Raw genomic sequence first — 53,520 nt, forward strand, 5'->3', positions numbered from 1 at the left:
CGTGAGGCGGACCTGGGTGTGGCGTCGGGCAACGGCAAGGGGCAGATCTTCGTGAAGGGCGAGGTCATCAAGACCGTGCCGGAGTCGAAGATCGTGGAGACCCTGATCGAGGAGGCCATGAAGCTCGCCGAGCAGATGGAGGCCGAGGGAGTGGCCTCCGGCGAACCGGAGATCTCGGTCGCGGGCTGAGATCGCCGGAGACCACGGTCGCGGACCGGGCCCCGCTCGCCGCGGCCCGGGCCCCACGCTCCCGCTCCACGGACGCGCTCCTCACTCGCGCTGGTTCAGATCGCCCGGGGGCTCGTGCTCGTCGAGATCGCCAGGGGACTCCTGCTCGTTGAGATCCCCCGGGAACTGCCCCCGGACACCGCGGGTCGGATCCTGCACCGGAGCGTCCTCCTGGACCGAACCGGGAGCGGACCGGTCCGGGGCGGCCGGACTGTACGGCGACTGCGGAGGCGGCGGCGGACTCTGGTCGCCGGGCGCGCCCGCACCCGCCGGCGGCAGCCTCAGCGCGAGCAGCGCGACGTCGTCGCCGCTGGGCGCGATCCGTTCCAGCAGCGCGTCGCAGAACTCGTCCACCGTCTGCCCGGACATCCGCCGGGCCAGCACGGAGGCGTGGTGGCGGAGCTTGGCCAGCCCCAGGTCGATCGGCCGGCCCCGGCTCTCCACCAGCCCGTCGGTGTACAGCAGCAGCGTCGACTCCGGCGGAAGGTCCTCGTAGGCGTCGGGCCAGCTCAGCCCCAGGTGCAGGGTCGCGCTCATGCCGATCAGCGGGCCGTGCCCCCCGGTCAGGAACCGGGTGTCGCCCTCCCGGGTCACCAGAAGCGGCGGCGGGTGCCCGGCATTGACCCAGTTGACCCGCCACGGCCCGCCCTCGGGCCCCTCGATGCGGGCGAAGACGAGGGTGGCCATCGGGGCGTCACTGGTGTTCGTCACCGCCTCGTCCAGCCGGCACATGATCAGGCTGGGCGGATGCTGCTGGTCCCATGCCAGGGCGCGCAGCATGTTGCGGACCTCCGCCATGTGCGCGGCGGCCTGCAGATCGTGGCCGACCACGTCCCCGATCACCAGGGCCATCACACCGTCGGCGAGCAGGAACGCGTCGTACCAGTCACCACCGATCTCCATGGCGCTCTGCGCGGGCAGATAGCGGGCGGCCATCCGCAGGTGGTCCACCTGCGGGAGCGGGGCGAGCAACTGGCGCTGCATCGTCACCGAGACGTTGCGCTGCTCCTGGTAGAGCCGGGCGTTGTCCAGCACCAGCGCGAGGCGCCGGCCGATGTCGGCGAGCAGCCGCGTCTCGGCGTCGGTCGGCGCGGGGGAGTCCCCGGCGCGGCCCAGGGTCAGCATCCCGTACTGGTTGCGGCGGGCGGTCAGCGGCACCACCACCGCCGAGTGGGCGCCGAGCCGCTCGAACAGCTTCCCGTGGGTCACGGCCAGCGGCGCGTCCGGCTCCCGCAGCTCCTCGGCGGTCAGCAGCACCGGCTCGTCGGCGCTCATGACCCGCGCCACCGCAGAGCGGGCCGCGGTGGGCAGCGGCGGCAGCGGCCCCTGCAGCCGCCTCGCCCGGCGCGGATGCGCGGGACAGCGCACGGCGATCCGTTCCAGCGCCCCGGTGTGCTCCGAGTACAGGGCCACCGAGGCCCAGTCGCCCATCTCCGGGACCAGCAGCCGCAGCAGCCTGCGCATCCTGCCGTGGGAGTCCAGGGCGGACATCAGCACCGAGGAGACGTCCGCCAGCAGGTTCAGCCGGGCGGTCAGCGCCTCCAGGGCGGCGGCGTGCGCGGCCATCCGCTCCTCGGCCGCGCGGTGCAGGCTGAAGTCGCTGAAGACCACCACCAGCCCCGCCACCCGTCCCGCCAGCCGCAGGGGCGTGGTCGACCAGATGATCGGCACGATCGTGCCGTCGGCGCGCAGGAAGTACTCCTCGCTGCCCTCCACGGCGGACCGGCTGCCGCGCAGCGGGGCCCGCATGGCGCACTGCTGGCGCGGCATCGGGGAGCCGTCGAGGCGGCGGTGCAGCAGGTCGTGCGCGTCCCGGCCGAGCATCTGGGCCGGCTGTCGGCCCAGGAGCCGCTGGGCCCACGGATTGACGTAGGTGATCCGTCCCTCGGTGTCCAGGGTGAAGACACCGGTGCCCAGGTCGCGCAGGACCCGCAGCGGGAAATCGGGGTCCAGCGCCGTGCCCGCCCCGTTCATGGCCGGCCCCCCTCCCCGTCCCGGGCGGTCCTCCGGCGTGATGCCACCGCGATCACCGCTCTCCCGAAGCCGTCCGACTAGTGACTCAATGTCCATTCTTACCGTTTTGCGGGAACCCATCGCTCTTCGGGCGGAGTGTGTTGCCGCCCGTCCGCGCCGGCCGCCCGGGCATCACCGCCGGGGGGCGGCGCGGCCAGGATTCGGCGGGTACAGTGCGGAGATCAGCCAAACCCCCAGCGTGAGGCCCCGTACGTGTTGACCCAGACCACCTCACGGGTGCTCGAACCGAGCGACCTGGACGCCGCGCTCGCCGTCCTCGACCGCGAGCCGGTCGTGAACGCCTTCGTGACGTCCCGCGTGCAGGTCGCCGGACTCGACCCGTGGCGGCTCGGCGGCGAGATGTGGGGCTGGTACGAGGACGGCGCGCTGACCTCCCTGTGCTACGCGGGCGCCAACCTCGTCCCCATATGCGCCACACAGCGAGCCGTACGGGCCTTCGCCGACCGTGCCCGCCGAGCCGGCCGCCGCTGCTCCTCCATCGTCGGCCCCACCGGACCCACCACCCAGCTGTGGCGGCTGCTCGAACCCAGCTGGGGCCCGGCCCGCGAGGTCCGCGCCCACCAGCCGCTCATGGTCACCGACCGCATGCCCGCCGACATCGCCCCCGACCCGTACGTCCGCCGCGTCCGCAAGGACGAGATGGAGACGATCGTGCCGGCGTGCGTGGCGATGTTCACCGAGGAGGTCGGCGTCTCCCCGCTCGCCGGCGACGGCGGCCTGCTCTACCAGGCCAGGGTCGCCGAACTCGTCGGCGCCGGCCGCTCCTTCGCCCGCCTCGACGAGCACGGCAAGGTGATGTTCAAGGCCGAGATCGGCGCGGCGACCGACCGGGTCTGCCAGATCCAGGGCGTCTGGGTCGCCCCCGAGTACCGGGGTCGGGGCCTCGCCGCCCCCGGCATGGCGGCGGTCCTGCGGTACGCGCTGGCCGACGTGGCTCCGGTGGTGAGCCTGTACGTCAACGACTTCAACACCGCGGCCCGGCGGACCTACCGCAGGGTGGGCTTCCGCGAGACCGGCGCCTTCACGAGCGTGCTGTTCTAGGCCTGCCGTACGTCCGTCCCCGCCGTACGTCCGTTCCCGCCGTACGTCCGTTCCCGCCGTACGTCCGTTCCCGACGCACATCCGCTCTTCGCCTACGTCCCTGCCGGACGTCCGTTCCCCGCCGCACGTCCGTTCCCTGTCGTACGCCCGGACCGTGCCGGACCGGAGCCCGCGACGGACGCCGGCCGGGGCGGCTCGCCGGGCCCGATCCGGACGGGAGCCCCGAACCCGTCCCGTCACGCCGCCCTTGGCCGGGGGAGCGCCGGGTAGTCTCCCCGGCATGGCCCACATTCCCGGTGACGGCTCCGGCCGGCCCGACGCGATCGCGGACGACATCGTGATCGGCCCCCTCGACCTGCCGGCCCACGTCGACGAGGCGCTCGCCGTGCAGGCCGTCGCCTTCGGGCTCGGCGCCGAGGAGGTCGCCGTACGCCGCCAGATCGTGCTACGGCACATGACCAGCCCGGGCGCCCGCGCGCTGGGCGCCACCACCGCCGACGGACGGCTCGCCGGATTCGTCTACGGCATGCCCAACGACCGCGCCCACTGGTGGTCCACGGTCGTCGAGCCGTACCTGCGCGCCCGGGGTCACGAGGACTGGCTCGACGGCTCCTTCGTCATCACCGAACTGCACGTCCATCCCGACCACCAGAACCGCGGCATCGGCCGCGCCCTGATCACCACGATCACCGACGGAGCCGCCGAGACCCGCTCGATCCTCTCCGCGATCGACACCGACAGCCCGGCCCGCGGCCTCTACCGCTCCCTGGGATACACGGACCTCGCCCGGCAGGTCGTCTTCCCCAGCGCCCCCAAGCCGTACGCCGTGATGGGGGCCCCGCTGCCGCTGCGCCGCGGTTAACCGATTTCCACCGGCCCGCCCCGCCCGGCTAACCTCCTAGCCATCACCGTTACCCGGCAGGAGTACGAGAACCATGGCGAACGCACCGGTCCAGCGCATGTCCCAGTTGATGGCGAAGACGCTGCGCGACGACCCGGCCGACGCCGAGGTCCTCAGCCACAAGCTGCTGGTCCGCGCCGGTTACGTCCGCCGCACCGCCGCGGGCATCTGGAGCTGGCTGCCGCTGGGCAAGAAGGTCCTCGCGAACGTCGAGCGGATCGTGCGCGAGGAGATGGACGCCATCGGCGCCCAGGAGGTGCTGCTGCCCGCCCTGCTGCCGAGGGAGCCGTACGAGGCCACCGGCCGCTGGAACGAGTACGGCGGCGAGCTGTTCCGCCTCCAGGACCGCAAGGGCAACGACTACCTGCTGGGCCCCACCCACGAGGAGATCTTCACCCTGCTCGTGAAGGACCAGGCGTCCTCCTACAAGGACCTGCCGGTCATCCTCTACCAGATCCAGAGCAAGTACCGCGACGAGGCCCGCCCGCGCGCGGGGATCCTGCGCGGTCGCGAGTTCCTGATGAAGGACTCCTACTCCTTCGACACCGCCGACGAGGGCCTCTCCGAGTCCTACGCCCTGCACCGCCAGGCCTACCAGCGCATCTTCGAGCGCCTCGGCCTGGACTACCGCATCTGCGCGGCCACCGCCGGCGCGATGGGCGGCTCCAGGTCCGAGGAGTTCCTCGCCCCTGCCGAGGCCGGCGAGGACACCTTCGCCGACTGCCCCAACTGCGACTTCGCCGCCAACACCGAGGCGATCACCTACGAGCTCAAGCCCGTGGACGGCTCCGGCGTGCCGGCGCTGGAGGAGATCCCCACCCCGGACACCCCCACCATCGAGACCCTGGCCGCCTCCCTCGGCGTCCCGGCCTCCGCCACGCTGAAGAACCTGCTGGTCAAGGTCGACGGCGAGATCGTCGCCGTGGGCGTGCCCGGCGACCGCGAGGTGGACATGGACAAGGTCGAGGCGCACTTCGCCCCGGCCGCCGTCGAGCTGGTCACCGCCGAGGACTTCACCGGCCGCCCCGACCTGGTGCGCGGCTACGTCGGCCCGCAGGGCCTGGGGGAGAAGGTCAAGTACATCGCCGACCCGCGGATCGCCCCCGGCACCGCCTGGATCACCGGCGCGAACAAGGAGCACACGCACGCGAAGAACGTGGTCGCCGGCCGCGACTTCGAGGTCGACGAGTACGTCGACGCCGTGGTCGTGCAGGAGGGCGACCCCTGCCCGAAGTGCGGCACCGGCCTCAAGCTGGACCGCGCCATCGAGATCGGCCACATCTTCCAGCTCGGCCGCAAGTACACCGACGCCCTCAAGCTCGACGTGCTCGGCCAGAACGGCAAGCCGGTCCGCGTCACCATGGGCTCCTACGGCATCGGCGTCTCCCGCGCGGTGGCGGCCCTCGCCGAGCAGCACGCCGACGAGCACGGCCTGGTCTGGCCCGCCGAGGTCGCCCCGGCCGACGTGCACGTGGTCGCCGCGGGCAAGGCCCTGCAGACCGAACTGGCCCTCGACGTGTCGCAGAAGCTGGCCGCGGCCGGCGTGCGCGTCCTCGTCGACGACCGCGCCGGGGTCTCCCCGGGCGTGAAGTTCACCGACGCGGAGCTCATCGGCGTACCGCGGATCCTGGTCGCCGGACGCCGCGCGGCCGAGGGCGTCGTCGAGCTCAAGAACCGCCGCACCGGCGAGCGCGAGGAAGTCACCGTCGAGGAAGCCCTCGCCCGCCTGACCGCGTAAGCGTTCCCGGGACCCGCCCGACGGCCCCACCGCCCCGTCCTCCGGACGAGGGGGTGGGGCCGCTCCCGTCGGGCCGCTCCCGCTCGTCGGAGGGCGCGGCGGCCGCCGTCCGGCGAACCCGACGGGCGCCAGCCGTCCCGGCGGGCGGCGGCGGTGCGGCTACGGCCGGCCGGGCAGTGGCGACGCGGCCGTCAGCGGGCGGGATCGCTGGGGGGGGGCGGAGGCGTCGGCGGTGGGCCGACTGCGGTGGGGCCGTCCCCACCTGGTGAGGCGCGTACCGCGCCGGCGGGCGGGCCGGAGCGCCTGCCGGACCGGGATTCCCACCGAGCCGGAGGCGCCTGCCAGGCCGGAGCGCCTGCTCAGTCGTAGCTTCCTGGGCTGTGAGGCCGGCGCGCTTGCCGGGTCCCGGCCACCGGTGTGCATCGCGTGCCCGCCGCGGGCCGCGCGCCGGGCCAGGGGCCCCGGCGCGCCTCACGGGCCGTGGACGCGCGTGGCGTGCTGCCGCCCACCGCCGCCGTCTGCCGCCCCGGCGTCAGAGCCAGGCGGCGAATTCCAGGAGGAGTTCCGCGTCCTTGGGGCGGCCCACGCGGCGGGCTCGTACGCCGGACTCCACCGCGCGGAACAGCGTCCAGCCGCGCAGCCGTTCGCGGTCCACCTCCAAGGACTCCGCCAGCCGCTTGATCCGCCGCCGGGTGATGGCCGGCCCGGACGGCGAGGCGATCAGGTCCTCCACCCGGTCGCGGACCAGCCGCGCCAGATCGAACGCGCTCTCGCCGACCACCGGATCGGGCCCCACCGCCAGCCACGGCACGCGGTCGCCCGCGAGCACCTTGCTCTGCCGGAAGGTGCCGTGCAGCAGCAGCCCCTCGGGCGGCGCGGCCAGCAGCTCCTCCCGGGCCGCGAGCGCCGCCGCGACCAGCTCCTCGGCCTCCGGCGGCGTACCCGCCCGCATCGCCTCGGCCTGCCTGCCGGTCCGTTCGGCGACCGTCTCGAAGAGCCGCCCGGCGTCGTCGGGGGGCGTCACCCACAGCCGCCGCAGCGTGTCCGCCGCCTCCAGCAGGGCCCGCGCCTCGGGCAGCGACCGCACCGACACGTCCGGATGCAGCCGCTCCAGCACCAGCACGCCCTCGTCCGCCGAGCCGCCGTCCAGGAGCCGTACGGCGCCCCGTCCGCCCCAGTGCGCGAGCGCTGCCAGCTCGCCGGCCGGCCGGGCGCGCGGCGGCGCGAGCTTGAGCACGGCCGGCGTGCCGTCCGCCGTCCGCACCAGCACCACCAGGCTGCTGCGCCCGCCGGGCACCTGCACCCGCTCGACCGTCAACTCGCGCTCGGCGACGGCCCGCCGGGCCAGCCCGGGCAGCCGCTCCAGCCAGTCGTCGCCCTCGGGCGCCGTCTCGCCGAGCGCCCGCACCAGCCGCTTCGGGGGTTCGAAAGCCATGCGCGAGTCGTTCCTTCCTGGACGCGCCGAGACGCGTTCCCCGTCGGTCGTTGCGCCGGTGGCGCCCGTCGCGTCCCGCCGCGCACCGGGTCCGGCCCCGCGCGCGGCCCCGGGCCCGTCCGCGCTACGGCGTCGGCGCCGTCGCCGAGCCCGTGCCGTCGCCGGCCCGTTCGGCGAGACCAGGGAAGGCTACGCTCCCCCCGCGCCAGCGCACCGCCCGGACCGCGGCCTCGCGCAGCGCCCCGGCGGCGTCCCGCCGCCGCTCGCCCGAAGTCGCCCGCACCAGGTCGGAGTAGACCCCGGCCACCCGGTCCTCCAGCACGGCCGCGAACCGCACCGCGGCGGCCGAGTCGGGCACCGCGAACGGCAGGGCGTAGGCCGCCGCCGCGGCCGCCGGCCGGCCGCCCAGGTCCCGCACCCGGCGCACGAGCGCGTCCCGCCGGGCCCGGTGGGCGTCGTACGCCGTGCGGGCCTCCGCACGCCGCTCGCGGACGATCCGCCCGCCCACCACGCCGTAGCCGTACACGGCCGCGTGCTCCGCGGCGAGCGCCGCCTGCACGGCCGTCAGCTCCCGCGCGTCCGTGGTCCCGCTCACTTCTCACCCTCCGTCAGCAGATAGGCGTGCGCCGCCCCGGCCGCCGCGACCGAGGCCAGCAGCCGCGCCAGCTCGCCGGGCACCCCGGTCAGCGCCGCCGTCCGCCGGTCGGCGAGCGAGCGCTCGGCGGCGGCGAGCCCGGCGAGGGCGTCCGCCGGCTTGCCGGGCACGGCAGGCGACGCGGCGGCCGAGGGCCCGCCGGACGTCCCGCCGGATCCCTGGGTCGCCGCCGTCGGCCCGGCCCCGGCGGTCCCGGTGGCCCCCGCGGTCCCGGCCGTGGCCGTGGGCCCGGCGGGCGCCGCCGGGGAGCCCGTGGCCGCCGCGGAGGGCGTGAGCGCCCCGGAAGCCGTCGCCGAAGGGGACGCGGGCGTCCCGCCGCCGAACGCGGCCGCGTGCCGCGCGACTTCCGCGCGCAGCGGCCCCAGCCGCCGCGCCAGCGCCGGATGCGCGGCGAGCACGGCGTCGTAGCGCCGTACCAGCTCCTCGCTGTCCTGGGCCGCGCGCGTCCGCACCCGCTCGGCGGGCGACGGGCCGCCGCTCGTGGCGCCGCCCGGGTCGTCGGATCCGGCGGAGCAGCCCGCGAGCAGGGCGGCCCCGGCCGCCGAGGCGAGCAGGCTCCTTCGGCGCGGACCCGGAGGCAGGGTGCGCGGGGATGGCGGCAACGGCACGGAAGACGTCCTCGGGTGCGTGCGAACGGGAACGGGGGCGGCCGGGCCCTGTCGGCCCAGCCCGTGATCACCGTACCCGCGCGCCCGGCGCACGCGACTCAGCGGCACCACCCCAGGCCAGGTGGACGGCAACACCCCTTGGAACCGGATACCCTTTGACCGGACACGCGACCATCCCACAACAGCACACGCGGCCGAGGAGTCACCCGGATGAGCACCACCCAGAGCGAGAGGCTGCGAGAGCTGCTGGAACCGCTCGTCGCCTCCCAGGGGCTGGACCTCGAAGAGATCGCCGTGGACTCGGTCGGCCGCAAGCGGGTGCTGCGCGTGGTGGTCGACTCCGACACCGGGGCCGACCTCGACCAGATCGCCGATGTGAGCCGCGCGCTCTCGGCGAAGCTCGACGAGTCGGACGCGATGGGCGAGGCCGAGTACACCCTCGAGGTCGGCACCCCCGGCGCCGAGCGCCTTCTCACCGAACACCGGCACTACGTGCGCGCCACCGGACGGCTGGCGAGGTTCCAGCTGGCCGAGGGCGGCGAACTGGTGGCCAGGATCCTCCAGGTCGACGACGAGGGACTCGACCTCGAGGTGCCCGGAGTGAAGGGCCGCAAGGCCACGACCCGCAGAGTCGCCTTCCCGGACGTCGTCCGGGCGCGCGTGCAGGTCGAGTTCAACCGCAAGGACGACAAGGACATGAAGAAAGAGGAGGAGGCGTAGCCATGGACATCGACATGAGTGCCCTGCGGGGCTTGGTGCGGGAGAAGGAGATCTCCTTCGACCTGCTGGTCGAGGCGATCGAGTCGGCCCTCCTCATCGCCTACCACCGCACCGAGGGAAGCCGCCGCCACGCGCGCGTGGAGCTCAACCGGGAGACCGGGCATGTGACCGTGTGGGCGAAGGAGGACCCGGAGGACCTCGAGGAGGGCCAGGTGCCCCGCGAGTTCGACGACACCCCGTCCGGCTTCGGCCGTATCGCCGCCACCACCGCCAAGCAGGTCATCCTGCAGCGGCTGCGCGACGCCGAGGACGACGCGACGCTCGGCGAGTACGCCGGCCGCGAGGGCGACATCGTCACCGGTGTGGTGCAGCAGGGCCGCGACCCGAAGAACGTGCTCGTGGACATCGGCAAGCTGGAGGCCATCCTGCCGGTGCAGGAGCAGGTCCCGGGCGAGACGTACCCGCACGGCATGCGGCTGCGGTCGTACGTCGTCCGGGTGGCCAAGGGCGTGCGCGGTCCGTCCGTCACCCTTTCGCGCACCCACCCGAACCTCGTGAAGAAGCTCTTCGCGCTGGAGGTCCCGGAGATCGCCGACGGTTCCGTCGAGATCGCCGCGATCGCCCGTGAGGCCGGCCACCGCACCAAGATCGCCGTACGGTCCACCCGTTCGGGCCTGAACGCCAAGGGCGCCTGCATCGGCCCCATGGGCGGCCGGGTGCGCAACGTCATGGGCGAGCTGAACGGCGAGAAGATCGACATCGTCGACTGGTCCGACGACCCGGCGGAGATGGTGGCGAACGCCCTGTCCCCGGCCCGCGTCCACAAGGTGGAGGTCGTCGACCTCGCGGCCCGCTCCGCCCGCGTCACCGTGCCGGACTACCAGCTGTCGCTGGCCATCGGCAAGGAGGGCCAGAACGCCCGGCTCGCGGCCCGGCTCACCGGGTGGCGCATCGACATCCGCCCGGACACCGAGCAGGCCGGGGAATAGATCCTGGCCTCGGGGCGCTCAGATCACGACAGGTTTGGGCGCGGCAAGTGTTCGAATCCTGCCCCAAAGGGGTGAGGTGCGTTCGGGGAGGTAGACTTAGCGGTGTCTGGCCGGACACGGGCCCGAGTGTGCCCTGAGCGCACCTGTGTGGGGTGCCGGGAACGAGCGGCCAAGACGGATCTGCTGCGGATCGTGGCGGTCGAGGACGAGTGCGTCCCCGATCCTCGCGGTACGCTGCCCGGCCGGGGTGCGTACATACACCCCGCCCTGGTCTGTCTCGACCAGGCGGTGCGCCGCCGGGCGTTCACGCGGGCGCTGCGCGCCCCGGGAGCGCTCGACACAAAGGCGTTGCGCCATCACGTCGAGCGGACGACAGTTGCCGAGCAGGCAACACGGTAGGAAGACGTGTCGTGCGGAAAACCCCGCGCGGCCTGGTACCTCGCGAGTCGAAAGCAGGTCGAGATTGCGATGAGCACTCGATGAGTACGCGATGAGTACGCCCATGAACTAGCGACGGTCCGGCCGCAACCCGGACCTCAAAGGAGCGAAGTGGCTAAGGTCCGGGTATACGAACTCGCCAAGGAGTTCGGTGTGGAGAGCAAGGTCGTCATGGCCAAGCTCCAGGAACTCGGTGAATTCGTCCGATCGGCATCCTCGACGATCGAGGCGCCGGTAGTACGCAAGTTGACAGACGCCTTCCAGCAGGGCAACGGCGGCGGCCGGTCCGCCAAGCCGGGCGCCCCGAAGAAGGCCGCCCCCAGGCCCGCCGCGCCCTCCCCGGCGCAGGCGGCCCGTCCGGCTGCTCCCAAGCCGCCGGCCGCCCCCAAGCCCGCCGCGGCCCAGCCGCCGGCGGCTCCCTCGGCCCCCGCGCCGGCCGCTCCCGGCCCGCGTCCGGTGCCGGGTCCCAAGCCCGCCCCGCGTCCGGCCCCGGCCGCGCCCGCCACGCCGGAGTTCACCGCTCCGCCGTCGGCTCCGGCGCCGTCCCCGGCCGCCGCGCAGGGTCCGCGCCCCGGCGGCGCCCGTCCCGGTGCTCCCAAGCCCGGCGGCGGCCGTCCCGGCGGCGGTCAGGGCCAGGCCCGTCCGGGCCAGGGCGCCCCGCGCCCCGGTGGCCAGGCGCCCCGTCCGGGCGGTCGTCCGGCCGGTCCGCGTCCGGGCAACAACCCCTTCACCTCCGGTGGCTCCACCGGCATGGCGCGCCCGCAGGCGCCCCGTCCGCAGGGCCAGCGTCCCGGCGGCCCGGGTGCTCCCGGCGCCGGTCCCCGTCCGCAGGCTCCCGGCGGCCAGGGCGGCGGTCCGCGTCCGCAGGCCGGACCGGGCGGTCCCCGCCCGACTCCGGGCTCGATGCCCCGTCCGCAGGCGGGTCCGGGCGGTCCGCGTCCCGGCGGCCCGCGTCCGAACCCCGGCATGATGCCGCAGCGTCCCGCTGCCGGCCCGCGTCCCGGCGGTGGCCCCGGCGGCCGCGGTCCGGGCGGTGCCGGTCGTCCCGGCGGTGCCGGTCGTCCGGGCGGCGGCGGCTTCGCCGGTCGTCCCGGTGGCGGCGGCGGTCGTCCCGGTGGCGGCGGCGGCTTCGCCGGTCGTCCCGGTGGCGGCGGTCCCGGCGGTGGCTTCGGCGGCGGCGGTGGCCGTCCCGGCTTCGGCGGTCGTCCCGGCGGCCCCGGTGGCCGTGGTGGCACGCAGGGCGCCTTCGGCCGTCCCGGTGGTCCCGCGCGTCGCGGCCGCAAGTCGAAGCGGCAGCGCCGTCAGGAGTACGAGGCCATGCAGGCCCCGAGCGTCGGCGGCGTGATGCTGCCGCGCGGCAACGGCGAGACGATCCGTCTCTCCCGCGGCGCGTCGCTCACCGACTTCGCGGAGAAGATCAACGCGAACCCGGCCTCCCTCGTCGCGGTCATGATGAACCTCGGCGAGATGGTCACGGCCACGCAGTCGGTCTCCGACGAGACGCTCCAGCTCCTCGCCGGCGAGATGAACTACACGGTTCAGATCGTCAGCCCGGAGGAGGAGGACCGCGAGCTGCTCGAGTCCTTCGACCTGGAGTTCGGCGAGGACGAGGGCGGCGAGGAGGACCTCGTGGTCCGCCCGCCGGTCGTCACCGTCATGGGTCACGTCGACCACGGCAAGACCCGCCTGCTCGACGCCATCCGCAAGACCAACGTCATCGCGGGCGAGGCCGGCGGCATCACCCAGCACATCGGTGCCTACCAGGTCACGACCGAGGTCAACGACGAGGACCGTCGGATCACCTTCATCGACACCCCGGGTCACGAGGCGTTCACCGCCATGCGTGCCCGTGGTGCGAAGTCGACCGACATCGCGATCCTGGTCGTCGCGGCCAACGACGGCGTCATGCCGCAGACGGTCGAGGCGCTGAACCACGCCAAGGCGGCCGACGTGCCGATCGTGGTCGCGGTCAACAAGATCGACGTCGAGGGCGCGGACCCGACCAAGGTGCGCGGTCAGCTGACCGAGTACGGCCTGGTGGCCGAGGAGTACGGCGGCGACACCATGTTCGTCGACATCTCCGCCAAGCAGGGTCTGCACATCGACTCGCTGCTGGAGGCCGTGATCCTCACGGCCGACGCCTCGCTCGACCTGCGGGCCAACCCGAACCAGGACGCGCAGGGCATCTCGATCGAGTCCCGTCTCGACCGCGGCCGCGGTGCCGTGGCGACGGTCCTCGTCCAGCGCGGCACGCTGCGGGTCGGCGACACGATGGTCGTGGGCGACGCCTACGGTCGTGTGCGCGCCATGCTCGACGACAACGGCAACAACGTCGCCGAGGCCGGCCCCTCGACGCCGGTCCAGGTCCTCGGCCTGACCAACGTCCCGGGCGCGGGCGACAACTTCATCGTGGTCGAGGAGGACCGTACGGCCCGCCAGATCGCGGAGAAGCGCGCCGCCCGCGAGCGCAACGCCGCGTTCGCCAAGCGCACGCGCCGCGTGTCGCTGGAGGACCTGGACAAGGTGCTGAAGGCCGGCGAGGTCCAGCAGCTGAACCTGATCATCAAGGGCGACGCGTCCGGATCGGTCGAGGCGCTGGAATCCTCCCTGCTCCAGCTGGACGTCGGCGAAGAGGTCGACATCCGCGTCCTGCACCGCGGCGTCGGTGCGGTCACGGAGTCCGACATCGACCTGGCGATGGGCTCCGACGCCATCGTGATCGGCTTCAACGTGCGCGCGGCCGGCCGTGCGCAGCAGATGGCCGAGCGCGAGGGTGTGGACGTCCGGTACTACTCGGTCATCTACCAGGCGATCGAGGAGATCGAGGCGGCCCTCAAGGGCATGCTCAAGCCGGAGTACGAAGAGGTCGAGCTCGGCACGGCGGAGATCCGCGAGGTCTTCCGCTCGTCCAAGCTGGGCAACATCGCGGGTGTTCTCATCCGCTCCGGCGAGGTCAAGCGCAACACCAAGGCGCGCCTCCTGCGCGATGGCAAGGTCATCGCGGAGAACCTCAACATCGAGGGTCTGCGTCGCTTCAAGGACGACGTCACCGAGATCCGCGAAGGCTTCGAGGGCGGTATCAACCTCGGAAACTTCAACGACATCAAGATCGACGACGTCATCGCGACGTACGAGATGCGCGAGAAGCCGCGGGTGTGACACCCCACGGCACCTCGGCACCGGCCGGCGGGACCTGGTTCCCGCCGGCCGGTGCGGCCGTGTGAGGGGGTGCGCTCCGAAGGGACACGCACACCCCACCCGAACGGGCGGGACCAGGCCCGCGCCGGCCCTCAGGGGCCGGTGGGGGCCATGGGGCCCGTCCCGGGCGGTGCCTCCGCTTCGCCGGGTCCGGTGGAGCGGGGTGCGGGGCGCGGTCCCCGCCGGGCCCGGGGCGGGAACCCGTTCCCGAGCCGGACCGGTGGGCGGGCGAAGGAGCGGTCGCGCCGAGCCCCCGGCCGGGAAACCCCGTCGAGCCTCCGGCGGGATCGCGGTACCGTTCTTGATGTCCCTGCCCGCACCGAGGGCAGGACCATCGACCCCGCACCGGCGGGCAACCCGGCACACACATGTATGTGGGGACTCTGTCCTTCGACCTGCTCCTCGGCGACGTCCACTCGCTGAAGGAGAAGCGCTCCGTCGTCCGCCCGATCGTCGCCGAGCTCCAGCGCAAGTACGCGGTGAGCGTGGCCGAGGTGGACCACATGAACCTCCACCGGCGGGCCGTCATCGGCCTCGCCGCGGTCTCCGGCGACGCGACGCACCTGACCGACGTGCTGGACCGGTGCGAACGGCTCGTCGCCGGCCGCCCCGAGGTGGAACTGCTGTCCGTCCGACGGCGCTTCCACGGCGAGGACGACTACTAGGCCCCGGCGGAGCGCGTCAGCGCACCGCACACACGACAGAACGCAGAAGAAGAAAGAACGGGAGACGGACCAGTGGCCGACAACGCGCGGGCGAAAAGGCTGGCGGACCTCATCCGAGAGGTGGTGGCCCAGAAGCTGCAGCGCGGGATCAAGGACCCGCGGCTCGGCTCGCACGTCACCATCACGGACACCCGGGTCACGGGTGACCTGCGGGAGGCGACCGTCTTCTACACGGTCTACGGCGACGAGGAGGAGCGCCAGGCGGCGGCAGCGGGCCTGGAGAGCGCCAAGGGCATCCTGCGCTCCGAGGTCGGCCGCGCGGCCGGCGTGAAGTTCACCCCCACCCTCACCTTCGTCGCGGACGCCCTTCCGGACACGGCCCGTTCCATCGAGGACCTCCTCGACAAGGCGCGCCAGTCCGACGCCAAGGTGCGCGAGGCGTCCGCGGGCGCCGCGTACGCCGGCGGGGCGGACCCGTACCGGAAGCCCGGTGCGGAAGACGGGGCCGACGAGACGGACGACACCACCGAATGACCAGCAAGCCCACCCCGCCCGACGGCCTCGTCATCGTCGACAAGCCGTCGGGCTTCACTTCGCACGACGTCGTGGCCAAGATGCGCGGGATCGCCAAGACCCGCCGCGTCGGCCACGCCGGCACCCTCGACCCCATGGCGACGGGCGTCCTCGTCCTCGGTGTGGAGCGGGCCACCAAGCTCCTCGGCCACCTGGCGCTGACCGAGAAGGAGTACGTCGGCACCGTCCGGCTCGGGCAGAACACCCTGACCGACGACGCCGAGGGGGAGATCACCTCCTCCACCGACGCCTCCAAGGTCACCCGGGAGGCCGTCGACACCGCCATCGCCAAGCTGACCGGCGACATCATGCAGGTGCCGTCCAAGGTCAGCGCCATCAAGATCAACGGCGTGCGCTCCTACAAGCGCGCCCGCGAGGGCGAGGAGTTCGAGATCCCGGCCCGCCCGGTGACGGTCTCCTCCTTCCGGGTGTACGACATCCGGGACGCCGTCGCCGAGGACGGCACCCCCGTGCTCGACCTCGTCGTCTCGGTGGTGTGCTCCTCCGGCACCTACATCCGCGCGCTCGCCCGTGACCTCGGCGCCGACCTCGGCGTCGGCGGCCACCTCACCGCGCTGCGCCGCACCCGCGTGGGGCCGTACAAGCTGGACGCCGCGAAGACGCTGGAGCAGCTCCAGCAGGAGCTGACCGTCATGCCGGTCGCCGAGGCCGCCTCGGCCGCCTTCCCCCGCTGGGACGTCGACAGCCGCCGCGCCCGGCTGCTCACCAACGGCGTACGGCTGGAGATGCCCGACGAGTACGCGGGCGGCGGCCCCGTCGCCGTCTTCGCCCCCGAGGGCCGCCTCCTCGCGCTCGTCGAGGAGCAGCGGGGCAAGGCCAAGAGCCTGGCCGTCTTCGGCTGACGAGCGAGGGCCCGCCGGAGAGCGGAGCCGACACACCGGGCCCGGGGCGGACGCGCGAGGACGCGCGTCCGCCCCGGGCCCGTCCCGTCCGTCGCGGGCCCCGTTCCGCGCCCGCCCCGGCTCCGTACCGCGTCGTCCGTCGCGCGCCCGAGCCGTCCGGCACGTCCGGGCAGGCGTGTCCGTCCGTGGAGCGGCGGCCGCGGTCCGTTCCGACGGCCGCCGCTCCACGGTCCCCCCTCGGTTCCCCCACCCCTAGGGTGCGTCCGGCTGCGCCCCGCTATTCACCCGACCGTGCAGGCGCTCGGAGTGAACGGAGGGAGTGCGAGGGGGCGCGTTCGACGTGCGATCTTCCCCGTTGATCATTCCGTGCCTACCGTCGGATCCAGGGCACAGTGCACGGCGCGACGGTGGGAGGTTCGACCATGGCGGCACACGACCCGCGGACCACGGCCGTCACCCCCGGCCGGGCCGGCGGCGACGGCGGGGGAGGGGAACCGCCCGCGCCGGGCTCCCCGGCGGGCACCGGCGCGCTGGTCGCGGCGGCGGCCCGCGGCGACGCGGAGGCGGCGCCCCGGCAGCAGACCGCCGCCGAGGCCCTGGACCGCGCCCTGGACGGCTCGCTGGTGTGCATCCGCGACCTCGCCGGACGGCCCCGCGGCACCGGCTTCGCGGCCGACCACCACGGCACGGTGCTCACCAGCCACGAGGCCGTCGACGGCCTCGCCCGCCTCGTGCTGCACGCCCCGGGCGCCGGCGGCCGGTCCTGCGTGGTGACCGCCGACGCGGTGACCCCGCTGCCCGGTTGGGACCTCGCCCTCGTACGGACCGAGGGCCTCGGCGTGCAGCCGCTTCCCGTCACGACGCGGGAGGCCGTCGGGACGGGCGCCTACGTGCGGATCGCGGCCGGCGGCTGGCGTGAGGCCCGGGTGCTCGGGCCGGCCTCCGTGACGTACACCGCCACGGAAGGCCGCCATCTCCTGGACGGCGCGCTGGAGCTGGCGATCGGCACGGCCGGCCGGGACGCGCTGCGGCGGGGCGGGGGGACGGCCGGGGGGCCGGTCCTGGACGCGGCGACCGGCACCGTGGTCGCCGTCCTCGGCACGGCGCTGCGGTCCGGCGACCGCGACGCCCGGTTCGCCGTGCCCCTGCGCGCACCGTCACCCGGTCCCGCCCGGGCGGGGGGAGCCGTCGTGCCCGAGGGCCCGCTCGCCGACCTCCTCGCCCGCAACGCGGCCACGGTCCCCGCCTACGGCCCCGACCTCAACCTCGCGGGAGTCCTGGAGCTCACGGCCACCTCCGTCGCCCAGGACGGCCCGCGAGGAGCACTCCCGCACCAGGCGTCCGCCGCGTTCCCGGCCTCCGACGCGCTCGCCGGGCCGTACTCGGTCCCGGCGAGCCGATCCGCTCCCGCGGCCGTCTCGGCGGGTGACCCCGGCGACCGGACGGGCCCCGCGGGACTCGCCCTTCCCCGCCCGCGGACCGCTCCGGACCGCGCGGCGACCGAGGAACCGCCGACCCCGGGCGCGCGGGCCGCGCGGGACCTCGCCCCGCGCACGGACCCCCGGTCCGCCGGCGCCGTCGGGGAACCCGGGGCCGACACCGTCACGGGTTCCGGCCTCGGCGGACCGGCCGTCCCGGCGACCGGCACGCCGTGGCCGTACGGCATCGCCGCCCGTCCGGACCCGGGCGCCTCGGCCGCCTACGTCTTCCGCCGCACCGTCCGCTCCACGGTCCGTGTCGAACGTCCCTCGGTCGCCCTCGAGTTGGACGCCTTCGTCGGCGGACGGGCCGATGTGCTCGGTCTCGTCGGGGCGCCCGGCAGCGGCCGTACGACCGAGCTCGCGGCGCTGGTCGGCCGACGCGCCCGGGGTGACGCCGCCGCGCCCACGCTGTGGCTGCGCGGCGCCGACCTCGACGGCGCGGACACGTGTGTGGCGGACGCCGCGTGCCGTGCGCTGGACCGGGCGGCCCGCATCGTCGCGGCCGCCCGCGCACCCTTCCCCACCGAGCTCACCGACCTCACCCCGGAGCGCGTCGCACGTCTGGCCCACGCCCACGGCCGTCCGCTGCTGCTCCTCCTCGACGGACCCGAGGAGATGCCCTCCGCCCTCGCCCAGCGGCTCGCCGAGTGGACGGACGGGACGGCGCGGTGGCTGCGCAGGACGGGCGCCCGCCTGGTGGTGGCCTGCCGGGAGGAGTACTGGGAGAGCGCGGGCACCCGGTTCCCTCCCGATCTGCTGCACACCCCGGCATCAGCGCCGGCCCAGGCGTCCGCACCGGACGGGCCCCAGGCCACGCCGGGCACATCGGCCCCGCGCGACACGACAGCCACAGCAGACCGAGGAGCTGCAGCGGTCGCATCCGACACTTCGGTCGCACAAGCCGTTCCAGCCACCGCCGCCGCACGGGACATGCCGGCCACCACAGCCACATCGACCACCCAGGGCACGGGACACACCGGAGCCGCAAAAGACGCTCACCGCCCGACCCACCGCCCCGACGCCACCGCCGGGAGCGGTGGACCGGGCCCGGAGCTGCCCCCGTGTCTGCGCCTGGGCGACCTGACGCCGGACGAGGCCCGTGAGGCCCGCGTCCGCTACGGCATCCCGGACGGCGCCCTGGTGGAGGCCGACGCCGGCCACCCCCTCACCCTCCGGCTCCTCGCCGAGGTGCGCGCGGCCGTCCCCCACCTCCCCGGTCACCCCTCGCTCGACCGCTCCGACGTCCTCGCGGCCCATCTCGACCTGATGTGCCTGCGCATCGCCGTCCGCCTCGCCGCGCAGAACGACCTGCGCGGCACGGCCGTACGCCGGCTGGCCGCGCGGGTCGCCGGGCAGGTCCACGAGGCCGCCCGCCGCAGTCTCGGCTCCGGGCGGGGCGAGCTGGACCGCGCGACGTTCGAGACGGTGTTCCCGTGGGGGCCCGCCCCCGTCCGGCTCGGCGGCGGCGCCGGCTGGGCGTCCGCCGTCCTCGCCGAGGGCCTCCTCGTCCCGGCCGGCGACGGCTACCGGTTCGCCCACGAGGAGCTCGCCGACTGGATCCAGGGCGCCCACCTCGACCTGGACGAGGCCCTGCGCGTCCTGGTCCACCGGCGGCACATCCCGGGCGAGACGCGCCCCCTGCCGCCCGTCCCGCACCACCGCATCGGCCCCGTCGTCCAGGCGCTGCTCCTCCTGGCCCGCCGGCACGGCACGCGCCGGCTCGCCGTCCGGCTGGAGGAGCTGGTGTGCGCGCTGGACACCGACCCGAGCGCCTGGTGGCCGTCCCGGCTGCTCGCCGGCGTACTGCTGCGGGTGCCCGACGCCAGGCCGTACGCCGGTGTGCTGCGGCAGCTCGCCGAGCGGATCGTGGCCTGGCAGCAGTGCGACCTGCCCGTGCCGGACGGCTTCGGCCCCGGCTTCTGGACCGCGCTGCGCCTGCCGCCCGCCGAACGCTGCGATCTGCTGCGCCGCCTCCTCCTGGCCGACTCCGCCCCGCAGGCCGCCACCCCACCGCACGGGTCCGACGGAGCCGACACCGCCCACGGTGCGCCGCCCGCGCACCGCGCCGCCCGTCCGCCCCGCTTCCTCGACGCCGCCGCACGGCTCCTCGCCGCCGACCCGGCAGCCGTGCAGCCGCACCTGACCCGCTGGTTCGACGACGAGCGGCCGCTGCCCGCCGCCCCGGACGCCACCGTGGCCACGGCCGCCCAGGCGCTGCTGCACACCCACCGGCACCGGGCCCCGGACGACCTCACCGAGACACTCGTCGGCTGTCCCCACGAGCGGGCCGGCGAACTGCTCGTGGCGCTCGCCGAGGAGGAGCCGGCCATCCTGTGCCGGGCCGTCGGCCGATGGGCGCGCGACGAGCGCCCCGACCGCCGCGCCGCCGCGGTGACCCACGGCCTGCGCACCGCCCCCCACGTCCGCACCGACAGCGACCGGGAACTGCTGCGCGACGCCGCCCTGACCCTGCTCGCCCGGCCCGCCGACGCCGCCCTGCACGGCGGCGCGCTCGCCCTCCTCGTGGCGGACCCGCACACCCGCGCCCGCCATCTGCCGCAGGCGCTGCGGCACTTCGCCTCGGGCGACCCGAACCTGCCGCCGACCGCGCCGGCCCCCGCCCTGGCCACCCATCCCGAGGCGGTCCTCGCCGCGCTCGGCGAGCGGCTCGGGCGCGGGCCCGGCGCCGCCACCGGCGAGGCGCTGCGAGCCCTGGCCGACGCGGCCCCGCCCCCGCTCGTCCCGCGCCTGGCGGCCGTCCTGCGCGACGCGGTGGCGCGGCGGCCCGACACGGCGGGACAGGTGGCGGCGTACGTCGACCGGCGCCTGCGAGGCGGCCCGGCGGTGCGGTCGACGCTGTTCCCACTGGTCACCGGCCTTCTGGAGGGCGGCTCGACACGACTGAGGGCCGCGCTGGGCGGTGTGCTCGCCACTCCCGGGACCCCGGCCTGCCACGCGCCGCGCCGGGAACTGCTCGGCGCCCTGCTGGCCCGGGAGAGCGACCCGGCCGTCCTGGACGCGGTCCTGCACGCCGCCGCCCGCGGCGCGGAGGAGGACCTCGGCGATCTGGTCCTGCGCATCGGCATGCTGCTCGTGCGCACCCCGGAGGGCGCGGCCCTCTTCGACCGCGGCCTGGTGGAGCTCGGCCGGCGGGTCCCCGGCTTCGCCGCCCGCGTGGCCGGCTGGCTGACCGACGCCCCACAGGACTGGGCCGCGGTGGTGGGACCGAGCGCCCGCCGCACCCTCGGCGACCTCACGGGAACCCCGGCCCCGGCCTGACCGGCCCCCGCGCCCCTCGCCGGCCGCGCCCGACTGGACCGCCCCGCCCGCGCGCCGCCGCCGGCACTGGGGGGCGTGCGGTGAGGTCACGCGCCCCGACGTGCGCCCGGTCACAGCGCCCATGCCGATGCGGGCGGGGAACACCGGGCATGGCACCCTTAGACCTGCGGACAAGCAGCCCTGCGGACAAGGCAGCAAGGCAACCAAGGCAACACGGACACGGGTTCGACGAGGAGCGGTCACAGTGCAGCGCTGGCGTGGCTTGGAGGACATCCCCCAGGACTGGGGGCGCAGCGTCGTCACCATCGGCTCCTACGACGGAGTCCACCGGGGCCACCAGCTCATCATCGAGCACGCCGTGAACCGCGCCCGCGAGCTGGGCGTTCCCGCCGTGGTCGTCACCTTCGACCCGCATCCCAGCGAGGTCGTCCGCCCCGGCAGCCACCCGCCGCTGCTGGCCCCGCACCACCGCCGCGCCGAGCTGATGGCGGACCTGGGCGTGGACGCGTGTCTGGTGCTCCCGTTCACCACCGAGTTCTCCCGGCTGTCCCCGGCCGACTTCGTCGTCAAGGTGCTGGTCGACCGGCTGCACGCCAAGGCGGTCGTCGAGGGCCCGAACTTCCGCTTCGGCCACAAGGCGGCCGGCGACGTCGACTTCCTCGCCGAGCAGGGCAAGCTGCACGACTTCGAGGTCGAGGTCGTCGACCTGTACGTCACCGGGTCGGCCGGCGGCGGCGAGCCGTTCTCCTCGACCCTGACCCGCCGCCTGGTCGCCGAGGGCGACGTCGACGGCGCCCGCGAGATCCTGGGCCGCCCGCACCGCGTCGAAGGCGTTGTCGTCCGCGGCGCCCAGCGCGGCCGCGAGCTGGGTTTCCCCACCGCCAACGTCGAGACGCTCCCGCACACCGCGATCCCCGCGGACGGTGTCTACGCCGGCTGTCTGCACGCCCAGGGCGAGGCGATGCCGGCCGCGATCTCCGTGGGCACCAACCCGCAGTTCGACGGCACCGAGCGCACCGTCGAGGCGTACGCCATCGACCGCGTCGGCCTCGATCTGTACGGCCTGCACGTCGCCGTCGACTTCCTGGCCTTCGTGCGCGGCCAGGCCAAGTTCGACTCGCTGGAGGCCCTGCTGGAGACGATGGCCGAGGACGTCGAGAAGTGCCGCGAGATCATCGCGGCGGACGAACGACAGCAGCCGCAACCGAACTGACCGCCCGGGCCCCGCCACCGACAGGGCCCGGCCTCGGCAGGACAGGGCCTGCCCCGGCGCAGGGAAGGCCCCGCCACCGGCACCGGGAAGGCCCCGCCTCCGTCCCCGCCCGGGCCCAGCCCCGGCCGGACAAAGCGCGCCCCGGCTCCGGGAAGCCCCGCCACCCTCCGCGTGAAGGCCCGGCCCAGCACCGGGGAGCCCCGCCACCGCCCCCGACAGGGCCCAGCCCTCGCGGGGCGAAGCCCGCCCCGGCGCCGACACAGCCGGGCCTCCGGCCACGAGACGGCCCGGCCCCGTCACTCGGCCCCGCCTCTCACGGCGAAGGCGCCACCGTCTCCGTCTCCGTCTCCGCTCCCGTCCTCGTCCGTGAACGGGCCCAGTGGCAGGCCACCTGGGCCGTGCCGCCGCCGGTGAGGATCCCCGGGTCCTGGCCGCGGCAGGCGTCGGCGACACCGGCCCGTTCGGCCTCTCCGCCCGCCAGGACCTGGCAGCGGGCGTGGAAGCGGCAGCCCCCGGGAATCCGCGACGGGTCGGGCGGTTCGCCGGTGAGGACCACCGGGTCGCCCGGGGCCTCGGGCAGCACCGACAGCAGGGCCCGCGTGTACGGGTGCCGGGGCGCGGTGAGCACCTGCTCCACCTCGCCCGTCTCCACGATCCGCCCCAGGTACATCACCGCGACCCGGTCGGCGATGTTCCAGGCCAGGCCCAGGTCATGGGTGACCACCAGCGCCGAGAGACCGAGTTCGGTGCGCAGCCGCAGCAGCAGCGCCAGGATCTCGCCGCGCACCGACGCGTCCAGGGAGGCCACCGGCTCGTCGGCGACCAGCAGTTCGGGTTCCAGCACCAGCGCGCCCGCGATCACCACCCGCTGGCGCTGGCCGCCGGACAGCTCGTGCGGGTAGCGCAGGAAGAACCGTTCCGGCGGGCGCAGCCCGGCCCGCGCCAGGGCCCCGGCGACCGCCGCCCGCTCGTCGCCGCCGTACCCGTGGATGCGCAGCCCCTCGGCGACGGCGTCGTACACCGTGTGCCGCGGGTTGAGCGATCCGCTCGGGTCCTGGAGGACCAGCTGCACGCGCTTGCGGTACGTCTTCAGCGCGCGCGAGGAGTAGTCGAGCGGCGTGCCGCCGAACCGGACCCGGCCCGCGGTCGGCGGGACCAGGCCCAGCAGGGAGCGGGCCAGCGTCGTCTTGCCGCAGCCCGACTCGCCGACCAGCGCCACGATCTCGCCGGGCCGGATGTCGAGGTCCACCCCGTCCACGGCCCGGGCCGGCGGCGCGCCGTTGCGCCCGGGGAACGTGATGTGCAGGCCCTCCACGGCCAGCAGCGGTGGCGTGCTCGTCATGCGGTGCCGCTCCTCACTTCTGCCTCCTGCCCGGCCGCCGGCGGCGTCCCGCCGGCCACGTGCACGCACGCCGCCCGCCGGTCCGTCCCCGCCGCCCGCAGCACCTGGTCCTCGGTGGCGCACAGGTCCAGCGCGACCGGGCAGCGCGGATGGAACGCGCACCCGGGCGGCACCGCCGCCGGGTCCGGCGGATCACCGGGCAGCCCGCGCGGAGCGAACCGCGACGCCGTGTCGCCGATGCGCGGGAACGCCTCCGACAGGGCCCTGCCGTAGGGGTGGCGGGCGTCGTCGTAGACCTGCCGGGCCGGGCCCTCCTCCACCACCCGGCCCGCGTACATCACCGCGAGCCGGTCGCAGGTGTCGGCGAGGACGGCCAGATCGTGGCTGATCATGATCAGGCCCACGTCCTGCTCGCTCACCAGTTCCTCGATCAGGCGCAGGATCTGGGCCTGGATCATCACGTCCAGCGCGGTGGTGGGCTCGTCCGCGACGATCAGCCGCGGATCGCAGGCCAGCGCCATCGCGATCATCACGCGCTGCCGCTGCCCGCCGGACAGCTCGTGCGGGTAGGCGCTCGCCCGAGCCGCCGGCAGGCCCACCTGCTCCAGCAGCTCCCCGGCCCGCTTCCGCGCGCCCGCGGCGGTCGCCTTCCGGTGCAGCAGGATCGGTTCGGCGATCTGGTCGCCGACCCGGTGCACGGCGTTGAGGGAGTGCATCGCGCCCTGGAAGACGATGGACGCGCCCGCCCAGCGCACCGCCCGCACCCGCCCCCACTTCATCTTGAGCACGTCCTCGCCGTCCAGCAGGATCTCCCCGCCGACGCGCGCCCCGGCCGGCAGCAGCCGCAGCAGCGCCAGCGCCAGCGTGGACTTGCCGCACCCGGACTCCCCGGCGACGCCGAGCTTCTCGCCCGCCGCCAGCGACAGGTCGACCCCGCGCACGGCGGCGGCCCCGCCCGGATAGGTCACGTGCAGGTCCCGTACGTCGAGCAGACTCAACGCGACACCCCCAGCCTGGGGTTGAGAACGGACTCGACCGCACGCCCGCACAGCGTGAACGCCAGCGCGACGACCGCGATCGCGATGCCCGGCGGCACCAGGTACCACCAGTCGCCGGAGCTGACCGCCCCCGCCTCCCGCGCGTCCTGGAGCAGCCCGCCCCAGGAGACGACCGTCGGGTCGCCGAGCCCGAGGAAGGCGAGCGTCGCCTCGGCCAGGATCGCGGAGGAGATGATCAGCGTGGTCTGGGCGAGGATCAGCGGCATCACGTTCGGCAGCACGTGCCGGGACATGATGTGCCAGTGCCCGCCGCCCAGCGCCTTGGCGCGCTCGATGTACGGCCGCGACTCCACCGCCAGCGTCTGCGCCCGCACCAGGCGCGCGGTGGTCGGCCAGGTGGTCACGCCGATGGCCAGGACCACCGTGCCGAGCGAACGCGACAGCACGGTGGCGAGCGCGATGGCGAGCACCAGCGTCGGCATCACCAGGAACCAGTCGGTGACCCGCATCAGCACCGTGGCGTACCAGCCGCGGAAGTGGCCGGCGGTGATCCCGATGACCGCGCCGATCGCCACCGACAGCACCGCCGCCAGCAGTCCCACCAGCAGCGAGACCCGCGATCCCCAGATCACCAGGCCCAGGAGGTCGCGCCCGAACTGGTCGGTGCCCAGCGGGAAGTGGCCGCTCGGGCTCTGCAGGGGCTGCCCCGGCGCGTCGGTCACGCTCGCCACGTCCGACCCGACGGTCAGCGGCGCGGTCAGCGCGACCAGCGCGAACAGCAGCAGCGCGGCCAGCCCGACGACACCGGCGCGGTGCCTGCGGTACTCGCGCCAGAAGCGGGCGGCGGAGGCCCGCCGTCGCTGCCGGGCCAGGGCGCGCGGGCCCGGCGTCGCCGCCCCGGCCCGGGTGGTCTCGGCACTCGTCATCGGCCCACCCTCGGATCGAGCAGCGGATACAGGAGGTCGGCGAGGGTGTTCATCACGATCACCGCCGCGGCGAAGACGAAGAACAGCCCCTGCACCAGCGGCAGGTCGGGCACGCTCAGCGCCTGGTAGAACAGTCCGCCGAGCCCCGGCCAGGAGAAGACCGTCTCGACGAGGATGACGCCCGCGACGGTCCGGCCGAGGTTGACGAAGATCAGCGTCACGGTCGGCAGCAGCGCGTTGGGCACGGCGTGCCGGCGCCGGACCAGGTCGTCCCGCAGCCCCTTGGCCCGCGCGGTCGTCAGATAGTCGCCGCCCATCTCGTCCAGCAGCGCCGACCGGGTGACCAGCAGCGTCTGCCCGTACTCCACCGCGACCAGCGTCACCACCGGCAGGACCAGATGGTGGACGACGTCCACGGCGTACGCGAGGCCCTCCTTGCCGCCCGACTCCATACCCCCGGTCGGGAACAGCCCCGGGATCGGGCCCGCGCCCACCGACAGCACGATGATGAGCAGCAGCCCCAGCCAGAACGACGGGATGGAGTACAGCGTCAGCGCGAGACCGGTGTTGAGCCGGTCGCCGAGCCCGCCGTGCCGCCACGCGGAGCGGGTGCCGAGGAAGATGCCCAGGGCCGTGTAGAGGACGAACGCCGTGCCGGTGAGCAGCAGGGTGTTCGGCAGCGCCTCGGTGATCTTGTCGGTGACCGGCACGTGGAACTGGTACGAGGTCCCCAGGTCCCCGGTGAGTGCCTTGCCGCAGTACTGCGTGAACTGCCGCCACATCGGCAGGTCGAGACCGAACTCCCGCCGGTAGGCGGCGATCTGCTGGGCGGAGACCGGGCGGCCCCCGGTCATGAACTTCACCGGGTCGCCCGGGATCAGCCGGAACAGGAAGAAACTCGTGACGAGCACGGCCAGCAGCGAGGCGGCCGCACCGCCCAGCTTGCCGGCGACGTAACGGGCGTAGGCGGCGCCGGGGCGCGCCCGGCGGGTGCGCCCCGCGGCCGCCGCCGGCCCGGGACCGTCCGGGCCGGCGACGGCCGTGCCCAGGGCCGGCGAGGGTGTCGCTTCAGCGGTCATCGGTGCGTGTCCCTACTCGCGGTCTTCCGCGGTGGCCCGGCGGCGCACCGCGAAGAGCACCGCGAGCCCGCCGAGGACGACGACCCCGGCGACGATGCCGATCACGACCCCGGTGGACGTGCCGCCGCCGGAGGAACCGTCGGAGTCGGCCGGCACCGCCGACCACCAGCTCCAGTAGCCGTCCTGGCCGTAGATGTTGCCCGCCGCGGACGGCATGGTGGTGATCGACTTGATCTGGTCCGTGCGGTAGGCCTCGACCGCGTTCGGATAGGCCATGACGTTCATGTACCCCAGGTCGTACAGCCGCGACTCCATCCGCTTGACGATGTCCGCCCGTTTGGCGGGGTCGTACTCGGCGAGCTGCTGGGCGTAGAGCTGGTCGTACGTCTTGTCGCAGATGAAGTTGTCGGTGGCCCCGGTGTCCTTCGGGGTCTGCGGGCGGGCCGCGCAGGTGTGGATGGAGAGCACGAAGTCGGGGTCGGGGTTGACCGACCAGCCGTCGAAGGCGAGGTCGTACTTGCCCGCCAGCCACGGGTCGGTCACGTTGTCCAGGCAGTCGAGGCTGACGCCGATGCCCAGCTTGCCCCACCACTCCTGGAGGTACTTGCCGACCGCCTTGTCGTTCGGGTCGGTGGCGTGGCACAGGACGCGGTAGTCCAGCGGCTTGCCGTCCTTGCCGACGCGCTTGCCGTCGGCGTTCTTCTTGTAGCCCGCCTGGTCGAGGAGCTGTCCGGCCTTCACCGGGTCGTACGCCAGCTCCTGACCGGCCGACGGCTGCCAGTAGTACGAGGGGAACCGCGGCGGGACGTACCCCTGGCCCTCGACGGCGTGGCCCTGGAAGACCTTGTCCACGATCGTCTTGCGGTCCACCGCCATGAACAGCGCGTGCCGCACCCGCTCGTCGCGCAGCGACGGGTCGCCGTCGCCGAACTTCGTGCCGTCCTTCGCCTGCGCGCCCGGGTTGGTGGCCAGCGCGTAGAAGCGACGGCCGGGGCCCTCGTTGACGTGGATGTCCTTGTCGCCCTTGAGGGAGGCGGCCTGGGCGGGGGTGAGCGACGGTGAGCCGGCCACGAAGGAGACCTCGCCCTTGCGCAGGGCGGCGACGGCGGCGTCCTGGTCCTTGTAGTAACGGAACACCAGTTCGTCGAACTTGGGCGCGCCCCGCCAGAAGTCCTTGTTGGCCTTCAGCTTCACATAGCTGTCCGGCTTGTAGTCGGTGAGCACGAACGGCCCGTTCCCGACGATCGGGAAGCTCTTGTCGTTGTTGAACTTCGAGAAGTCCTGGACCTTCTCCCACACGTGCTTGGGCACGATCGGCACGTCGAGCGCGGTCATGGTGGCCTGCGGCTTCTTCAGCCGGATCACCAGCTTGGTGGGGCTCGGCGCGGTGACCTGCGCGAAGTTGCCTACGAAGCTGCCGTTGGCGGTGGCGGCGCCCTGGTCGGTCATCATCTTGTTGAACGTCCAGGCCGCGTCCTCGGCGGTGGCCTGCTGCCCGTCCGACCACTTGGAGTCGGTGCGGATCGTGTACGTCCAGGTCAGCTTGTCCGGCGACGACTCCCACTTGGTGGCCAGGCCCGGGACGGCGTGGGCGTCCTTGGGGTCGTAGTTCGTCAGGTACTCGTACATCAGCCGGCCGACGCTCGTGCTGAGCAGCCGAACCGCCAGGAACGGGCTGAGCGAGTCGACGCTCTGCGCGACGGCCACGGTGAGCACCTTGTCGCCGTGCCCGTCCTCGGCCGCGCCGGCCTGCTGCGCGGCCGACGCCGCCGGGGTCGCGAGGCCGGACGCGAGGAGGAGCGCGGCGGCGCCCGCGGCGGCGAGCAACCGCGTCCTCCTCGGGCGTGGGCCGGTGCGTCCTCTGCCGTGCTGATCTTGTGTGTTCATGGCTCGGTGACCTCGCGTCATCGCACGCGCGGGACGGTGTGCGTCCCTCGCGCTGCGGGCTTCGAACAGGGGCGGGCTTCGAACAGATGTGAACAGGCCGAAACGGAACGGACGGGAAGCGAACGGGCTGGAAGGAGCTTGATCGAGTGGCGCCGACTGGAATGAAGTGAGTGTCTATCAGCGGCAGTCTGCGCGCGTCAACGGTTCGTCAAACCCCATGTGGCCTGCGGAAACAACGAGTTGACCACGATGTTGCTCCCATTGGTCGAGACCACTGACGCCTTCCTGGTGAGGGCCTGGCGGCGAGAATCGGCCGGTCCCGCCCGCGAACGCGCGAAGGCCCGCGCCGTCGGGGACGACGCGGGCCTGGAACACCCCGGGACCGCCGCCGGGCGGGCGGCGGTCCGGTGCCTTCTGGCTGCTGCTTCCGCTGCTGCTACTGCTGCTGCGGGGGAGGGGGCGGCGGGGTCTGGCCGCCCTGGGCGGGCTGCGGCGGATAGGGCTGCCCGGGCTGTCCTGGCTGTCCTGGCTGACCGGGCTGTCCGAGGTCGCCGGGCTGCGGGGCGTACGGCTGCTCGGGCTGCTGGCCGCCCTGCTGCGGGGGCAGCGGCTGGGCCGGGAACTGGCCCGGGGCCGGCGGCCGGCCGGGGTAGGACAAGTTGGGGTACGGCTGGCCCTGGCCGGCGGGCACGGGCTGCGGGGGGTAGGGGTGCTGTCCCGGTCCCGGCTGCGGCTGTCCCGGCTGCTGCTGGGGCGGCTGGCCGGGGTGGGCGTACGGCTGGGGCTGTGCCTGGGGCGCGTACTGGCCCGGGGCGGGCGGCTGCCCGGGGTGCCCCGGCTGTCCGGGGTAAGGCGACTGGCCGGGCTGATCGGGCATGGGCTGGCCGGGTACGGGTTGCCCGGGCTGACCGGGGTAGGGCTGCCCACCCGGATGGGCCTGCCCGGGCCGGCCGGGGTAGGGCTGCTGGCCGGGGTACGGCTGTCCCGGCATCGGCTGGCCCGGCATCGGCGGGGCCGCCACCGGGGGCGGGTTGCCGTCCGAGGTCCACAGCCCGTGCGCCTGCTGGTGCCGGACGAAGTCCTCGGCCACCAGCGCCGCCAGGTTGAAGTACGCCTCGCGCACCTTCGGCCGCATCATGTCGAGGTTGACCTCGGCGCCCGCCGCCAGGTGCTCGTCGAACGGCACCACGACGACCCCGCGGCAACGCGTCTCGAAGTGGGCGACGATGTCCTCCACCTTGATCATCTTGCCGGTCTCGCGCACCCCGGAGATCACGGTGAGCGAGCGGGAGACGAGGTCGGCGTACCCGTGCGCGGACAGCCAGTCCAGCGTCGTACTGGCGCTGGACGCACCGTCCACGGAGGGCGTGGAGATGATGATCAACTGGTCGGCGAGGTCCAGCACCCCGCGCATGGCGCTGTAGAGCAGACCGGTGCCGGAGTCGGTGAGGATGATCGGGTACTGGTTGCCCAGTACGTCGATCGCGCGCCGGTAGTCCTCGTCGTTGAACGTCGTGGACACGGCCGGGTCGACGTCGTTGGCGATGATCTCCAGACCGGAGGGCGCCTGCGACGTGAACCGCCGGATGTCCATGTACGAGTTGAGGTACGGGATCGCCTGGACGAGGTCGCGGATGGTGGCCCCGGTCTCCCGGCGCACCCGGCGGCCCAGCGTGCCGGCGTCCGGGTTGGCGTCGATGGCGAGGATCTTGTCCTGCCGCTCCGTCGCCAGCGTGGAACCGAGCGCGGTCGTGGTCGTCGTCTTGCCGACGCCGCCCTTGAGGCTGATGACCGCGATCCGGTAGCACGACAGCACCGGCGTGCGGATCAGCTCCAGCTTGCGCTGCCGCTCGGCCTCCTCCTTCTTGGCGCCGATCCGGAAGCGGGACCCGGCCGCCGCAGGACGGGTGCTGCGGGCCTTCTGCCTCTTGTTGTTGAGCAGCCGGTCGGAGGACAGCTCCACGGCCGCCGTGTAACCGAGCGGCGCGGCAGCCGGGTTGGTCGGCTGCCGCTGGTCGTGCTGTATCGGCTGCGGCCAGGCGGTGCCGGTGCGCGGATCCACGGGCTGCTGCGGGGGCTGCTGCGCCCATCCCTGGGGCTGCGCGGGGGGCTGCGCGGCCTGAGCCGCGGCCTGCTGGGGGGTGCCCTGCCGGGCCGCGGCCGCGGGGTCCGTCGAGTCGGGGCGCGGGGCTCCGTCCGGCTGAGCCTGCGGCTGTCCGAGCTGTCCCTGCGGAGCGGCCTGTCCCTGCTGTGCGGGCGGGAAGCCGTGACCGCCGGGCTGCGCGGGCGGGTTGGGCGCGCCCGGTGCCTGCGGTGCGGCGCTCGTGGGCTGCGGGAATCCGTAACCGTTCTGGGCGCCCGGGACAGGAGCGCCGGTCTGCGGGAAGCCGTAACCACTCTGCGCCGGGTTCGGCGGCGTCGGCTGCGCCGCGCCGGGCCCGGCGGCAGGCGCGGCCGTGGGCTGCGGGAATCCGTAACCGGCCGGAGGCGCCGGGGGAGCGGGCACCACGCCCTGCTGCGGCGCGGCGGGTGCCCCGGGTACGCCCGGCATGCCCGGGGCACCGGGCGTACCTGGCGTGTGCCAGGCGGTCGGCGCGGGCTGCGGGGCCTGCGGCTGGAAGGGAGGCTGCTGATAGGGCGCCGACGGCTGACCCGGCTGACCCGGCTGACCCGGCGGTTGGGGCTGGGCGGGCCACTGGGCGGCGGAGGCCGGAGCGGCGGGCTGGTAGGACGGCGGGAGCGGCGGAACCGCGTCCTGCGGCACCGGCGGCGGCCCCCACCCCTGCGGAGTCCCCTGTGCGGCTCCCTCGGCGCCCGCGCTCGCGGCGGCCGCCGGGGGGACGGCGTCCCGCACGTCGTCCACGGGCTGCCCGGCCTCCTGAGAGGAGGCGTCCGTGCCCTCACCGCCGATGTCGACACCGGCGTCGACACCGTGGGCCGACTCGGCCGTGACGCCCCGTACGGCGTCGCCGGGCTCGGCGGCCGCGGCGTCCCCGGGAGCGCCCTCCGCGCCCGGAGCGGAACCGGCACCGGGCTGGTCCTCGGCGTCACTCGTCACGTCCGCGGAGGCGCTGTGATCACTGTCCTCGTCGGCGTCGGCGTCGGCAGCCGCGGGGCTTCCTGTCCCGGTTGCGGCCTCGGAGTCCGCGGCAGCGGACTCGGCGTCGGCGGCCGTCACCGCGTCGTCCGTCCGGCCGTCCTCGGCTCCGGAGGATTCCTCGTCTGCGGAGGCCGGAGCCGCCGGAGCCTCGTCCTCCGTGACCGGAGCCGTGCCGCCGTCCACGGCCGCCTCGCCGCTTCCGTCACCGCCGCCGGCCGTCGCGGCCGTGGGAACGCCCTCGGGGTCGCCTCCGCTCTCGGGGGAGGCTTCACCGTCCTGTGCGCCGTGCGGCGTGGACGGGACGTCACCCGAGGGGGAGTCGATCCCCTTGGCGGCGTCGCGCTCCGCGAACTCGCGCTTCAGCGCCGCCGCGGAGATCCGCATCGTCGCGCCGCTGACGAGGTCGCCGTTCCCGGCGGGCTCGGCATCCGGAGCGAGGGAGGAGACGGCGGGCGCCGCCGGCGGAGCGGGGGGCGCGGGGGGCGCGGGCGTCCAGGCGGGCTGGAAGCCGCTGCCCGGCGGCGGGTCGGGAAGCTGGACCGGCGGGCCGACCGGCGGGGGCGGCGGGGGAGTCGCCGGCGCGGCCGGGGCGGCCGGTGCCGCCTGCGGGGAATCGCCGGACGCGTCCGCCGAGTTCTGCGTGTACCAGGCCGGCGGGGCGTAGTCGATGGTGAACTCGCCCGTCGCCTCGACGGAGGACGCCGCGTCGGGTTGGTCGTCGCCGGGCGTGGCCCAGCCCCCGCGGATCCCGTCCCGATCGCTGTTCACAGTTCCTCCTGGTGTGGTCGAGCACCCTCATGCCGTGCTGGGGCGACCGTTCGTGTCCAATCGGGGTCGGTCGGAAGCGGTCACCGGTGGTACGGAACCGATCCGGTCCGCCCGGCCTCCCCCGGGGCGCCGACGGCTCAGCCGCGGGTCCTGATGTGGCGCCCGGTCCCAGCCTAATCACCACAGGCACGCTCACGTCAGGCCCGTCCAGCCCTCCGCGCCCGTACCCGGCGCGCCGGCCGGCTTCCGGCGCACCCGCCCGCACACCCGACAACCGGTCAAAACCGGACGAGACATCGTCATCCGGCCGCTCGCCCACCGCACCGAAACACTCGCCCGCCGCACCGAAACAGCGGCCGGGACCGAAGCGGCGGCCGTGGCCGAAACAGCGGTCGTGCCCGAAGCGTCGGCCGGGACCGAAACAGCGGTCGTGCCGGAAGCGTCGGCCGCGAAGTCGCCGTCACCCGCCGCCGGTCGACACCGGCGCGGTTCAGTCCATCCGGCGGGGTGTGCCCAGCAGACCGATCTCGGCGTCGGTGGGCTGCGTCATCACGTACTGCCGGTCGCGGTCGGCGCACCAGAGGGTGACACCGTCGGGAAGAGTGGGCAGCGACTCGATGTCCGTCCGCGGCAACGCCATGGTGCGGCCCAGCTCGGTGGCCTCGTCCGGCGAGATCCGCTGCACGCCGACGAGCCGCGCCTGCCGGATCAGCCGGGGCGCCACCGGACTCAGGTACGGCAGCAGCGTCACCACGGACTGCCAGGGACCGGAGACCACCCGGCCGCGCGGCGGCCGCATACCGCAGTCGCGCACCACCAGCACCGGCGTGCCCGCCGACGCGCCCTGCGGAGGCACCCGGCCCACCTCGTACACGGCCAGGCCGTTCTGCCCGCCGCCCATGGCGTGCACCATCTGCATCCACGCCGGGGCGCGACCCGTCTCCACGGCGACCCGCGCCCCGGTGGCCGCGGCCCGCAGGGCCAGCACCTGCGCGGTCCACAGACTGCCGATGAGCACGACGTCGTACGGCGTCGGCCGGTTGAGCCCCAGAACGGCCGGCTGCCCCTCGGTGTCCACACCGACGACGACGCCGTCGTCGCCGATGGGCAGCGCGAGCGAGTCCACCTGCTCCGCGGACAGCGCGTGCCGCGCGTGCCGCGGGCCGATCAGCCCGAGGCCGCTGCGCAGCCGGTCGCGCACCCGCGCGGCCGCGGACGGCCCGGCGGCGGCCGGGGAACCGGCCGTCTGTGCGGTGGTGACGGTCATCGGGCACCTCCCAGGGGCAGCGTGGCCAGCATGCCCGGCGTCTGCTCCCGGTCGAGCCGGGTCAGGCCCGCGCCCACCTGCCGTGCGACGTCCTCCAACGCCCGCCTGGCCGACACGAGTTCGTCGTCACTGCGGCCGGTCACCCGCAGGTGCCCGCACAGCGCCGTCTCCTGCCGGTCCGCCCGCGACAACGTCAGACTGAACGTGGTGGCCAGTGCGGGGACACTGGTCAGCTGCGCCACCGTCTGGGCCAACGACGCTCCGTGACCGCCCAGTCGGGGCCAGCGGCGGATCCAGTACGTGGTGTGCCGGCGGTTGTCGCAACGCCAGCTGCGCCCGGACTCCTCGGTCCGCCGCTCCCGCGCCTCGGTCCGGCCGGCCTCCGCCGTCACCAGCGGGTTGGCGCAGGCCGAGGTGGCCAGGGCCGCGGTCAGCTCCTCCTCGTTGAGCACGGTGGCGCGGAACCCGGCGCCCGTCAGCCGGCTGGAGAGGTGGTCGGCCACGCGCGCCAGGCACTTCTGCGCGCCCTGAAGGCCACCGCCCCGCGCCGCCACCGCCTCCCGGCACAGCTCCGGGTCGAGCTTCAGCGCGATCCAGGTGATGCGCACCGCCGGAGCGCCGGTCTGCGCCTGAAGGGGCGCGTAGTTCGTCACGGCCACCGAGTGCTGCGGCAGGTGCAGGGCGGGCGCGGGCTGGGTGTGCAGCACGATCTGGGCCGACTCCAGCCGGATACCGTCCACTTCCAGCGCGTCCCGCACCAGGGCCACCGGCAGTGGCTGCCGGCCGCGCTCGGCGCGCAGCGCGGCGACATCGGCCTCCACCTGCAGCAGCGCGCTGACGAAGGTGCCGTCCCCGATCATTCCGACCGGGCGCCGGTCGCGGGCGCCGTAGGAGTGGGTCCGCAGCGTGGGGTCGCACTCCAGGACGGGCGCCAGGCCCGGCTCGGTGCCCTGCGGCGCCGGAGTGCTCGCCGCCCGCCGTCTGCGGGCGCGCAGCGCGAGCAGCGTGCCCAGCCACTCCGGCAGGGTGCGGCCACGGCGTCGTACGAAGGCCAGCGCCACCAGTGCGACGGCGACCACGCCCGCCGCGACCAGTGCGATCGTGTCGATGGCCCATCCGCACAGCACCAGCGCGACGGCCAGTTCCAGCAGGACGAGCCGCTGCCGGGCGGAGGCGCCGCCGCTGCCCGGACGGGCCGTCAGGCGCGGTGCGGGAGAGCCCGTCGAGCGCGTCGCGGAACGGGGCGCGCGGGAGCCCGACCGCCTTCCGTCGCCCGATCGTGACCCCGATTGCGATCGCGACCGGGCCCGTGCTGCGGAAGCCATCACTGCAAAACCCCCGAACTCTCCCGAAAACCCTCGTGCACGGCCCCTTCCGGGCCCCAGCACCCTACCCGTGCCGCGGGCGGTGCGCCGCAACAGGCATAGTAGGGGCCGGTGCTGACAGCCGAGGCACCAGAGGCAGTCCGGGGGACGGGCACGGAGCGCGCGGTTTCTCCACATCCCCTCCACAGCTCTGCACGGGGAGAGAGCGGAACAGATGGCATCACGGCGGGACGAACTCAACGCCTACACCTTCGCGAAGCGCCGCATGCTCGCGTCCTTCCTGCGGCCCTCCGCGTCGGGCTCGGAGGAGGGCGCCCCCAAGCCCCTGGGCGCGGTGGTGCCCGGCGTCGTCGTCGGAGCCGTCGTCCTCGCCGTGTTCGGCGGCATCGGCATGTTCAGCCCCACCGCACCCAAGGGCTGGGACACCCCCGGCGAACACGTCATCGTCGCCAGCAAGTCGACGACGCGGTACGTGGTGCTGAAGACGGGCAAGCAGGTCCAGCTGCACCCGGTCCTGAACATGGCGTCGGCCAGGCTCCTGCTCGACCCGGACAAGGACAGCGTCATCACCGTCGACGAGAAGGTGCTCGACAGCGGCAAGCCCCCGCACGGCGCCACCATCGGCATCCCGTACGCCCCCGACCGGCTGCCCGCCCCCGAGGAGGCCGGCGCCGCCAAGCGCTGGGCGGTGTGCGAACGCCCCGGCGCCGGCGGCCGCGCCATCCAGAAGGCGGCGTTCGTCCTGGCGAAGAAGGAGTGGTCCAAGGTCGAGGGCGGCGACCGGATGTCCGGCGGCGACCTGATGTACGTGGTCGCCCCCGACGGCAAGACCCAGTACGTCGTCGACGCGAACGGTTACCGGTACCGGCTGGCCGACCCGGACAAGGAGCTCCTCAAGGCCCTCGACACCCAGGGCCGCGCACCGCAGCGCGTCTCGCAGGAGTGGCTCGCGACCCTCCACAAGGGCGACGACATCGCCGTCCCGCACATCGACGGCGAGCCGGGCGCCAAGGCCGGCGCCTTCAGCGGACTGGAGCAGTACGACCAGTACGACAAGATCGGCATGGTCATCAAGGCGTACGACGGCCGGCGCATGCAGTACTACGTGGTGCTGCGCGGCCACGTGGCCCGGATCTCGGAGTTCACCGCCACCCTGCTGCTCAACAGCCGCCAGCTCGTCGGCGTCCTCCAGGCCGGCGAGGCACAGCAGGTCAGCCCCGGCGCGGTCACCGACAGCACCACCTTCCAGGGGGACAAGACCTGGCCCGCGTACAAGCCGAAGACGGTCAACGACGGCGCCGGCGCCGCCACCGGACGCAACACGGTCTGCAACGTGCTCCGCTCGGTCGACGCACACGGGAAGACCACCCTGTCCACCTGGGTGGGCACGGACTTCCCCGCCGACCTGCCCACCGGCTCCTCCAGCGCCTACGTCACCGCCGGCTCCGGCCTGCTCTTCCGCCAGTTCCAGGGCACCGAGACGCAGGCGGGCGGGGTCTTCCTGGTGACCGACACGGGCCTGCGCTACGCCCTGCAGTCCAACAGCGACAGCGCCACCGACGACAAGGGCATCGGCACCTCCGCCCAGCAGCGCAAGGAAGCGCTCAACGAGGCCAAGATCGCCCAGACCAGGCTCGGTTACGCCAAGACCGGTCCCACCCCCGTGCCCATGGAGTGGTCGACGTTCCTGCCGACCGGACCGCGCCTCTCGGAAGCCGCGGCCCGCCAGCCGCAGGGCTCGTAGCCGCCGGAGGAGACGCAGTCATGCTCAAGGCACACGCACGCCGCCGCGCGGGCGCCCTCGCCCGGACCGCGGCCGTCGCCGCGGCCACCGCCCTCACCGCGGCGACCTCGGTACTCGCCCTGCCCGCCACCGCCGCCCACGCCGACGAGGGCCAGTGCACCTTCCCGTCGAAGCCCTACACCGGCCGGCCCTGGGCGCTGCAGCGCGTCAACCTCGACGAACTGTGGGCGCGGTCCACCGGCAAGAACGTCCGGGTCGCCGTGATCGACACGGGCGTCGACGTCAAGAACCCCCAGCTCAAGCAGGCGGTCGACGCGTCGAAGGGCATGAACAACCTGCCCCCGAAGAACTCCGAGGGCGAGAAGATCGAGCGCGGGAACGCCCACGGCACCACGGACACCGTGGGCCACGGCACCCGCGTCGCCGGCATCATCGCGGCCCGCCCCGCCAAGGGCACCGGCTTCGTCGGCCTGGCCCCCGACGCCACGATCATCCCGATCAAGCAGAACGACGCGGAGGGCGACGGCACCGCCAAGACCCTCGCGGCCGCCATCAGGTACGCGGTCGGCGCCGGGGCCGGCGTCATCAACATCTCCCAGGACACGGCGAACGCCGTACGCCCGGACTCCGAGCTCGAACAGGCCGTCGACTACGCCCTCGCCCACCAGGTCGTGGTCGTCGCCTCGGCCGGCAACGACGGCCTCGGCGGCAACGTCCAGATCACCTACCCGGCGTCCTACGAGGGCGTTCTCGCGGTCGCCGCCTCCGACCGCAACAACGAGCGCGCCGCCTTCTCCCAGTCCGGCGAGTTCGTCGGCGTGGCGGCCCCCGGCGTGGACATGATCTCGACCGTCCCCGGCGGCGGCCACTGCTCCGACAACGGAACCAGTTTCTCCGCGCCCTACGTGGCCGCGGTGGCCGCCCTCCTGAAGTCCGCGCACCCCGGCTGGACGGCCCGCGAGATCGTCGCCCAGATCGAGCAGACGGCGGAGCGCTCCATCCCCGGTCACGACCGCCTGGTCGGCTGGGGCGTGGTCGACCCGGTCAGGGCCCTCACCGACGTCGACCCCTCCCACCCGGTCCAGACCCCCCGACCCGAAGGCGGCGTCACCCGAGCCGAAGCCCCCACCGTCACCCCCCTCCACTTCGGCGAGACCCCCACCGAACGAGACCAACGCCTCGGCACCTACGTCGCGATCGGCGCCCTCGTCCTGGTCGCGGGCCTGAGCGGCACGGCGGTCGCGGTACGGGACGCACGCCGGCGTCGGGCAAGGGTGAGCGGAACGCCGTAGACCCGTCCTCAAGGGCGGTGCCTCATGACGACGATGGCGACCACCAGCTTCGTCCCGTCCGCCGTCCTGGTGGCGATGGCCTGCGTCAGAGCCTCCCATGTGCGTGCCTGGCGCACCTGGATCAAGCCAGGCGTCGCCGCGCTCCCGCCGTACGACCCGGGTCACCTGCAGCTTTTCCCGCTTTCCACGGCAGCGGTGTAGGCAGCGATCAGCTTCTTCACGGTGGCTGCGTCGTCGACGTCCTTCGCATAGACGTCGATCACTGCGTAGAGCGTGTGCTCGGCGTGGTCCGGGCTGGTGCAGTTCTTCACTCGTCCCACTGCGCCCGTGCCCGAGGAAAGGTAGAGGCCACTGTCTGTCGGCTTCGCTCTGTCAAGCCTCGGGTGGGCGTCGGCCACGTCGGCGAGGCTGTCTGTGTCCTCCCATGACTGGCCATCAACGCGATCTCGCCGTCGACAACGACCTGACAGCGCTTCCTGCTGGGGACGGGATGCTGTTCTTGACCTTCAGGTCGCCGTACTGGCTCGGCACGATGTAGGGGCCATAGGTACCGCCACCGCCGGGGTCGACGTGGTTCAACTGCATCCGCGCCGACTGCCGCTCGCTCGCGGCAGCCCTGAGCTGCTCCCACTCGTCCCATGCCATCCCGAAGCCCTTCCTGCGCCCTGCCTCATGGTCAAGTTGGCAACCCGTGGGAGGGAAAGGTTGGGTCATGTCCACTGTGGGCGTGATTGCCCATCGCGGAGGTTCCGTGCGAGCCGGGAACCGTAGGGGCCGGTCCCCGCGTCCGGCGGCAACCGGCTCAGGAACGGGGTCTGCAGGGTTGCCCCTTCTCTCAGCCGGCCGTGAAGCGCCGGTGAGGCGCCTCACGGCCTCGTCGTCGGTCCGGCCGGGGACCACGCGCGTCGACGTCCACCCGGGTCAGCGCCGGCAGGGTAGTTTCTTCGCGTAGGACTCGGCGAACGCGGCCAGGAAGCGCTGCATCCTCTCACCGACATCGCCGTCGGGGTGGGACACGGTGACTTCGAACGAGAACTTCTCCGCCTTGTACTCGGTGTTCGCGCAATCGACCACGGTGAAGGCCTTGTCGTCCGAGAGTGCGAATCTGCCGTCGTCGGTGGAGCGGGTCTCGAACGTCAGCTCCTTACTCGCCGCCTGCTTCGCAGTGGTTCCGGAGGGGCGCCAGACGCCCTCCACCGCGAGCTCGATGTCTCCGTCCACCAGGACGTCGCAGAACTGGCGCGGACTGGGCCCCCCCGATTGCGACTGCTTCACCTGCAGCCTGTCTCCTGCGGGAAGCAGGGCACTCGTCAGCCGTGACGCCACGTTCGCGCCGCACAAGTCCAGCGGCACGGTGTAGTTCGTCTTCTCTCCGGCGGAACACCCGCTCAGCATCAGCCCGACGAGGGCGCCGAGCACAGTGACTCGTCCGGCGCGGATCACGACGCGTCTCCCGCGCTTTGCATCTTCGCCCCAGTGGTGTGTCCCTGATCTGCACCGTTCGCTGCGGCATTGGCAAGGTCGTTGAGCGTGTCGGTGTCCATCCCCTTGGCCCGCGTCGCGATGCCGACAGCGTTCATTGCCGAGTCCCTGGCTGCCTGTCGCCCCGAATCGTACGTACCCGTGGCATCCGCCTCGGCCTGGTTCGACGAGTCCTGTTCGATACTCTTCATGATGGACTCCTGGATATCCTCCGAGGCCCATTCGAGAGGAGCACCGGCAATGGGGACCCGCTCACCGACCTTCTCCAGCCCCATTCCCAGGATGCGGTTCACCCACTTCTGCTTGTCCGCGGCAGCCTCGTTGAATTCCTTGTCCGAAGCCGCGTGGTAGTCGAGAACGGCGTCAGCCCGCGCCTCGCTCATGATGCCCGCGATCACTCCGCCGGGATACGTCGCATCCCTCAGACGGTTCACGTCCGACACGGAGGAGTGACTGGTCCCGTTCATCACTTCATTGACGATGTGCGCCGTCTGCGCCTGTTGTGCCGAGGTGATCGCCGCGTATGCATGCGGGTCCTGGCCGACTTCGGCGAGGAATCGATGAGCTCGCGTCGGATCCAGTTCGGCGGACACGCCGAATGTGGCGAACTGGTCACCCTTCGACTGTGCGACTGACTGCTGGAAGTCGGCCATGTATTCGGCGCTGATGTCTCCGAGACTTCCACGCAAAGCGTAGAGCGGCCCCGTCTCTTCGCCTTCCAGATCGCCGTTCTCATTGTGGCGAATGAGCTCAGGCCGCTGACCGAACTTGTCGACGATGTCGTGCACCAGTTTCGCCCGCGCCTCGGTGTGCCTGATGGCGTCGCCGGTGTCGTCGCTGTCGTAGGGGCGTCCCGTCGTCGCCGATTCCAGCGCGTGGCCCAGGGCCTCGGGGCCGAAGGTCAGGGCCTTCTTGGTCTTGTCCTCATCGGCCAGGACGTTCGTGTCGTTGGTGTCGATCGTCCACTCGAAGTCCTTGTCGGTGAACAGATCGAGGTAGGAGTCGAAGCCCAGGTGACCGCCCTTCTTCACCGTGCCGTCCTCGTTGTACGCGGTCGGCGGCTGGGTGAAGAACTTCTCCGAGGCCTCGGGGCTGTGGCCCAGCGCCTCCAGCACGCTGTTGAGCGGGTCGTTGCCCGTGCCGAGCTTCCCGGACGGGTTGAATCCGTAGAGATCCGGGCTGCCCGCCGGCTTGTTCAGCGCGAAGCGGTACGGGTCCTCCTTGTGGAGCTGGGTGATGTGCTCCGCGATGGGTGTGAGGAACCGCGCGTCGTAGTCGCCGTAGCGGAGCAGGCCGCCGAGCACCTGGTAGCCGTACGGCTTGTTCATCTGCCCCCGCTCCCAGCCGATCTGCTGGGTGCCCAGACGGCGGAACTGGGTGTTCCAGTCGTCCGGCAGGTGGTGCTCGTGGTCCGGGTCGGTGGCGTTCGCCAGCGTGTAGCCCATGACCTTCTGCAGGTCCCGCACCTCGTCGAGCCGCGTCTTCGTCGCATCGGCGCCGGTACCGTCTACGGACATCTCCGCGTAGAACTGCAGCGCCTTCTCCGGCCCGCCGAGCCCCTGGTAGAACTGTGTCGCGAACTCGCCGTCTTTCTCTCGCGAGTTGAACCGCAGCAGCCGGTTGAGCTCGCGCAGCTCCGCGTCGGACATCTTGTCGCCCTTGCGAGCGAGTTCCAGCGCGCGCTCGGCCTCGGCGTCGTTCAGGGACTCGTACTTGCTGTGGCCGGCGTCGTGAGCGTCGTTGCCGTGGCTCCTGGCCAGCGCCCGGGCGATGGAGTCGTCGATCTCCGCGGCGTGCGACAGGATGTCGTTGATCCGGTTCTCCAGCGCCTGCCGGGAGTTCAGCTGCTCCTGCGAACGCTCGTCGCTGTCGCCCCGGATGTGCGGGAAGAAGCAGCGGACCTTGCCGTTCCCGAGGTCCTCGACCCTTACGCCGAGGTGACTCGCGTCCTTCTGCACGGCCTGCCGGATCCGCTTCTGCAGCGAGACGAGTTGCGTGTGACCGTCGTCGAGCACCTGGTAGACGCTGTTCGCCTCTGTGTGGAGGTCCGAGATCTCCTTCACCGTCTTGGTGATGAACTCCCGTGTCACCGTGGCGTTGACGCCGGCCCACTGCGCCGAGTCCGACTTGGCCTGCAGACCCGTGCGGGCGTTGTCCGCCGCCTTCTTGAGACCGTCGACGGTCTTCTTCCAGTCCGCTACGGCCGCACCGAGTCTGCCGAGGTCGACGTCGACGAGATCCGAGTACTTCAGAGTCATCGGCGGTCTCCCTACTTGAAGTAGTCGTTGAGGGCGGACACCGAAACGGCCGAACCGTCACGACCCCGCAGGACGGCGGCGATCTGCGCGTCGTCCGACGCGTGGCGCTTCTTGCTGTAGTCCAAGTGGTTCGAGATGTGCGCGCAGGCCTGCAGGACGGAGTCGACCTGCGACGTCCACACCGAGACGGTGGTCTCCAGGGCGCCGCCGGTGGCGAAACCGTGGGACTTCAACGTTGCCGCCGCCTGCGTGGTCGACCCGGCGTCGCCTTTGCCGGACCCCGCCCCGGCGATGTCGGCCTCGCGCTTGAGTTCGTCGAAGAGGATCCACGCCTCGTGTCCGACGGCACCGAGATCGTCCGCGTGGGCGACCAGGTCACCGGAAGCGCCGCTCCCGCCACCGGGGTCCACATGGTTCAGGCGCATGCCGGTCGACTGCCGCTCGGCCGCCTGGGCCTTGAGCCTGTCCCACTCGTCCCACGCCATGGTGGCCCCTTCCCCGTGTGTCCGCCCGCTGTCCGCGCGGGCGGCCATCGATGTCCCGGTGTCGTGGTGCCTGGTCAAATTAGCAACCCGGAGCGAGCAAAGACCGGGGCACGTCCACCATGAGTGGAATGTCCCGCGCGCACGTCGCGGGGAGCGTCGGGCCCACCGAAGCGGCGGCGCGACGGGGACGGCGACCCCTCCGGCGAACGCGCAGGTCGCGCGGTCACCCGCCTCGGCGGCCGCCTACCGAGTCACCCGGAAGTGTGGAGGTTGCGTAGAAGTCCCCACTGGTTCGGGGGCGGCCCGAGCCTTGCCCCGACGAGCGCCGCGCAGGACGGACCCCCGACGCCCAGGCCCGCGCGGCCCCTCGGGACGGCAACGGCGGATCAGGCGGACCTACATGACGGCTGTGCGTCGTGACGAGGCCGGGACACAGCGGGGTTGGAGCGGTTGCGGGCCCTGACTAGAGTGGTGAACGCGTTGTGAGACCCGACCGGCTTTGCGATCGTGTGCGAAGCGCCCGTCGGCCTCGGACGACGCGTACACGGGGAATCGGGGAGGAATGTCGTGCTTCCGGCAGACATGGTGGGGGGAGTGTCGCCCACCAGGGCAGCGGACTTCGAAGCAAGTGGCGAGGCGCTGGCCAAGTTCGTGAAGCGGGTCGACGCGGTGCTGCACGACCTCGAGGGGTCGGCGGGCAATCCGACGAAGGTCGGCGCGCAGACGATCCGGCTGTCGTCGCTGAGCGCGGCCAGTGAAGCGGTATTCCCCGAGGCGCACCGGCTGTACCAGAATTACGCGACTGTGCACAAAGAGCTCACCGCACTGTCCAAGGTCCTCCATCTGCAGATCGAGGCGATCGGCATCGCCGTACAGGGGGCGGATCACGGCTTCGAGAAGCTCGAAGAGGAGCAGCGACGTCGGTTCTGGACGATTCAGGCTGAGATCAGGCAGATCCAGGGCGCGAAGGAACACGCGAACGACTCGAAGGGCGGCGCGACGCTCTGATGAGTCACGACCACAAGGCCGACCAGCAGCGGATGTCCGGGCAGAACTCGCTGACCGACCTGACCCGGACCGGCGAGCACCTGCCGAGGGGCGACGGGTTGTTCACCAGAATGGTGAACGGCACCTTGCGCGCGGTCGCCCGCCAGAGCCCGTATGCGAAGACGGTGCAGGACAGTACTGACTTCGGCGATACCTCCCTCGGCCTCAACCAACTGCTCGATCTCGTCGAGCAGACCAATCTGGAGGACCTGGCGTCCTCCGGGAAGGCGCTGTGGGACGCGCGCGACGCCATCAAGTCGGCGGCCGAGGAGCTCGCGGGGCACATCGACAACGTCCACTGGGTGGGTGAGGCGGGCGATGCCTTCCGTCAATGGGGCGGAAGCCTGGTCGGCAAGACGCTCGTGCTGAGTGACTTCGCCGGCGGTGCCGGTGACCAGCTCACGGCCGCGGCGGACGGATTGGCCTCTGTGCGCGGAGCGATGCCGTCCCGTGACACTCAGGCGAACCGAAAGCGGCCCCATGAATTCACGCCGACGGAGCGGGCCGCCAACAAGGACGACTACGACGCCGCTGTCAAGGTGGAGAAGGACCGTCAAGAGGCCATCAACCAGATGAACCGGCTGGCGTCCTACTACGCCGTCTCCAACAAGGAGTTGGCGTCTTTGGAAGGGCCCACGTTCGACCCCATGCCCAATGTCGGCGTGCCGGCGCCCGCACAGAGCAAGCATGACGCCGTCCCTCAAGGCGTCGTCTCCGGTGGGGCGTCCGGGTCCGGTGGGACGACTGTGCCGACTCACCACACAGCGGCCACCCCGTCCGTTCATGCCGACGATCACGCCGAGGCGGACAGTCCGACGCCCGTGCGACACCAGGTGACGCAGCCCGCGCACCACATCGTGCCAGCCGTTGCTCCCGTCGGTACCGATCCCGTCGGTACGGGCATCGACAGCGTCGGCACCCTTCCTCCATCCGTGTCCTCGCCTCCGACCGCTCACACTCCGCCCGTCACGGGCGGACCTGCCCCGAGTGGAGGTCACCTCGGCATGTTCGAGGGCGGCCCGGGGGCTCCGCTTCCCTACACCTCAGGCAGAGGTCCTGCTGGATCGGGTGGCTTCCGAACTCCGGCAGCGTACGGGGAGGGGCGCACCGCGGCCTCCGGCCAGAACGCGGCGGGAGCGGGACGTTCCCAGTCCCGGGGCCCCATGAACCAGACGGGGCGCTCCGCGCCGACGAGACAGCCGATGGGCAAGGGCGGCGCACAGGCGGGAGGGAAGTCGTCGCCGACGTCCATGGGCCGAGGCGTCACCGGCGGGACCCCGCGGCCCGGTGGCACTGCAGGACCACGGGGTACCGTCGGCAGGGCCGCGGGCGCCGGGCGCGGGAACGGGGTCATAGGGGGACGTCCCACGACGACATCCGGTGCGGCGGCGAAAGGCGGCGGGTCGAGGATTCCTCGCGGAACCGTCGTCGGCGCCGAGGAAGTCGCCGGTTCCCGGTCGGGATCCGGTCGACCCGGTACGCGTGGTGTCTTCGGATCGCCTGAGTCCGCTGCGAAGCCGCGCACGGGCATGCCTGCGTCCCGAACCGGCGGGGGTGCGACAGAGCCCGTCAGCGGCAGGCCGGCCGGACGCAGCTCCGCCTCCCGGGCCGAGCGCGACGGCATGACACGCGGTGGCACCGGTCTTGTTCGCGGGCCCGCCAAGGGCCAGAAGCGCGAAGACGAGGAGAGCACGGAGGGCGCGCCGCGTCCGGACTACGCGGTCGAAGAGACCGAGACCCATCTGCCCACCAAGTCACGGCGCGACGTGCCGCCGGTCGTCAACTGAGCGCGGACAAGGACTACGAGACGATGAAGTCAGGGACCGGTCGAAGAGCCGAAGGAGCAGCGCTCGGCGGAACGGGCCGCGGACGACGAGTGCGTGCGGTGAGCCTGATCCTCGGAGCCCTTACGGCCCTGAGTACGGGGCTCGCTCCGAGTGCCGCTGCCTACGGTGCCCAGTCGAAGCAGTGGTACCTGAGCCCCATGCAGACCGAGCAGATGTGGAAGATCAGCACGGGCAAAGGCGTGAAGGTTGCTGTCATCGACACCGGGGTCAACCCGGACACGCCTTCTCTGAAGGGACAGGTCCTGGCGGACCAGGTCCCCGAGTCGGTGGCTCACGGCGCCACACAGGACCTGGACGGCCACGGCACGACCATGGCCGAACTGATCGCCGGTACGGGGGCGGGTGGAGGCATCAGGGGTCTGGCTCCCGGCGCGAAGATCGTTCCCTACCATGTCGTCCTCGAAGGTCTGAAGGGCGCGGAGGCGAAGAAGACGCCCGAGCCCTGGGAGGCGATCAGGGCGGCCGCTGACAGCGATGCCAAGATCATCAGCATGTCCTTCGGCGGAGTGCCTCTGCCCCAGGAGGAAGAGGCGGTCGAATACGCCGCCTCCAGGGGGAAGTTGATGGTCGCGGCCGTCGGCAACGCCGGAGGCGGCAATGGCCGGATCGACTATCCCGCTGCCTTCCACTACGTGGTCGGCGTCTCTTCGATGGACGCCTCCGGCACCGTCTCGAAGTTCTCCTCGTACGGGAACTACGTGGACCTGACGGCTCCCGGCGAGGGGATCCCCGGCTGGTGTGACGCCACCTTCCGTTCCTACTGCGACGACCGGAACGGGACCAGCCCGGCCACCGCCATCGCCGCGGCCTCCGCAGCGCTGATCTGGTCCGCTCACCCGGACTGGACCGTGAACCAGGTCACCCGGGCCCTGATCGACACGGCCGGCCGAAGCTGGCCCAAGAACGACCCGAGCAAGTACCTGGGCTACGGGGCGGTCCGGCCGAAGAGCGTCCTCGCGAACCCGAACTACAAGCCGGGTCCGGCCGACGTCGATCCACTCGCCGAGGAGAACGGCGGCGACCTGCTGGCCAAGTCCGGAGCCGTGCCGGCGACACCGCGGCCGTCCGCGTCCGCCTCCGCTTCCGCATCAGCCGCGTCACAAGCCCCGCAAAAGACTACGAGCGGCGGTACATCTGCGGCAGGATCGAACGCGGAATCGGAAACGCACAGTGACAGCAACACCCTGTGGATCGCGTTGGCCGCGGCCGCCGCGGTCGTCGTGACAGGCGGTGGCGGCCTCGCCGTCATGCGCGCGCGACGCGCCAGGTGACGACGTCATCAGCCGTCTGTGGCCCTGCACCCTCGGGGCGGGGCACGCAGCACACGCCCACCGCCGTACGGCACTACGCGGCGGCGGGCGGACAGTTGGACCGTAAGACAGACAGAGAAAGGGGCGGGCTGACATGTCCGACAAGCAGAAACTCGAAGATGCGTCAGTAGTCCACCTGCAGAAGCAGATGGTGGAGAAGTACGACAACATCCGCAAGCGTGTGCACACCCTCCAGGGCGTGATCGACGGCCTCGAGGGCCAGTGGCAGGGCATCGGCCGCGCCGCCTTCGACAAGAAGCAGTTCGAGATCAACACCTCGCTGCAGAACATCGGCAACATCCTCGGCGAGGTCATCGAGGCGATGACCGCGACGCGCAACATCAAGGACAGCAAGGAAGACGAGGTCCGCGCGTCCGTCAACAAGATCGACGTCCACGACGGCGCCCCCACGGTGCAGACGTCCGCCCTGAGCTCCTACTGAGCGGGACAAAAGCTCGCAGACGTCGGCGCAGCGGCTGACGCACCCCACCAGACACACACCAGCGAGACGAGGTAAACAGACATGGCGCACAACGCGGACGGTCTGTCAGTCACTTACAGCGGGCTCGACACCGCGGCCACCCAGCTCGGCAACGAGGCGAGCCAGCTCGAGACGGACCTGGACCAGCTCAGGAAGCTGGTCGTGAGCAGCCTCCACTACTGGGAGGGCGAGGCCCAGAGCCACTTCCACGAGAAGCTGAACCGCTGGGACAAGGAAGCCAACGACATCCACCAGGCGCTGGCCGGCATCGGCCACGTCGTCGCCCAGTCCGGCGGCACGTACATGGAGGGTGACAAGAAGGCGGCCAGCTACTTCCACTAGGAACCGGCCCTACGGAGCAGAACCGGGGTGGGCGCGCGCGGGAGGCGCCCACCCCGCCCTCATGCCTCGGCACCGGGAAAGCGGCGGGGAACACGAACACCCCGGGTTCCGGCGGGGAACACGAACACCCCGGGCACCGGCATGGGTTGACGCGAAGCATCGGCCCGTACAGCGTCGTCACCGGTCGGCAGCCGCGGGACCGCCCCGGCGGTTCCCGCCTGAGCGCCGGCTCCTCGCCCGCAGCGCCGACGGCGACCGCACCGTCCTGCTGCGCACACCGCTGAAACGGGCCGGTCCGCAGCGGATCATGACGGAAGACGAGGTCTAACCGCCGACGCCGGGGGAGCCCTGCGCACGCTCGTCCCGCCGACCGGCGCGGCCGAGGGGACGGCGAAGGCCGTCGCCCAAGCGCTCGTCACCACGCGCACGAGGACCTCGTCCACGGGGTGACGAGTGCCGGTCTTCTGAGCAGACCGGTTCCGACGCCGCCGCCCGCAAGGGCGTTGTGGAGGACCGGGGCGGTCGCCGCCCCGGCCGCCGTCACTGCTCGACCGACCCCACCTGCACCAACGGCCGCCCCTGCCGCCGTGAGACGAACACCCCGCGCCCGGCCGGCATGGGACGGGGCCGCACGTTGGCGAGGACCTCGCCCTCGGCCGGGTCGCCGGCCAGCACCACGCCCTGCGCGCCGAGCTCCTTGATGCGCTGCATGAAGGACTCGTAGCCCGCGCGGCCCGCGCCCGCCGTGGAGCGGGCGATGATGAAGCGCACGCCCACGTCCCGGGCGAACGGCAGGAGTTCGGTGAGGCCGGCCAGCGGGTTGCCGCTGGAGGTGGACACCAGGTCGTAGTCGTCGATGACGACGTACACCGTGGGGCCGCGCCACCAGCTGCGGTCGCGCAGCTGCTCGGGCGTGACGTCCGAGGTCGGGGTGCGGCGCTGCATCAGGTCGGCCAGCGCGTCCATGTGGTGCTGCATCTGGTTCGACATGGGGATGTACTCCGCCAGGTGCGAGGTCGGGGTCACCCCGAGCAGCGAGCGCCGGTTGTCGACGACGAACAGCTTGCAGGTGTCGCCGTCGTAGCGCTCGGTGAGGCGCTGGATGAGCAGCTTCAGCAGGTTCGACTTGCCGGACTCGCTCTCGCCGAAGACGAGGAAGAACGGGTCCTGGTCGAAGTCCACGAAGACCGGTTCGAGGTTGTCCTCGTCCAGGCCGAAGGCGATGCCCCGGTTCGGGAAGCGGTCGCCCGGCGGCAGCTGGGCGGCGGGGAACTCGCGCGGCAGCAGACGGACTTCGGGCGCGCCCGGCTGCTGCCAGTGACGGCTCACCTCGGCGGCCAGCGCGGTCGCCGCGTCCGCCAGGTCCGTGTCGGAGGACAGGCCGTCGATGCGCGGGACACCCGCCATGAAGTGCTGCTTGAGCGGCGTCTGGCCGCGCCCGGGCACGCCCGTGGGCACGTTGGCCGCCACCTTGCGGTCGAACTCGGAGTCCATCGGGTCGCCGAGCCGCAGCTCCAGGCGGTTCATCAGGTGGTCCTTGAGGTTGGAGCGGACCTCCATGGAACGCGACGCGGTCAGGACGAGGTGGATGCCGTAGCCGAGGCCGCGGGCCGCGATGTCCAGGATCAGCGGCTCCAACGCGTCGTACTCGGTGCGGAAGTTGCCCCAGCCGTCGATGACCAGGAACACGTCGCCCCAGGGCTGGTCGGTGACCGAGATGTCGCCCTTGGCGCGGCGGCTGCGGAACTCGGCGATGGAGGAGATGCCCGAGGCGCGGAAGTACTCCTCGCGCCGGGTCAGCACGCCGTACACCTCGGCCGCCGTGCGCCGTACCTTCTCCGGGTCCAGTCGCGAGGCGACGCCGCCCACGTGCGGCAGGCCGGCCAGCGAGGACAGGCCGCCGCCGCCGAAGTCCAGCCCGTAGAACTGCACTTCGTGCGGGGTGTGGGTGAGGGCGAAGGAGGCGACCAGGGAGCGCACCAGCGTCGACTTGCCCGACTGCGGGCCGCCGAGGATCTGCATGTGGCCGGCGGCGCCGCCGAAGTCGACCCAGAGCGGGTCGCGCCGCTGTTCGTACGGCTTGTCGACGAGGCCCACGGGGACGACCAGCCGGCCCGCGGCCTCGTAGCCCGGCTGGGTGAGGCCGCGGCCGGGGACCGGGGCGAGGCCGGGCAGCAGCGAGTCCAGCGACGGCGGGCTGTCCAGTGGGGGCAGCCACACCTGGTGGGCGGCCGGACCCTGCGCCTCCAGCCGCCGCACGATCACGTCGAGCACGGTGTCGGCGAGCGCGTCGTCCTTCTCGTCGGGGCGCGTTTCCTGGCGCTGCCGCGGCACCGGCGCATAGCGCACCGGGACCTCGGCCGCCGTGAACAGGACCGGCCTGCGGTCCACCGGCAGCGGACCGCCGAGCGCGGCGGCCTGCTGCGAGCCCGTGCGGTACACACCGGAGACGTACGCCGCCTTGAAGCGGACCATCTCGTCGGTGCCGAACTTCAGGAAGCCGGAGCCGGGGATGTTCGGCAGCTCGTAGGCGTCGGGCACGCCGAGCGCGGCCCGTGACTCCGCGGCCGAGAAGGTGCGCAGACCGATGCGGTACGACAGGTACGTCTCCAGGCCGCGCAGCCGGCCCTCCTCCAGGCGCTGCGAGGCCAGCAGCAGGTGCACGCCCAGCGACCGGCCGATGCGGCCGATCTGGACGAACATGTCGATGAAGTCGGGCTTGGCGGTGAGCAGTTCGCTGAACTCGTCGATGACCAGGACGAGGGAGGGGATCGGCTGGAGCGGGGCGCCGGCCGCGCGGGCCTTCTCGTAGTCGTGGATGTTGGCGTAGTTGCCCGCGTCGCGGAGCATCTCCTGGCGGCGGTTGAGCTCGCCGCGGATGGAGTCGCCCATGCGGTCCACGAGCGTGAGGTCGTCGGCGAGGTTGGTGATCACGGCGGCGACGTGCGGCAGTTGGGCCATGCCCGCGAAGGTCGCGCCGCCCTTGAAGTCGGCGAGGACGAAGTTGAGGGTCTCGGAGGAGTGGGTCACCGCGAGGCCGAGCACCAGGGTGCGCAGCAGTTCCGACTTGCCGGAACCGGTGGCGCCCACGCACAGGCCGTGCGGGCCCATGCCCTCCTGGGCGGCCTCCTTGAGGTCGAGCATGACGGCCCGGCCGTCCTCGCCCAGGCCGATCGGCACCCGCAGGCGCTCGGCCTGGGCGCGGGGCCGCCAGGTGCGCTTGGGGTCGACGGAGGCGGCGTCGCCCAGGTTCAGCAGGTCGGTGAACTCCAGGTTGGCGAGCAGCGGTTCGTCGTCGTCGCCGCCGGAGGCGACGCGCAGGGGCGCGAGCTGGCGTGCCAGCGCTTCGGCGGCCTCGTACGACAGGACGTCGGGCGTCCCTTCGTAGACCATTCCGTGGGCGGACTCCAGGCGCAGTTCCTGGGGGCGCACGACGACGGACAGGTCGCCGCGGCCGGTGGTGAGTTCGCCGGGCACGACCTCCAGGACCGTCACGCCCTGCAGGCCCTCGGGGGAGGCCAGCAGCGACGTGGGCGGCAGGGAGACGCCGTCGAGGACGACCACCAGATGCGGCTGCTCGGGGACGGGCGGGCCGCCCGGGTGGAAGCGCGGCCGGCCCTGGAGGCGGGCGCCGAGCAGGTCCTCCAGCTCCTGGGGGTCGGTGGTGATCAGACGCCGGCTGCCCGCGCCGTCCGAGACGCCGGGGGCCTGGCTGTGCGGCAGCCACTTGGCCCACTCCCACTCGGGCGTGACGTCCCGGTGGGCCGCCACGGCGACGACCAAGTCCTCGGGGGAGTGCAGGGAGGCGAGGGAGCCGACGAGGGCACGGGTCGTCCCGCGCACGGTCGCCGGCTCGCCGCTGACCGTCACGTGGTAGAAGGCGCGCAGCGAGACCGCCATGGGCAGGTCCTCGACGGTGCCGTGGGTGGCGAGGAAGCGCTGCATGGCGCCCGCGGTCAGCGGCTCCAGCTGGTCCACCGGCGCGGTCTCCGGCGCGAGCAGCTCGGTGGCCAGCGCCTGCGGGCCGAGGCCCACCCGGACCTGGCCGAAGTCCTCGTCGGCGGTGCGCCGCTCCCACACCCTGCTGCCCTCGGCGACCAGCGCCCACAGTTGCTCAGGTGAAGGGTGCAGGTAGTACTGGGCGTCGCGCTGGGCCCTGGCGGCGTCCAGGGCCGCGCGCCGGGTCTGCGACAGGTACCGCAGGTAGTCGCGGCGGATGTCGGCCATCTGGCCCTGGCTGCCGCGGCGGTAGCGCACCAGCATGGAGATGCCCATGGCGACCGTCGAGGCCACCATCACCATGCCCATGATCTTCATGAACGGCTGGGCGTTCGGGTTGAAGAAGAACACCACCGAGCCGCCCATGCCGAGCATGGGCAGCAGCTGCATCAGCGCGCCCTCCTGCTGGCCGCGCGGCAGTTCCGGCGGGGGCTGGAGCACGATCTCGTCCGTGGGCACGTCCTTCGGCAGTGCCCGCGGTGGGCGCTTGACGACGATATGGCTCACTACGCACCAATTCCCTTGCCCGACCGAGGTGTTCTGTCCGCCGCCCCGTGTCAGGCGGACGCCGATCGCGAACCGCGATCCTACTGACAACCGGCGGCGCCGGTGGGCGGTAGGGTGCCGGTGGGGCGTGTGAGCAGTTGCGAATCGGCCCCGCGAAAACGGGCGATTCGCGACGATCGAAGCAGGCGGCCCCCGCGCTTCCCGGGCCGGGCGACTTCGCCGACCGACGCTCGGAAAGTCGCTGCACGAACTCCCGGCGGAACGTGCACACGATCTTCACGGCCGGCGTGTGCGAGGACGCCCCGACCGGCCGCACCACCGACGACGAGGGGGGAACAGCAGGTGAGCATGACGGCCTCCGCGCCGGGCGGCGCCACCACCGGACCCGGCAGCGAGGGACACGCGGCATCGGGCACGGGGCTCGGCTTCTGCCGCGTCACCATCGTGGCGCCCGACAGCCGCATCGACGTGGCCCTGCCCGACGACGTACCGGTCGCCGACCTGTACCCGGAGATCCTGCGGCTCTCCCGGCAGAGCCCGGCAGAGGGCGCCCCCGTCGGCTACCACCTCGTACGCCGAGACGGCACCGTCCTCGACAGCGCCCGCTCCTTCGCCGCCCAGCGCATCCTCGACGGCGAACTGCTCACGCTGCGGCCGTTCGCCGAGTCGCTGCCGCCTGCGGTCTTCGACGACGTCTCCGAGGCGGTCGCCTCCGCCGTCACCCGGGACCGCGCCCTGTGGAGCGGCGACCTGACCCGCGCCGCCGGGCTCGTCGCCGGCGGCGTCCTGCCCGCCCTGCTCGCCTTCGTGGCCTGGAGCTCCGAACTCCGCCACGACATGCACAGCCTCCAGGGCGTCCTCGCCGCGGTCGCCGGCGTCCTCCTGACCACCCTCGCGTGCGTGCGCGCGCGGGTGTACGACGACGCGGGGTCCGCGATCGCCCTGGGCCTGGGCGCCCTGCCGAACATCGCGGTGGCGGGCTCCGGACTGCTCCCGCTCGACCGGGGCGAGGGCATCGGAAGGCTCCAGTTCCTGCTCGCCTGCGCCGCCGTGCTGATCGCCGCCCTGGTGCTCAGCCTGGTCTCGCCCAGCGGCGACGGACCCTTCGTGGCGTTCGTCTTCGCCTCGGCGGTCGGCGTCGTCACCACCTTCGTCGGCATCCTCACCGGCCTCAGGCCCATCGAGACGGCCGCCGTCTGCGCACCCGTCGCGGTGGGCGCGCTCGCCTTCCTGCCCGGGCTGTCGATGCGGTTCGCCCGGCTGCCCATCGGCTTCGAGGCCCCCAACCCGTCGCGGGGCGGCTACGCCGAGACCGAGCCGAACACGCACGAGCCCGTCGACGCCGAGCGCGTCGCGGCCCGCGCCCGCCGCGGCCACGAACTGCTCGTCGGCCTCGTCGGCGGCTGCGCGCTCGTCGCGGTGGGCGCGTCGATCGTCCTCGGCTTCTCCAGCGACGTCTGGGCGCAGCTCCTGGCGCTGGCGACGGGGGTGGCGATGCTCATGCGCGCGAGCCTGTTCCGCTACACCGCCCAGGTCGCCGCCACCCTGGCCGCCGGACTCTCGGCCCTGGTCTTCCTCGGTCTCGGACTGGCGCTGAACCCGCCGTGGGACTACGTCCGCCAGGCCCTCCAGGGCGACACCGCCTCCCTCGACATCCGCAGCGTCTGGCTGGTCGCGGCGATCGCCGTCGCGGCGGCCCTGGTCACCGCCATCGGCCTGATCACCCCGCGCCGCGGCGTCACCCCGTTCTGGGGCCGCTTCCTGGAGATCGCGGAGAGCTTCGTCCTGCTCACCCTGGTCCCGCTCACCCTCGCCGTGTTCGACGTGTACACAACCGTTCGGGCGATGACCAGCTGATACGACCGCACGGTCGGCTCTGTCGGCGCCCGCGGACGCGCAAGACGGACGAAGAGGGGGGGGGCCCGCCCGGGGCGCCCCCCCTACTACACACCCGACCCCCCACCACCCCCCGCCC

At 73.2% G+C, this 53,520-nt stretch carries 37 protein-coding genes and 1 pseudogene; 21 read left to right on the forward strand and 17 right to left on the reverse strand.

Annotated features, from left to right (window positions below; genetic code table 11):
* Positions 1 to 189, forward strand: a pseudogene (locus ACH5A8_RS34010) (4-hydroxy-3-methylbut-2-en-1-yl diphosphate synthase); the annotation flags it as partial.
* 81 nt (positions 190 to 270) lie between these two features.
* On the opposite strand, the gene ACH5A8_RS34015 reads toward ACH5A8_RS34010, so the two are convergent.
* Positions 271 to 2,202 (reverse strand): SpoIIE family protein phosphatase, encoded by a 1,932-nt coding sequence (locus ACH5A8_RS34015; protein WP_399007852.1) that lies wholly within the window; start codon positions 2,200 to 2,202, stop codon positions 271 to 273.
* Positions 2,203 to 2,454: 252 nt separating this feature from the next.
* Here ACH5A8_RS34015 and ACH5A8_RS34020 point away from each other — a divergent pair, with 252 nt between their 5' ends.
* The 3 genes from ACH5A8_RS34020 (at position 2,455) to ACH5A8_RS34030 (ending at position 5,942) form a co-directional block, all read left to right on the forward strand.
* Complete coding sequence (locus ACH5A8_RS34020) at positions 2,455 to 3,303, forward strand: GNAT family N-acetyltransferase (RefSeq protein ID WP_399007853.1); 849 nt, start codon at positions 2,455 to 2,457, stop codon at positions 3,301 to 3,303.
* A gap of 280 nt (positions 3,304 to 3,583) precedes the next feature.
* Positions 3,584 to 4,165 carry a GNAT family N-acetyltransferase gene (locus ACH5A8_RS34025; RefSeq protein WP_399007854.1) on the forward strand — a complete coding sequence of 194 codons (582 nt, stop codon included), beginning with the start codon at positions 3,584 to 3,586 and terminating at the stop codon, positions 4,163 to 4,165.
* A 73-nt stretch (positions 4,166 to 4,238) separates the two neighbouring features.
* Entirely contained in the window at positions 4,239 to 5,942 is a 1,704-nt protein-coding gene (locus ACH5A8_RS34030) for a proline--tRNA ligase (protein ID WP_399007855.1), read from the forward strand.
* Positions 5,943 to 6,474: 532 nt separating this feature from the next.
* On the opposite strand, the gene ACH5A8_RS34035 is transcribed toward ACH5A8_RS34030, so the two are convergent.
* From ACH5A8_RS34035 to ACH5A8_RS34045, 3 genes are all read right to left on the reverse strand, one after another.
* Entirely contained in the window at positions 6,475 to 7,377 is a 903-nt protein-coding gene (locus tag ACH5A8_RS34035) for an aminoglycoside phosphotransferase family protein (protein ID WP_399007856.1), read from the reverse strand.
* A gap of 124 nt (positions 7,378 to 7,501) precedes the next feature.
* On the reverse strand, positions 7,502 to 7,972 hold the full coding sequence (locus tag ACH5A8_RS34040) for a ferritin-like domain-containing protein (protein WP_399007857.1): 471 nt from the start codon (positions 7,970 to 7,972) through the stop codon (positions 7,502 to 7,504).
* Entirely contained in the window at positions 7,969 to 8,640 is a 672-nt protein-coding gene (locus ACH5A8_RS34045; RefSeq protein ID WP_399007858.1) for a hypothetical protein, read from the reverse strand. The genes ACH5A8_RS34040 and ACH5A8_RS34045 overlap by 4 nt, the downstream gene beginning before the upstream one ends.
* A gap of 210 nt (positions 8,641 to 8,850) precedes the next feature.
* Here ACH5A8_RS34045 and rimP point away from each other — a divergent pair, with 210 nt between their 5' ends.
* The 9 genes from rimP to ACH5A8_RS34090 all read left to right on the forward strand — a co-directional run bounded on the left by rimP (position 8,851) and on the right by ACH5A8_RS34090 (position 22,059).
* Entirely contained in the window at positions 8,851 to 9,360 is a 510-nt protein-coding gene (gene rimP / locus ACH5A8_RS34050) for a ribosome maturation factor RimP (protein WP_399007859.1), read from the forward strand.
* 2 nt (positions 9,361 to 9,362) lie between these two features.
* Positions 9,363 to 10,349, forward strand: a complete 987-nt coding sequence (gene nusA / locus ACH5A8_RS34055) for a transcription termination factor NusA (RefSeq protein ID WP_399007860.1) — start codon at positions 9,363 to 9,365, stop codon at positions 10,347 to 10,349.
* 102 nt (positions 10,350 to 10,451) lie between these two features.
* Complete coding sequence (locus ACH5A8_RS34060) at positions 10,452 to 10,748, forward strand: YlxR family protein (RefSeq protein WP_399007861.1); 297 nt, start codon at positions 10,452 to 10,454, stop codon at positions 10,746 to 10,748.
* A gap of 150 nt (positions 10,749 to 10,898) precedes the next feature.
* Positions 10,899 to 13,946 (forward strand): translation initiation factor IF-2, encoded by a 3,048-nt coding sequence (infB, locus tag ACH5A8_RS34065; RefSeq protein WP_399007862.1) that lies wholly within the window; start codon positions 10,899 to 10,901, stop codon positions 13,944 to 13,946.
* A 407-nt stretch (positions 13,947 to 14,353) separates the two neighbouring features.
* Positions 14,354 to 14,650, forward strand: coding sequence for a DUF503 domain-containing protein (locus tag ACH5A8_RS34070; protein ID WP_399007863.1), 297 nt, complete (start codon positions 14,354 to 14,356; stop codon positions 14,648 to 14,650).
* A 72-nt stretch (positions 14,651 to 14,722) separates the two neighbouring features.
* Complete coding sequence (rbfA, locus tag ACH5A8_RS34075; RefSeq protein ID WP_399007864.1) at positions 14,723 to 15,184, forward strand: 30S ribosome-binding factor RbfA; 462 nt, start codon at positions 14,723 to 14,725, stop codon at positions 15,182 to 15,184.
* Positions 15,181 to 16,086 (forward strand): tRNA pseudouridine(55) synthase TruB, encoded by a 906-nt coding sequence (gene truB / locus ACH5A8_RS34080; RefSeq protein WP_399007865.1) that lies wholly within the window; start codon positions 15,181 to 15,183, stop codon positions 16,084 to 16,086. The genes rbfA and truB overlap by 4 nt, the downstream gene beginning before the upstream one ends.
* A 422-nt stretch (positions 16,087 to 16,508) precedes the next feature.
* Positions 16,509 to 20,846: a trypsin-like peptidase domain-containing protein gene (locus ACH5A8_RS34085; RefSeq protein ID WP_399007866.1), complete on the forward strand. Its 4,338-nt coding sequence runs from the start codon at positions 16,509 to 16,511 to the stop codon at positions 20,844 to 20,846.
* 244 nt (positions 20,847 to 21,090) lie between these two features.
* Positions 21,091 to 22,059 carry a bifunctional riboflavin kinase/FAD synthetase gene (locus ACH5A8_RS34090; protein WP_399007867.1) on the forward strand — a complete coding sequence of 323 codons (969 nt, stop codon included), beginning with the start codon at positions 21,091 to 21,093 and terminating at the stop codon, positions 22,057 to 22,059.
* 313 nt (positions 22,060 to 22,372) lie between these two features.
* Here the strand turns inward: ACH5A8_RS34090 and ACH5A8_RS34095 are convergent, their stop codons facing one another.
* The 8 genes from ACH5A8_RS34095 to eccE all read right to left on the reverse strand — a co-directional run bounded on the left by ACH5A8_RS34095 (position 22,373) and on the right by eccE (position 34,751).
* Positions 22,373 to 23,401, reverse strand: a complete 1,029-nt coding sequence (locus ACH5A8_RS34095; RefSeq protein WP_399007868.1) for an ABC transporter ATP-binding protein — start codon at positions 23,399 to 23,401, stop codon at positions 22,373 to 22,375.
* On the reverse strand, positions 23,398 to 24,399 hold the full coding sequence (locus ACH5A8_RS34100) for an ABC transporter ATP-binding protein (protein WP_399007869.1): 1,002 nt from the start codon (positions 24,397 to 24,399) through the stop codon (positions 23,398 to 23,400). The genes ACH5A8_RS34095 and ACH5A8_RS34100 overlap by 4 nt, the downstream gene beginning before the upstream one ends.
* Positions 24,396 to 25,325, reverse strand: a complete 930-nt coding sequence (locus ACH5A8_RS34105) for an ABC transporter permease (protein WP_399007870.1) — start codon at positions 25,323 to 25,325, stop codon at positions 24,396 to 24,398. Before ACH5A8_RS34105 ends, ACH5A8_RS34100 begins: the two co-directional genes overlap by 4 nt.
* The gene (locus tag ACH5A8_RS34110) at positions 25,322 to 26,404 is read right to left on the reverse strand and encodes an ABC transporter permease (protein ID WP_399007871.1); all 1,083 of its coding nucleotides are present in this window, start codon (positions 26,402 to 26,404) and stop codon (positions 25,322 to 25,324) included. Before ACH5A8_RS34110 ends, ACH5A8_RS34105 begins: the two co-directional genes overlap by 4 nt.
* Before the next feature lie 12 nt (positions 26,405 to 26,416).
* The gene (locus ACH5A8_RS34115) at positions 26,417 to 28,291 is read right to left on the reverse strand and encodes an ABC transporter substrate-binding protein (protein ID WP_399007872.1); all 1,875 of its coding nucleotides are present in this window, start codon (positions 28,289 to 28,291) and stop codon (positions 26,417 to 26,419) included.
* A 436-nt stretch (positions 28,292 to 28,727) separates the two neighbouring features.
* Positions 28,728 to 32,159 (reverse strand): SCO5717 family growth-regulating ATPase, encoded by a 3,432-nt coding sequence (locus ACH5A8_RS34120; RefSeq protein ID WP_399007873.1) that lies wholly within the window; start codon positions 32,157 to 32,159, stop codon positions 28,728 to 28,730.
* A gap of 490 nt (positions 32,160 to 32,649) precedes the next feature.
* Entirely contained in the window at positions 32,650 to 33,426 is a 777-nt protein-coding gene (locus tag ACH5A8_RS34125; protein ID WP_399007874.1) for a hypothetical protein, read from the reverse strand.
* Positions 33,423 to 34,751, reverse strand: a complete 1,329-nt coding sequence (gene eccE / locus ACH5A8_RS34130) for a type VII secretion protein EccE (RefSeq protein ID WP_399007875.1) — start codon at positions 34,749 to 34,751, stop codon at positions 33,423 to 33,425. Before eccE ends, ACH5A8_RS34125 begins: the two co-directional genes overlap by 4 nt.
* 214 nt (positions 34,752 to 34,965) lie before the next feature.
* Here eccE and eccB point away from each other — a divergent pair, with 214 nt between their 5' ends.
* Both eccB and mycP read left to right on the forward strand, forming a co-directional pair.
* Positions 34,966 to 36,495: a type VII secretion protein EccB gene (gene eccB, locus ACH5A8_RS34135; protein WP_399007876.1), complete on the forward strand. Its 1,530-nt coding sequence runs from the start codon at positions 34,966 to 34,968 to the stop codon at positions 36,493 to 36,495.
* 20 nt (positions 36,496 to 36,515) lie between these two features.
* Entirely contained in the window at positions 36,516 to 37,787 is a 1,272-nt protein-coding gene (gene mycP / locus ACH5A8_RS34140; protein ID WP_399007877.1) for a type VII secretion-associated serine protease mycosin, read from the forward strand.
* A 161-nt stretch (positions 37,788 to 37,948) separates the two neighbouring features.
* On the opposite strand, the gene ACH5A8_RS34145 is transcribed toward mycP, so the two are convergent.
* From ACH5A8_RS34145 to ACH5A8_RS34160, 4 genes are all read right to left on the reverse strand, one after another.
* Entirely contained in the window at positions 37,949 to 38,185 is a 237-nt protein-coding gene (locus ACH5A8_RS34145; RefSeq protein WP_399007878.1) for a hypothetical protein, read from the reverse strand.
* Positions 38,186 to 38,708: 523 nt separating this feature from the next.
* The gene (locus tag ACH5A8_RS34150) at positions 38,709 to 39,230 is read right to left on the reverse strand and encodes a hypothetical protein (RefSeq protein WP_399007879.1); all 522 of its coding nucleotides are present in this window, start codon (positions 39,228 to 39,230) and stop codon (positions 38,709 to 38,711) included.
* Entirely contained in the window at positions 39,227 to 41,527 is a 2,301-nt protein-coding gene (locus tag ACH5A8_RS34155) for a hypothetical protein (RefSeq protein ID WP_399007880.1), read from the reverse strand. Before ACH5A8_RS34155 ends, ACH5A8_RS34150 begins: the two co-directional genes overlap by 4 nt.
* A gap of 11 nt (positions 41,528 to 41,538) precedes the next feature.
* Entirely contained in the window at positions 41,539 to 42,012 is a 474-nt protein-coding gene (locus ACH5A8_RS34160) for a hypothetical protein (RefSeq protein WP_399007881.1), read from the reverse strand.
* Between the two features lie 594 nt (positions 42,013 to 42,606).
* Here ACH5A8_RS34160 and ACH5A8_RS34165 point away from each other — a divergent pair.
* The 5 genes from ACH5A8_RS34165 to ACH5A8_RS34185 all read left to right on the forward strand — a co-directional run bounded on the left by ACH5A8_RS34165 (position 42,607) and on the right by ACH5A8_RS34185 (position 47,039).
* Positions 42,607 to 43,020 (forward strand): hypothetical protein, encoded by a 414-nt coding sequence (locus tag ACH5A8_RS34165; protein WP_399007882.1) that lies wholly within the window; start codon positions 42,607 to 42,609, stop codon positions 43,018 to 43,020.
* Positions 43,020 to 44,846, forward strand: coding sequence for a hypothetical protein (locus ACH5A8_RS34170; protein WP_399007883.1), 1,827 nt, complete (start codon positions 43,020 to 43,022; stop codon positions 44,844 to 44,846). Before ACH5A8_RS34165 ends, ACH5A8_RS34170 begins: the two co-directional genes overlap by 1 nt.
* 89 nt (positions 44,847 to 44,935) lie before the next feature.
* The gene (locus ACH5A8_RS34175) at positions 44,936 to 46,177 is read left to right on the forward strand and encodes a S8 family serine peptidase (protein WP_399007884.1); all 1,242 of its coding nucleotides are present in this window, start codon (positions 44,936 to 44,938) and stop codon (positions 46,175 to 46,177) included.
* A gap of 133 nt (positions 46,178 to 46,310) precedes the next feature.
* Positions 46,311 to 46,658, forward strand: coding sequence for a WXG100 family type VII secretion target (locus ACH5A8_RS34180; RefSeq protein ID WP_399007885.1), 348 nt, complete (start codon positions 46,311 to 46,313; stop codon positions 46,656 to 46,658).
* Positions 46,659 to 46,739: 81 nt separating this feature from the next.
* Complete coding sequence (locus ACH5A8_RS34185; RefSeq protein ID WP_399007886.1) at positions 46,740 to 47,039, forward strand: WXG100 family type VII secretion target; 300 nt, start codon at positions 46,740 to 46,742, stop codon at positions 47,037 to 47,039.
* A 540-nt stretch (positions 47,040 to 47,579) separates the two neighbouring features.
* Here ACH5A8_RS34185 and eccCa read toward each other — a convergent pair.
* On the reverse strand, positions 47,580 to 51,545 hold the full coding sequence (gene eccCa / locus ACH5A8_RS34190; protein ID WP_399007887.1) for a type VII secretion protein EccCa: 3,966 nt from the start codon (positions 51,543 to 51,545) through the stop codon (positions 47,580 to 47,582).
* A gap of 348 nt (positions 51,546 to 51,893) precedes the next feature.
* Here eccCa and eccD point away from each other — a divergent pair, with 348 nt between their 5' ends.
* Positions 51,894 to 53,402, forward strand: a complete 1,509-nt coding sequence (eccD, locus tag ACH5A8_RS34195) for a type VII secretion integral membrane protein EccD (protein ID WP_399007898.1) — start codon at positions 51,894 to 51,896, stop codon at positions 53,400 to 53,402.
* The last annotated feature ends 118 nt before the right edge of the window (positions 53,403 to 53,520 follow it).

It is taken from the genome of Streptomyces sp. NPDC018610 (genome assembly GCF_044391765.1).
Classification (GTDB): Bacteria; Actinomycetota; Actinomycetes; order Streptomycetales; family Streptomycetaceae; genus Streptomyces.

Excerpts from the sequence above, each read along its gene's own strand:
- ACH5A8_RS34015 (WP_399007852.1), bottom strand. The coding sequence starts at position 2,202 with ATGAACGGGGCGGGCACGGCGCTGGACCCCGATTTCCCGCTGCGGGTC.
- ACH5A8_RS34180 (WP_399007885.1), top strand. The coding sequence starts at position 46,311 with ATGTCCGACAAGCAGAAACTCGAAGATGCGTCAGTAGTCCACCTGCAG.
- rimP (WP_399007859.1), top strand. The coding sequence starts at position 8,851 with ATGAGCACCACCCAGAGCGAGAGGCTGCGAGAGCTGCTGGAACCGCTC.
- mycP (WP_399007877.1), top strand. The coding sequence starts at position 36,516 with ATGCTCAAGGCACACGCACGCCGCCGCGCGGGCGCCCTCGCCCGGACC.
- ACH5A8_RS34110 (WP_399007871.1), bottom strand. The coding sequence starts at position 26,404 with ATGACCGCTGAAGCGACACCCTCGCCGGCCCTGGGCACGGCCGTCGCC.
- ACH5A8_RS34155 (WP_399007880.1), bottom strand. The coding sequence starts at position 41,527 with ATGACTCTGAAGTACTCGGATCTCGTCGACGTCGACCTCGGCAGACTC.
- ACH5A8_RS34095 (WP_399007868.1), bottom strand. The coding sequence starts at position 23,401 with ATGACGAGCACGCCACCGCTGCTGGCCGTGGAGGGCCTGCACATCACG.
- nusA (WP_399007860.1), top strand. The coding sequence starts at position 9,363 with ATGGACATCGACATGAGTGCCCTGCGGGGCTTGGTGCGGGAGAAGGAG.
- ACH5A8_RS34115 (WP_399007872.1), bottom strand. The coding sequence starts at position 28,291 with ATGAACACACAAGATCAGCACGGCAGAGGACGCACCGGCCCACGCCCG.
- truB (WP_399007865.1), top strand. The coding sequence starts at position 15,181 with ATGACCAGCAAGCCCACCCCGCCCGACGGCCTCGTCATCGTCGACAAG.
- ACH5A8_RS34105 (WP_399007870.1), bottom strand. The coding sequence starts at position 25,325 with ATGACGAGTGCCGAGACCACCCGGGCCGGGGCGGCGACGCCGGGCCCG.
- ACH5A8_RS34185 (WP_399007886.1), top strand. The coding sequence starts at position 46,740 with ATGGCGCACAACGCGGACGGTCTGTCAGTCACTTACAGCGGGCTCGAC.
- ACH5A8_RS34125 (WP_399007874.1), bottom strand. The coding sequence starts at position 33,426 with ATGACCGTCACCACCGCACAGACGGCCGGTTCCCCGGCCGCCGCCGGG.
- ACH5A8_RS34085 (WP_399007866.1), top strand. The coding sequence starts at position 16,509 with ATGGCGGCACACGACCCGCGGACCACGGCCGTCACCCCCGGCCGGGCC.
- ACH5A8_RS34160 (WP_399007881.1), bottom strand. The coding sequence starts at position 42,012 with ATGGCGTGGGACGAGTGGGACAGGCTCAAGGCCCAGGCGGCCGAGCGG.
- ACH5A8_RS34025 (WP_399007854.1), top strand. The coding sequence starts at position 3,584 with ATGGCCCACATTCCCGGTGACGGCTCCGGCCGGCCCGACGCGATCGCG.
- ACH5A8_RS34170 (WP_399007883.1), top strand. The coding sequence starts at position 43,020 with ATGAGTCACGACCACAAGGCCGACCAGCAGCGGATGTCCGGGCAGAAC.
- ACH5A8_RS34070 (WP_399007863.1), top strand. The coding sequence starts at position 14,354 with ATGTATGTGGGGACTCTGTCCTTCGACCTGCTCCTCGGCGACGTCCAC.
- eccB (WP_399007876.1), top strand. The coding sequence starts at position 34,966 with ATGGCATCACGGCGGGACGAACTCAACGCCTACACCTTCGCGAAGCGC.
- eccD (WP_399007898.1), top strand. The coding sequence starts at position 51,894 with ATGACGGCCTCCGCGCCGGGCGGCGCCACCACCGGACCCGGCAGCGAG.
- eccE (WP_399007875.1), bottom strand. The coding sequence starts at position 34,751 with ATGGCTTCCGCAGCACGGGCCCGGTCGCGATCGCAATCGGGGTCACGA.
- ACH5A8_RS34030 (WP_399007855.1), top strand. The coding sequence starts at position 4,239 with ATGGCGAACGCACCGGTCCAGCGCATGTCCCAGTTGATGGCGAAGACG.
- ACH5A8_RS34035 (WP_399007856.1), bottom strand. The coding sequence starts at position 7,377 with ATGGCTTTCGAACCCCCGAAGCGGCTGGTGCGGGCGCTCGGCGAGACG.